The organism is Kitasatospora sp. NPDC056076 (genome assembly GCF_042266305.1).
Taxonomy (GTDB): domain Bacteria; phylum Actinomycetota; class Actinomycetes; order Streptomycetales; family Streptomycetaceae; genus Kitasatospora.
Window position 1 is genome coordinate 1 of record NZ_JBHJWG010000011.1, and the last position, 55546, is coordinate 55546.

The 55546-nt window shown below is 75.1% G+C and carries 50 protein-coding genes and 1 pseudogene (1 of these 51 cut by a window edge); 33 read left to right on the forward strand and 18 right to left on the reverse strand.

The features are described from left to right. The first annotated feature begins 262 nt into the window (after positions 1 to 262). On the forward strand, positions 263 to 634 hold the full coding sequence (locus ACFC1T_RS11470) for a hypothetical protein (protein WP_375886647.1): 372 nt from the start codon (positions 263 to 265) through the stop codon (positions 632 to 634). A gap of 184 nt (positions 635 to 818) precedes the next feature. Beyond that, the gene (locus ACFC1T_RS11475) at positions 819 to 1442 is read left to right on the forward strand and encodes a sigma-70 family RNA polymerase sigma factor (RefSeq protein ID WP_375886650.1); all 624 of its coding nucleotides are present in this window, start codon (positions 819 to 821) and stop codon (positions 1440 to 1442) included. Between the two features lie 89 nt (positions 1443 to 1531). Here ACFC1T_RS11475 and ACFC1T_RS11480 read toward each other — a convergent pair whose 3' ends face one another. Further along, a complete protein-coding gene (locus ACFC1T_RS11480) occupies positions 1532 to 4447 on the reverse strand; it encodes a BTAD domain-containing putative transcriptional regulator (protein WP_375886653.1) in 2916 nt (971 codons plus the stop codon). A 242-nt stretch (positions 4448 to 4689) separates the two neighbouring features. Between ACFC1T_RS11480 and ACFC1T_RS11485 the strand changes: the two genes are divergently transcribed. The 3 genes from ACFC1T_RS11485 (at position 4690) to ACFC1T_RS11495 (ending at position 10784) form a co-directional block, all read left to right on the forward strand. After that, complete coding sequence (locus ACFC1T_RS11485; protein WP_375886654.1) at positions 4690 to 5163, forward strand: hypothetical protein; 474 nt, start codon at positions 4690 to 4692, stop codon at positions 5161 to 5163. Positions 5164 to 5294: 131 nt separating this feature from the next. After that, positions 5295 to 8054: a BTAD domain-containing putative transcriptional regulator gene (locus tag ACFC1T_RS11490; protein ID WP_375886657.1), complete on the forward strand. Its 2760-nt coding sequence runs from the start codon at positions 5295 to 5297 to the stop codon at positions 8052 to 8054. Positions 8055 to 8357: 303 nt separating this feature from the next. Continuing rightward, positions 8358 to 10784, forward strand: coding sequence for a tetratricopeptide repeat protein (locus tag ACFC1T_RS11495; protein WP_375886658.1), 2427 nt, complete (start codon positions 8358 to 8360; stop codon positions 10782 to 10784). A gap of 48 nt (positions 10785 to 10832) precedes the next feature. Here ACFC1T_RS11495 and ACFC1T_RS11500 read toward each other — a convergent pair whose 3' ends face one another. Then, on the reverse strand, positions 10833 to 12116 hold the full coding sequence (locus tag ACFC1T_RS11500; RefSeq protein ID WP_375886659.1) for a serine hydrolase domain-containing protein: 1284 nt from the start codon (positions 12114 to 12116) through the stop codon (positions 10833 to 10835). Between the two features lie 364 nt (positions 12117 to 12480). Here ACFC1T_RS11500 and ACFC1T_RS11505 point away from each other — a divergent pair, with 364 nt between their 5' ends. The 3 genes from ACFC1T_RS11505 to ACFC1T_RS11515 all read left to right on the forward strand — a co-directional run bounded on the left by ACFC1T_RS11505 (position 12481) and on the right by ACFC1T_RS11515 (position 15238). Then, positions 12481 to 13473, forward strand: a complete 993-nt coding sequence (locus ACFC1T_RS11505; RefSeq protein WP_375886661.1) for a phosphatidylserine/phosphatidylglycerophosphate/cardiolipin synthase family protein — start codon at positions 12481 to 12483, stop codon at positions 13471 to 13473. A gap of 122 nt (positions 13474 to 13595) precedes the next feature. Then, on the forward strand, positions 13596 to 14510 hold the full coding sequence (locus ACFC1T_RS11510) for an alkaline phosphatase family protein (RefSeq protein ID WP_375886664.1): 915 nt from the start codon (positions 13596 to 13598) through the stop codon (positions 14508 to 14510). A 110-nt stretch (positions 14511 to 14620) separates the two neighbouring features. Further along, on the forward strand, positions 14621 to 15238 hold the full coding sequence (locus tag ACFC1T_RS11515) for a hypothetical protein (RefSeq protein WP_375886667.1): 618 nt from the start codon (positions 14621 to 14623) through the stop codon (positions 15236 to 15238). Here the strand turns inward: ACFC1T_RS11515 and ACFC1T_RS11520 are convergent. Both ACFC1T_RS11520 and ACFC1T_RS11525 read right to left on the reverse strand, forming a co-directional pair. Then, positions 15226 to 16254 (reverse strand): TolB family protein, encoded by a 1029-nt coding sequence (locus ACFC1T_RS11520; RefSeq protein WP_375886669.1) that lies wholly within the window; start codon positions 16252 to 16254, stop codon positions 15226 to 15228. The two genes, ACFC1T_RS11515 and ACFC1T_RS11520, sit on opposite strands and share 13 nt — an antisense overlap. A gap of 155 nt (positions 16255 to 16409) precedes the next feature. Beyond that, on the reverse strand, positions 16410 to 16880 hold the full coding sequence (locus ACFC1T_RS11525) for a DUF1348 family protein (RefSeq protein ID WP_375886673.1): 471 nt from the start codon (positions 16878 to 16880) through the stop codon (positions 16410 to 16412). 102 nt (positions 16881 to 16982) lie between these two features. Between ACFC1T_RS11525 and ACFC1T_RS11530 the strand changes: the two genes are divergently transcribed. Further along, a complete protein-coding gene (locus ACFC1T_RS11530) occupies positions 16983 to 17552 on the forward strand; it encodes a TetR/AcrR family transcriptional regulator (RefSeq protein ID WP_375886675.1) in 570 nt (189 codons plus the stop codon). An 85-nt stretch (positions 17553 to 17637) separates the two neighbouring features. On the opposite strand, the gene ACFC1T_RS11535 is transcribed toward ACFC1T_RS11530, so the two are convergent. Beyond that, the gene (locus ACFC1T_RS11535) at positions 17638 to 18561 is read right to left on the reverse strand and encodes a chitosanase (RefSeq protein WP_375886678.1); all 924 of its coding nucleotides are present in this window, start codon (positions 18559 to 18561) and stop codon (positions 17638 to 17640) included. Between the two features lie 218 nt (positions 18562 to 18779). Between ACFC1T_RS11535 and ACFC1T_RS11540 the strand changes: the two genes are divergently transcribed. Both ACFC1T_RS11540 and ACFC1T_RS11545 read left to right on the forward strand, forming a co-directional pair. Beyond that, a complete protein-coding gene (locus ACFC1T_RS11540) occupies positions 18780 to 18923 on the forward strand; it encodes a hypothetical protein (RefSeq protein ID WP_375886680.1) in 144 nt (47 codons plus the stop codon). Beyond that, positions 18913 to 19125 (forward strand): hypothetical protein, encoded by a 213-nt coding sequence (locus ACFC1T_RS11545; RefSeq protein ID WP_375886682.1) that lies wholly within the window; start codon positions 18913 to 18915, stop codon positions 19123 to 19125. Before ACFC1T_RS11540 ends, ACFC1T_RS11545 begins: the two co-directional genes overlap by 11 nt. Before the next feature lie 7 nt (positions 19126 to 19132). On the opposite strand, the gene ACFC1T_RS11550 is transcribed toward ACFC1T_RS11545, so the two are convergent. Further along, a complete protein-coding gene (locus tag ACFC1T_RS11550; protein WP_375886684.1) occupies positions 19133 to 20443 on the reverse strand; it encodes a DUF5685 family protein in 1311 nt (436 codons plus the stop codon). A 212-nt stretch (positions 20444 to 20655) separates the two neighbouring features. Between ACFC1T_RS11550 and ACFC1T_RS11555 the strand changes: the two genes are divergently transcribed. The 3 genes from ACFC1T_RS11555 to ACFC1T_RS11565 are packed head-to-tail and all read left to right on the forward strand — an operon-like array spanning position 20656 to position 23415. Beyond that, positions 20656 to 21219, forward strand: a complete 564-nt coding sequence (locus ACFC1T_RS11555) for a helix-turn-helix domain-containing protein (RefSeq protein ID WP_375886686.1) — start codon at positions 20656 to 20658, stop codon at positions 21217 to 21219. Beyond that, entirely contained in the window at positions 21216 to 22700 is a 1485-nt protein-coding gene (locus ACFC1T_RS11560) for an MFS transporter (RefSeq protein ID WP_375886689.1), read from the forward strand. The genes ACFC1T_RS11555 and ACFC1T_RS11560 overlap by 4 nt, the downstream gene beginning before the upstream one ends. Before the next feature lie 28 nt (positions 22701 to 22728). Then, positions 22729 to 23415, forward strand: coding sequence for an alpha/beta fold hydrolase (locus tag ACFC1T_RS11565; protein WP_375886691.1), 687 nt, complete (start codon positions 22729 to 22731; stop codon positions 23413 to 23415). A gap of 30 nt (positions 23416 to 23445) precedes the next feature. Here the strand turns inward: ACFC1T_RS11565 and ACFC1T_RS11570 are convergent, their stop codons facing one another. Together ACFC1T_RS11570 and ACFC1T_RS11575 are read right to left on the reverse strand one after the other, a co-directional pair. Further along, positions 23446 to 24066, reverse strand: coding sequence for a hypothetical protein (locus ACFC1T_RS11570; protein ID WP_375886694.1), 621 nt, complete (start codon positions 24064 to 24066; stop codon positions 23446 to 23448). Positions 24067 to 24102: 36 nt separating this feature from the next. Beyond that, positions 24103 to 25515, reverse strand: a complete 1413-nt coding sequence (locus tag ACFC1T_RS11575; RefSeq protein ID WP_375886697.1) for a DUF2252 domain-containing protein — start codon at positions 25513 to 25515, stop codon at positions 24103 to 24105. A gap of 161 nt (positions 25516 to 25676) precedes the next feature. On the opposite strand from ACFC1T_RS11575, the gene ACFC1T_RS11580 reads away from it, so the two are divergent. Further along, complete coding sequence (locus tag ACFC1T_RS11580) at positions 25677 to 26099, forward strand: DUF2809 domain-containing protein (protein ID WP_375886700.1); 423 nt, start codon at positions 25677 to 25679, stop codon at positions 26097 to 26099. A gap of 58 nt (positions 26100 to 26157) precedes the next feature. On the opposite strand, the gene ACFC1T_RS11585 is transcribed toward ACFC1T_RS11580, so the two are convergent. Beyond that, positions 26158 to 26940: an SGNH/GDSL hydrolase family protein gene (locus ACFC1T_RS11585; RefSeq protein ID WP_375886702.1), complete on the reverse strand. Its 783-nt coding sequence runs from the start codon at positions 26938 to 26940 to the stop codon at positions 26158 to 26160. Between the two features lie 224 nt (positions 26941 to 27164). Between ACFC1T_RS11585 and ACFC1T_RS11590 the strand changes: the two genes are divergently transcribed. Further along, entirely contained in the window at positions 27165 to 28046 is an 882-nt protein-coding gene (locus ACFC1T_RS11590) for an MBL fold metallo-hydrolase (RefSeq protein ID WP_375886704.1), read from the forward strand. 237 nt (positions 28047 to 28283) lie between these two features. Next, positions 28284 to 29108: a dimethylargininase gene (ddaH, locus tag ACFC1T_RS11595; protein ID WP_375886707.1), complete on the forward strand. Its 825-nt coding sequence runs from the start codon at positions 28284 to 28286 to the stop codon at positions 29106 to 29108. A gap of 72 nt (positions 29109 to 29180) precedes the next feature. Here ddaH and ACFC1T_RS11600 read toward each other — a convergent pair whose 3' ends face one another. Together ACFC1T_RS11600 and ACFC1T_RS11605 are read right to left on the reverse strand one after the other, a co-directional pair. After that, entirely contained in the window at positions 29181 to 30362 is a 1182-nt protein-coding gene (locus tag ACFC1T_RS11600; RefSeq protein WP_375886710.1) for a globin domain-containing protein, read from the reverse strand. An 88-nt stretch (positions 30363 to 30450) separates the two neighbouring features. Continuing rightward, positions 30451 to 30894, reverse strand: a complete 444-nt coding sequence (locus ACFC1T_RS11605; protein WP_375886713.1) for an RrF2 family transcriptional regulator — start codon at positions 30892 to 30894, stop codon at positions 30451 to 30453. 287 nt (positions 30895 to 31181) lie between these two features. Here ACFC1T_RS11605 and ACFC1T_RS11610 point away from each other — a divergent pair, with 287 nt between their 5' ends. The 3 genes from ACFC1T_RS11610 to ACFC1T_RS11620 all read left to right on the forward strand — a co-directional run bounded on the left by ACFC1T_RS11610 (position 31182) and on the right by ACFC1T_RS11620 (position 34750). Beyond that, positions 31182 to 32831 carry a beta-propeller fold lactonase family protein gene (locus tag ACFC1T_RS11610; protein WP_375886714.1) on the forward strand — a complete coding sequence of 550 codons (1650 nt, stop codon included), beginning with the start codon at positions 31182 to 31184 and terminating at the stop codon, positions 32829 to 32831. A gap of 133 nt (positions 32832 to 32964) precedes the next feature. Next, positions 32965 to 33609 (forward strand): transcriptional regulator, encoded by a 645-nt coding sequence (locus ACFC1T_RS11615; protein WP_375886716.1) that lies wholly within the window; start codon positions 32965 to 32967, stop codon positions 33607 to 33609. Between the two features lie 10 nt (positions 33610 to 33619). Beyond that, positions 33620 to 34750, forward strand: a complete 1131-nt coding sequence (locus tag ACFC1T_RS11620; RefSeq protein WP_375886718.1) for an aminotransferase class I/II-fold pyridoxal phosphate-dependent enzyme — start codon at positions 33620 to 33622, stop codon at positions 34748 to 34750. Between the two features lie 76 nt (positions 34751 to 34826). Here the strand turns inward: ACFC1T_RS11620 and nagB are convergent, their stop codons facing one another. Both nagB and ACFC1T_RS11630 read right to left on the reverse strand, forming a co-directional pair. Then, complete coding sequence (nagB, locus tag ACFC1T_RS11625; RefSeq protein WP_375886721.1) at positions 34827 to 35609, reverse strand: glucosamine-6-phosphate deaminase; 783 nt, start codon at positions 35607 to 35609, stop codon at positions 34827 to 34829. A gap of 339 nt (positions 35610 to 35948) precedes the next feature. After that, positions 35949 to 36356, reverse strand: a complete 408-nt coding sequence (locus ACFC1T_RS11630) for a hypothetical protein (protein WP_375886724.1) — start codon at positions 36354 to 36356, stop codon at positions 35949 to 35951. Between the two features lie 511 nt (positions 36357 to 36867). Between ACFC1T_RS11630 and ACFC1T_RS11635 the strand changes: the two genes are divergently transcribed. The 3 genes from ACFC1T_RS11635 (at position 36868) to ACFC1T_RS11645 (ending at position 40332) form a co-directional block, all read left to right on the forward strand. Beyond that, positions 36868 to 37629, forward strand: coding sequence for a serine/threonine protein kinase (locus ACFC1T_RS11635; RefSeq protein ID WP_375886727.1), 762 nt, complete (start codon positions 36868 to 36870; stop codon positions 37627 to 37629). Continuing rightward, positions 37626 to 39131, forward strand: coding sequence for a serine/threonine-protein kinase (locus ACFC1T_RS11640; RefSeq protein ID WP_375886730.1), 1506 nt, complete (start codon positions 37626 to 37628; stop codon positions 39129 to 39131). Before ACFC1T_RS11635 ends, ACFC1T_RS11640 begins: the two co-directional genes overlap by 4 nt. Positions 39132 to 39222: 91 nt before the next feature. Beyond that, entirely contained in the window at positions 39223 to 40332 is a 1110-nt protein-coding gene (locus ACFC1T_RS11645) for a calcium:proton antiporter (RefSeq protein ID WP_375886733.1), read from the forward strand. 224 nt (positions 40333 to 40556) lie between these two features. Here the strand turns inward: ACFC1T_RS11645 and ACFC1T_RS11650 are convergent, their stop codons facing one another. Continuing rightward, positions 40557 to 41570 carry an LPXTG cell wall anchor domain-containing protein gene (locus ACFC1T_RS11650; RefSeq protein WP_375886734.1) on the reverse strand — a complete coding sequence of 338 codons (1014 nt, stop codon included), beginning with the start codon at positions 41568 to 41570 and terminating at the stop codon, positions 40557 to 40559. A 496-nt stretch (positions 41571 to 42066) separates the two neighbouring features. Here ACFC1T_RS11650 and ACFC1T_RS11655 point away from each other — a divergent pair, with 496 nt between their 5' ends. From ACFC1T_RS11655 to ACFC1T_RS11680, 6 genes are all read left to right on the forward strand, one after another. After that, entirely contained in the window at positions 42067 to 43380 is a 1314-nt protein-coding gene (locus ACFC1T_RS11655; RefSeq protein ID WP_375886737.1) for a geranylgeranyl reductase family protein, read from the forward strand. Between the two features lie 207 nt (positions 43381 to 43587). Then, the gene (locus ACFC1T_RS11660; RefSeq protein ID WP_375886738.1) at positions 43588 to 44241 is read left to right on the forward strand and encodes a TNT domain-containing protein; all 654 of its coding nucleotides are present in this window, start codon (positions 43588 to 43590) and stop codon (positions 44239 to 44241) included. Positions 44242 to 44316: 75 nt separating this feature from the next. Further along, a complete protein-coding gene (locus ACFC1T_RS11665; protein WP_375886741.1) occupies positions 44317 to 44925 on the forward strand; it encodes a GNAT family N-acetyltransferase in 609 nt (202 codons plus the stop codon). A 155-nt stretch (positions 44926 to 45080) separates the two neighbouring features. Next, positions 45081 to 45338, forward strand: coding sequence for a hypothetical protein (locus ACFC1T_RS11670; RefSeq protein ID WP_375886743.1), 258 nt, complete (start codon positions 45081 to 45083; stop codon positions 45336 to 45338). After that, positions 45335 to 47263: an RICIN domain-containing protein gene (locus tag ACFC1T_RS11675; protein WP_375886745.1), complete on the forward strand. Its 1929-nt coding sequence runs from the start codon at positions 45335 to 45337 to the stop codon at positions 47261 to 47263. Before ACFC1T_RS11670 ends, ACFC1T_RS11675 begins: the two co-directional genes overlap by 4 nt. Before the next feature lie 97 nt (positions 47264 to 47360). Then, positions 47361 to 50024: a glycosyl hydrolase family 18 protein gene (locus ACFC1T_RS11680; RefSeq protein WP_375887042.1), complete on the forward strand. Its 2664-nt coding sequence runs from the start codon at positions 47361 to 47363 to the stop codon at positions 50022 to 50024. A gap of 104 nt (positions 50025 to 50128) precedes the next feature. On the opposite strand, the gene ACFC1T_RS11685 is transcribed toward ACFC1T_RS11680, so the two are convergent. Next, positions 50129 to 50527 carry a VOC family protein gene (locus tag ACFC1T_RS11685; protein ID WP_375886747.1) on the reverse strand — a complete coding sequence of 133 codons (399 nt, stop codon included), beginning with the start codon at positions 50525 to 50527 and terminating at the stop codon, positions 50129 to 50131. A gap of 11 nt (positions 50528 to 50538) precedes the next feature. Then, entirely contained in the window at positions 50539 to 51561 is a 1023-nt protein-coding gene (locus tag ACFC1T_RS11690) for a hypothetical protein (RefSeq protein ID WP_375886750.1), read from the reverse strand. Positions 51562 to 51761: 200 nt separating this feature from the next. Between ACFC1T_RS11690 and ACFC1T_RS11695 the strand changes: the two genes are divergently transcribed. The 4 genes from ACFC1T_RS11695 (at position 51762) to ACFC1T_RS11710 (ending at position 53695) form a co-directional block, all read left to right on the forward strand. Continuing rightward, positions 51762 to 52205: an HAD family hydrolase gene (locus tag ACFC1T_RS11695; protein ID WP_375886751.1), complete on the forward strand. Its 444-nt coding sequence runs from the start codon at positions 51762 to 51764 to the stop codon at positions 52203 to 52205. 66 nt (positions 52206 to 52271) lie between these two features. Further along, on the forward strand, positions 52272 to 52763 hold the full coding sequence (locus tag ACFC1T_RS11700) for a hypothetical protein (protein ID WP_375886754.1): 492 nt from the start codon (positions 52272 to 52274) through the stop codon (positions 52761 to 52763). 33 nt (positions 52764 to 52796) lie between these two features. Then, positions 52797 to 53093 carry a PRC-barrel domain containing protein gene (locus tag ACFC1T_RS11705; RefSeq protein ID WP_375886756.1) on the forward strand — a complete coding sequence of 99 codons (297 nt, stop codon included), beginning with the start codon at positions 52797 to 52799 and terminating at the stop codon, positions 53091 to 53093. 17 nt (positions 53094 to 53110) lie between these two features. Further along, on the forward strand, positions 53111 to 53695 hold the full coding sequence (locus tag ACFC1T_RS11710; RefSeq protein ID WP_375886759.1) for a type 1 glutamine amidotransferase domain-containing protein: 585 nt from the start codon (positions 53111 to 53113) through the stop codon (positions 53693 to 53695). A 64-nt stretch (positions 53696 to 53759) separates the two neighbouring features. Here the strand turns inward: ACFC1T_RS11710 and ACFC1T_RS11715 are convergent, their stop codons facing one another. Both ACFC1T_RS11715 and ligD read right to left on the reverse strand, forming a co-directional pair. Then, the gene (locus tag ACFC1T_RS11715; RefSeq protein WP_375887044.1) at positions 53760 to 54614 is read right to left on the reverse strand and encodes a DNA ligase; all 855 of its coding nucleotides are present in this window, start codon (positions 54612 to 54614) and stop codon (positions 53760 to 53762) included. Positions 54615 to 54734: 120 nt separating this feature from the next. Continuing rightward, a pseudogene (gene ligD / locus ACFC1T_RS11720) lies at positions 54735 to 55546 on the reverse strand (non-homologous end-joining DNA ligase) (its annotated part continues 67 nt past the right edge of the window); the annotation flags it as partial.

Sequence of the window (55546 nt, forward strand, 5' to 3'; positions counted from 1 at the left end):
GGCCGGGGCAGCCGCCCCGGCCGGCCGCGCCGTTTCCCGGTGGCGGCGGTGGTGTCGGTGGTGTCGGGCCCGCGGTTTCTCATCACCGACCGGCACAATGCGGTCCGGCCCGACCGGGCCGGACGGCGGACGGAACGGCGGACGGAACGGCGGGTTTCAGGCCGTAACCGTACCGACCGGTACGGTCGGTGGGCTGCGCCTGAACCCCGACCGGGGTGGGCGCCGTAGAGCGGGACGGAACGGGACGGGGGAGGAACGCCGGATGGAAGCGGACGGGCCGGAGGTGCGGGAGTACATCGCGGCCCTGGTGCAGATGGGCGCACCGGTGGTGCCGGGGCCGTCCGGGCTGGCGGTGCCGGCCTGCGGCGCGGCCGAGGTGACGGCCGTCGCCCGGCGGCTGGCGCTGGGGGTGCTGCCGGAGCGCCAGCGGCGCGCGGAACCCACCCCCGGGCTGCTGGGCCTGGCCCGGGCGCTGGTGGTGGACGAGCACCCCTCCGCACCGGGGTGGACGGTGGCCGAGCGCGAACGGCTGGCCGGCTGGGTCGCGGTGCTGATCGAGCACCGGGGCGAGGACGGGGTGCAGGACCTGGTGGAGGCGCTCAACGGCGGCCCGGCGGCACCCGGCACGGACTGAGCCCGGCGCGGCCTCCCCGGCACGACGGGGCGGCACCCGGCGCCGCGCCGGGTGCCGCCCGGTCCGGGCGTTGGCGGATCGTTGGCAGGTCCTTGGCGGCGCCCGGCAGGCTGATGTCTACCGCCACGGGGGATGTCCGGCGGAAGCCCTGCCATGTGCCCTTGCCCGACCTGAGAGGTAGCGCGTGTCGAAGCAGTCCGTCGCTCCGCCCACGTCCGTCGCCCAGCCGCCCGCGGGCCCCCCTGCCGACCCCGTCGCGGTGCCGGAGCCGGCCCCGGTCCGACGGACCCTCGACCCCGACACCCTGGCCGAGATCCACCGGCTGCACGGCGGCTACCTGTTGCGCGCCCTGCTGCGCAACACCGGTGGCGACCGCGGCAAGGCCGAGGACATCCTCCAGGAGACCCTGCTGCGCGCCTGGCAGCACCCGGAGGCCCTGGCCGCCGGCCCGGAGCACAGCCGCCCCTGGCTGTTCACCGTCGCCCGCCGGATCGCGATCGACCACTACCGGATGGCCGCCGCCCGAGCCCAGGAGGCCATTGGCGAGCCGGTGGAGGACCGCCCGCTCGCCGACGACCCGTACGAGCAGGTGGTGGTCGCCCGGGACATCGCGCTGGCGCTGCGGCGGGTGCAGAAGCACCACCGCGAGGTGCTGGTCGAGCTGCACCTCAAGGACCGCTCGGTGCTGGAGGCCTCGGCGCAGCTGGGGGTGCCGCCGGGGACGGTCAAGTCCCGCAACTTCTACGCCGTCCGGGCCCTGCGGCCGGTGCTGGCGGCCGAGCACGGGTACGCGCCGGCCACCGGCTGAACCCCCGGCCGAACCTCGGGCTGAGCCCCCGGCTGATCCCTCCGGCCGAACCCTCGGTAGGACTCCGGGGGACGGCCGTCGGGTGAGCGCTACGCGACCGGACCGTCCACGGCGGTCCGGTCGCTGCCGGGTGCGCACCCGGCCTCCGGCCCGTCCCCGGCGCGCAGGCTGAGCGAGGCCTCCAGACCGGCCGTGAACTCGCTGCGGTGCCCGGCCAGCCGGTCGTGCCGGCGGAAGCGCTCCAGCGCCGAGGCCAGCCGCTCGCGCACCTGCGGCGCGCGGCCCCGGGCCACCAGGTGGGCCGCGTAGGACTGTTCGGTGACCGCGTGGAGGTAGAGCAGGCCCGCCTCCTCGCAGGCGGCCAGCAGCCGGTGCCAGGCCAGGTCCGCGGCGTGGTCCCGGACGGTCGGCGGCAGGGCCTGCGCCTCGGTCAGCAGCGACCACAGGTGCACCTGGGTGACCGGGCGGGGCGGCAGCAGCTCCCGGGCCTCCTGGGACAGCCGCTGGGCGGCCGTCGGATCGCCGGTCGCCAGACTCACCCAGCCCTGGTGGACCAGGGCGTCGACCAGCCGCTTCCGGTCGCCCGACCGGACGGCGAGCGCGGTCGCCTCCGCCGCCAGCCGCTGCGCCCCGGCGGAGTCCCCGAGCATCGCGGTGACCAGGGCCAGCGAGGCCTGTGCCCGCACCCGCGCCGAGGCGGCGGCCGGCCCCTCGGCGGACTCGGCGGCCGCCACCGCGCGCCGGGACGCCTCGGCCGACTCGTGCCGGCGCTCCAGGGCGACCAGCGCCTGGGCCCGGCAGTTGTGCAGGAACGCCACCGCGACCGGGTCCGCGCAGCGCTCCGCCGCCGCCAGGCCGACCTCGGCGCGGGCCAGCCAGTCGGTGAAGCGGCTGGCGCCGTAGTAGAGCGAACCGGTGGTCAGGGCGAGCCGCCAGGCCCGGCCCGGGTCGCTGACGGCGGCCTCGTCGATCAGCGCCCGCAGGGCGGGCTCCTCGGCGCGGAACCAGTCGAGCGCGGTGCGGATGTCCACCACGGGCGGGACGGCCTGCGGGCTCCGGGCGGGCACCCCGGCGTCCTCCTGGCCGGGGTCGAGGTAGCCGCCGCAGTGCTGCAGCGCGGCCTGGTAGTGGTCCAGCAGCCGGGCGCGGGCCTGCTCCCGGAGCTGCTCGGGCTGTTCGGCGAGCAGCTGGACGCCGAACAGCCGGACCAGCTCGGTGCGGTGGTAGCGGCCCGGGGCGGTGCCGGTGAGCAGGTGCCGGGAGGCCAGCTCGCCGAGCGCCCGGTGGGCGGTGGCCGGGTCGGTGTCGAGCAGGGCGGCGGCCGCCTGGCCGTCCACCTCCGGGCCCGGGTGGACGGCCAGCAGGGCGAGCAACCGGGCTGCCGACGGCGGAAGTTGGCGGTGGCTGAGGAGCAGCTGCTGGCGCAGGCCGGTGCGCTCGTCGAGCTCCAGGGCGGCCAGCCGGCCCTCCTCGTCGGCCAGGTCGGCGACCAGCGCGGCGACCGTCCACTCCGGGTGGGCGGCCAGCCGCGCGGCGGCGATCCGCAGGGCGAGCGGCAGGCCCTCGCAGAGCCGGACGAGTGCGGTGGCGGCGGACGGTTCGGGGCGCAGCCGGTTCGGCGTCAGCAGGTGCTCCAGCAGGGCCAGGGCGTCGTCCTCGGGCAGCGCGGTCAGCCGCAGCAGGGCGGCGTCGTCGGTGGCGACCAGCTTCTCCAGGGAGCAGCGCGCGGTGACCACGGCGGCGCAGCCCGGACCCTCGGGCAGCAGGTCGGCGAGCTGGTCGGCGTCGGCGGCGTCGTCCAGGACGACCAGCAGCCGGCGGCCCCGGGTGCGCTCGCGGTAGAGCGCCGCACGGCCGGCCCGAGTGGGCGGGAGGGCGCACTCCGGGACGCCGAGGGCGCGCAGGAAGCGGCCCAGGACGGCGCCGGGCTCGGCCGGACCGGCCGGGTCGAGGCCGCGCAGGTCCGCGTACAGCCGGCCGTCCGGGTAGCGGTCGGCGGCCCGGTGGGCCCAGGCGGTGACCAGGGCGCTCTTGCCGGTCCCGGCGGGGCCGACCACCAGGGCCGGTCCGTCGGTGGCCCGGTCGGGGGCGCAGGCGCGGTCCAGCCAGCGGAACTCGGCGGTGCGGCCGATCAGTTCCACGCGCAGCCCGGGCAGCTGCCGGGGGACCGTCGGGAGCGGTCCGGCGGGCGGGGGAGCGGACCCGCCGGCCGCGGCCGGCACCGGGACGGCCGCCGGGGCCGCGGCCGGTACCGCGGCCGGCGCCGGCCGGTCGTCCGCCAGCACCTCGGCGAACGCCGCCCGCAGCGCCGGCCCGGGCCGGATGCCCAGCTCGCGGTCCAGCCGCAGCCTGGTCCGGTGGTAGGCGCTCAGCGCCTCCGCGGGCCGTCCGGCCTGGTGCAGACAGCGCATCAGCAGCGCCACCAGCTCCTCGCGCAGCCCGTCCCGCCGGACGCTCTGCTCCAGCAGCGGCACCGCCGCCGCCCCCGCGCCCTGCCCCAGCCGCAGCGCGGACCACCGGAGCAGGGCCGCCGTCGCGGACTGCTTCAACTGCTCCGCGGTCGCGGCCCGCAGGGGGGTGTCCGGCAGGTCCGCCAGCGCCTCCCCGCGCCACAGCCACAGCGCCTCCTCCAGCAGCGCGACCGCCTCCCCGTCCGCACCCCGGTCGGCGCGATCGGCGGCCCGCCCGGCCAGCCCCGCGAACCGCAGCGCGTCCACCTCCTCGGCCGGCCCGCTCAACAGGTAGCCGTGGGCCCGGGTGTGCAGCTCGAACGGGGTGTCGGCGAGCACCTTGCGCAGCGCCGCGACGTGCCCCTGCACCGCCGCCCGGGCGCTGGCCGGCGCCCGCTCGCCCCACAGCAGCTCGCAGAACTGGTCCATGCCGACCACCTGCCCCAGCCGCAGCGCCGACAGCGCCAGCACCGCGCGCCGCTGCGACCCCGCCAGCGTGGCGAGGCCGCCCGCCGCGAGCCGAAGCTCCACCGGCCCGAGCAGCCGAATCCGCACCCGTACCCCCACCTCGTCCCGCCCGATGATCCGACGGCGGCCCCCCGGGACGGAGCAGTCGTCCTGCGCGCACCGGCCCGGTTCGTGCCCGGACGCTCGTCGCCGCGCGGGCCGCCAGGGGTACAGAGTCCCAGGAGGGGCCGGATGGTTGCCTGGGGGCGTGTCCGGGAGTCCCGCCCGCCCCGTAGCGCCCCGCGGCCGCCGGTTGCCGCGGCGGTGCCCGGGCCGGATAGCGTGCGGGCATGGACGAGCACTCCGAGAGACACGTGAACGCCCGGTACGAGCGGCTGGCCCAGCGGGTCCGCGACGAACTCGCCGCCGCCGGGCTGCCGGTGACGGCCCCCGGCCTGCACCGCGGCCTCGCCACCGGCGCCGAGGTCCGGGTCAGCACCTGGAACCAGCACTTCGGCGCGGCGGACCCGGAAGTGCTGGTCAGCTGGCACGTCAGCCCCCGGCTGCGCGGCCGGGCCGGGGAGGAGGCGCAGCAGGCCGACGGGGAGACCCCGGCGGTCCGGCAGTCGGGCGAGGCCCAGACCGCGATGGCCACCGCGATGATCGCGATCCTCACGGCGGCCGGCTACACCGCACGCGACCACGGCAACGAGTACGCGCCGTTCGACGTCCAGGTCCTCGCCGGGCCCGAGCGCCGGACCGCACCGGCCTGGGCCGACCGCGAACCGGTCCCGGGCGGGCCGGCCGACGGGCCCGGGAACTGAACCGGGCAGGGCCCGGGAACTGAACCGCTCAGGGCCCGGGAACTGAACCGCTCAGGCCCGCCCCGTCGTCCCTCCCTACGGGGGCGACGGCGCGGCACCGGAGGCCGACGACCCCCGACGGGAAGGGGAGCATGGAGATCGAGCTGCTCGGGCCGATGACGGTCCGGCGGGCGGACGGCACGGTGGTCACCCCCTCGGCCCCGAAGCGGCGCGCGCTGCTGGCGGCGCTGGCCGTCCGGCTGAACCAGCCGGTGGGCGCCGAGGAACTGATCGAACTGGTCTGGGACGGCGCCGCACCGCCCACCGCCCGGGCCGCCCTCCAAGGGCACGTGGCCGCGCTGCGCCGCCGACTGGACGACCCCCGGCTGGTGCTGGGCACCCGCGGCGGCGGGTACGTCCTGGAGGGCGACGCGGACCGGGTGGACCTGGTCCGCTTCGGCGCGCTGCACGACCGGGCCGGGGTGCTGCTGCCCGGCTCCGCCGCCCGGCTCGGCGCCGACGACCCGGCCGTCCCGCTGCTGCGCGCCGCCCTCGACCTGTGGCGCGGCCCGGCGCTCGCCGACTGCGGCTCCGAGCTGCTGCGCACCCGCACCCTCCCGGACCTCACCGACCTGCGGCTGCGCACCCTGGACCGGCTGGCCCAACGGCTGCTGCTGGCCGGCCGCGGCGGTGAACTGGTGGCCGAACTCGGCGCGGCCGCCGACGCCCACCCGGGCCGCCAGCCGCTGGCGGCCCGGCTGGTCCAGTGCCTGGAGCAGGCCGGCCGCGGCCTGGAGGCCCGGGCCCGGTACGACCACGCGCTGACCCGGCTGTCCGGCCCGCCCGGTCCGGAACTACGCATGGCCGGCGAGCAGTTGGCCCGCCACGCCCCGCCCGACCGGCGCTTTGTCGGCCGCAGCGCCGAACTCGCCGGCCTGCACGAGGCCCTGGCCGTCGCCGCCCGGACCGGCCGTCCGATCCTGGTGACCGGCCCGGCCGGAGCGGGCAAGACCGCCCTCGTCCAGCACTGGGCGGCGCAGCGCTTCCCGGACGGCGTGCTCCGCGCCGACCTGCGCGGCACCCACCCGGACGGGCCGCGCGAACCCGCGGACGTCCTGGCCGGGTTCCTCACCGACCTCGGCGTCGCCCCCGAGGCCGTCCCCGCCGGGCTGGAGGAACGCGCCGCCCGCTACCGCGCCCTGCTCGCCGACCGCCGGATCCTGATCCTGCTGGACGACGCCGCCGACCACCCGCGGCTCGCCCCGCTGCTGCCCGGCCGGCCCGCGACGGCCGGCTCCGTCCTGGGCCCGGTCGCCGTCGTCACCAGCCGCGACCGGCTGCGCGCACTGCTGCTCCACGAGGACGCCCTGGCGCTGCCGCTCGGCCCGCTCAACGCCCAGGACGCCCGCGCGCTGCTCGCCCGCGCCCTCGGCCCGGACCGCCCCGCCACCGCCCCGCAGACCGCCGCCGAACTCGACGAACTCGCCGACCGCTGCGACCGCCTGCCGCTGGCCCTGCGCCTGGCCGCCGCCCGCCTGGCGGCCCGCCCGGACTGGACCCCGGGGGACCTCGCCGCCGAACTCGCCGACGAGCAGACCGGCCTGACCGCCCTGGCCGGCGTCGGCGGCGGGCCCGACCCGAGCGGCATCACCGCCGCCCTGGACCGCACCTACCGGACCCTGCCGTCCGCCGCCGCCCGGCTGTTCACCCTGCTGGGACTGCACCCCGGCGCGGTGATCGACACCGCCACCGCCGCCGCGCTCGCCGACCTGCGGCCCGCCGCCGCCCGCACCCTGCTGACCGCGCTCGACGCCGTCCACCTGCTCGCCGAGACCGCACCCGGCCACTACGCCCGCCGCGAGCTGGTCCGCCGCTACGCCGCCGGGCAGGCCGCCGAACTGGACTGCGAGGAACGGTTCGGCGCCCTCGACCGGCTGATCGCCCACTACCTGGAGCTGACCGCCCCGTGGGGCCCGGACGGCAGCGGCGACGGCAGCGGTGGCGACGGCGGTGGTGCCGCCGGTGGCGACGGAGCCCGGCCGGCGGCCTGGTTCCGCCGGGAGGAGAGCGCGCTGCACGCCGTCGTCCTGTGCGCCGAGCAGTACGGGCGCACCGGCGCCGCCTGGCTGCTCGCCCACCGGATCGGCCGGCTGTACGAACTGTCCGGGGACACCGGCGGCGAGGACCGGGCGCACCGGCGGGCCGTCGCCGAGACCGGGCTGCGCGCCGCGAAGGCCGCCCGGGACGACGCGGCGCTCGCCCGGCTGGGCACCGACCTGGCCGTCCTGCACGTCCACCGGGCGGCCCACCGCACCGCCCTGGAACAGCTCGGCGCCGCCGTCGCGGCCGCCGACCGGGCCGGGGACGCGCTGCTGCGCCACCACTGCCGCAGCCGGGTGGCGGCCGCCCTGGCCCGGGCCGGGCAGTACGACCGGGCGGTGCCGCTGCTCACCGAGCTGGTGACCGCCGCCCGGGCCCCGGCCACCGGGCACCTGCTGGTCGGGGCGCTCACCGAACTCGCCGAGGCCCTGGTGCGGGTCGGCGCCCCGGAGCGGGCGCTGGCGCACGCCGACGAGGCGGTCCGGATCGCCACCGACCGTACGGCCCGGGGGCGTTCGGGCCCAGCCCGGCCGGGCGCGGAGCGTTCCGGCACCGGCGAGGGGGTCCGGACCGACCGCGCGGCGGTGCTCGCCACCCACGGCCGGGCCCGCGCCCTGCACGCCCTCGGCCGCCGGGACGCGGCGCTGTCCTCGGCCCGGCTCGCCGTCGCCCTCGGCCGCACCGTCGGCGACCCGGCCGTGGAGGCGCGCTCGCACGGGCTGCTCGCCGACCTGCTGTTCGCGCTCGGCCGCAGCGTCGAGGGGACGGAGGCCCGACGGCAGGAACGGGCGCTGGCCACGGAGGAGCGCTGAGCGGCGCCCAGGGGGCCGCTGGGGCCCTGGCGGGGTCGAGGAAGTGGTCGGGGGAGTGGTCGGGGGAGTGCACAACTGCCTCCCCTGGCAACAGGGTAGGCGGAACTACAGGCGGTTCCGCTGGGCGGTTCCGCCCGCCGGGCGCCCGTCCCTCCGGCATCCCCGCAGGCCGCGGCCGGGTACGCGCGGCCCGTCCCACGGGGCATACTTCTGCCTGAGACGATCTGCCCGGCGTGCGGCCCGGCAGAACTGCGGCGGAACTGCGCGAGCGCGGACCAGCGGACCAGGGGGCGGGGCGGGCAGATGGTGGTTGCGAGCGGAACCGGGGAGTTCGGCCATCTGCTGGCCGGCCACCGGGTGACGGCCGGGCTGACCCAGGAGGACCTGGCGGCCACCGCCGGGGTCAGCCTGCGGGCCCTCGGGGACATGGAGCGCGGCCGCACCCGAGGACCGCAGCGGCGCACCGTGCAGGCGCTGGCCGCCGCCCTGGGCCTGGACGGCCCGCAGACCGCCGCGCTGGAGCGGGCCGCCCAGTCCGGCCGCCCCCGGGGCGTGCGGCAGGTGCCCCCGCAGGGCCCGGCGACCGGCGCCGCGAGCCCGTCGGCCACCGGCCCCGGCGGACCGGCCGCCGACCCTGCCGGACCGTCCGCAGGGCCGCACCGGGCCGCCGGGGCGCCCGGGCCGGGTACGGCCCCGGACCAGGCACCGCCCGGCGGCCCCGGGCCCCGGACCGACCCGCCGGTGCCCGGAGCCCTCGCCCTGCCGCGCGACCTGGCCGACTTCACCGCCCGCGAGCAGGCCCTCGCCGACCTCGCCGCCCTCACCGCGGACCGGCGACCCGCCCACCCCCGGGTCGTGCTGATCAGCGGCCAGCCCGGCCTGGGCAAGACCGCCTTCGCCCTGCACGCCGCCCACGCCCTCGCCCCGGCCTTCCCGGACGGCCAGCTCTCGCTGGACCTCGGCGGCATGGCCGCCACCCCGCTGCCCGCCCGGGAGGCGCTCGGCCAGGTGCTGCGCGCCCTCGGGGTCAAGGACGGCGCGGTGCCCGCCGGGACGGAGGAACGGGCCGGACTGTTCCGCGCCCTGGTGCGCGACCGCCGGCTCGTCCTGGTGCTGGACGACGCCGTCGACGAGAGCCAGGTGCGCCCGCTGCTGCCCGGCGCCGGCCCCGCCGTCACCATCGTGACCAGCCGGCACGCCCTGCCCGGCCTGGAGGCCGTGCACCGGCTGCGGCTCGACGTGCTCTCCCCGGTCGAGGCCACCGCCCTGCTGGCCCGGATCGCCGGGCCGGAACGGGTCGAGGCCGCGCCGTCCGCCGCCGCGGACCTGGCCCGGCTGTGCGGCTACCTGCCGCTCGCGCTGCGGATCGCCGGGCAGCGGCTGGTGGCCCGGCCGCAGCAGCCGGTGGCCCAACTGACGCGCCAGCTCGCCGCCGAGGAGAACCGCCTGGACCTCCTGGAGACCGGGGACCTGGCGGTCCGTCCGGCCTTCGAGCTGTCCTACCGCAGGCTGCCCGCCGAAGCCCGGCTGGTGCTCCGGCGCTGCGCGCTGACCGCCGGGCAGGACTTCACCGCGGCCGTCCTGGCGCACTACGCGGGGCTGTCGGCCGGGCGCACCGAGCTGGTCCTGGAGCAGCTCGTCGACGCCGGCCTGGTGCAGCCCGCCACCCCGGAGCGCTACCGGCTGCACGACCTGGTGCGGCTGTACGCGGGCGAGCGGCTGGCCGCCGACGAGCCGGCCGGGGCCGTCGCCGAGGCCCGTACCGAGGCCGGGGGCCGACTGCTGCGCGAGGCGGCCGGGCACGGCCTGCGCTTCGACCCGGACGCCTCGGCCGACGCCTCCGCCGGTGGTTCCGACGATCCGGCGCTGCTCCTCACCGAGTCGGCCCGCTGGCTGGAGGAGGAGCACCCGGAGTGGCTGGCCGCGCTCTACCGGGCCCAGCGGGAGGGCCGCCACCGGGAGGTGATCGACACCGCCGAGGCCATGCACTGGTTCTCCGACCGGCTGCTGAGCTGGGACCTCTGGGGCGAGGTGTTCCAGCTGTCGGTGGACGCCGCCCGGGCCTGCGGCGACCGGCGGGCCGAGGCGGTGCACGTGAACTACCTGGCCTGGACGTACATCACCTGTCTGCACCGCTACCAGCGCGGCATCGAACTCGCCGGTGAGGGGCTGGAGTTGGCCCAGGAGCTGGGTGACCACGAGCAGCAGGGCTGGGCGCTCACCTACCTCGGCTCCGGGCTTCGGCAGCTGCAGCGCCACCGGGAGGCGAGCGAGAGCTACCAGCGGGCGGCGGACGCCTTCGCCGAGGTCGACAACCGGGCCGCGATGATCGGACGGCTGGTCACCCTGCGCGGGGCGGCGACCTGTCTGCGCGAGCTGGGCCGGGCCGAGGAGGCCGTGGACGTCCGCCGCCGCGCGCTGGCCGGCGCGCTGGAGCTGGTGGAGCGCTGGTCCTCGCCGCTGATGCACCTGCTGGCGGCCATGACGGCGCACGAACTCGGCCAGGACCGGGCGGCGTTGAAGCGCTGGCCGGCCGCCGAGAAGGCCTACCGGCAGGCCCTGGTGCACTACGGGGCGGTCGGGCGCCCGGACAGCATGACCAAGGCGCTGACCGAGCTGGGCACCGCGCTGATCGAACAGGGGCGGGCGGACGAGGCCCGCGAGATCCTCACCGATGCGCTCACCGACCTGAGCGCGGACGGCCGCCCGGGCCGGGCCGTCGCGCCGTAGCGACGGTCCGGCCGGGGCGGCCGGTGCGGGAGCGGGTCCTGGGTCAGGTCAGATCCGGGTGTCCTCGACCACCGGCAGGCCCTGGTCGTGCTGGACGGTCCGCTGGTTCTGCTGGGCCGGGGCGTTGCCGGTGCGCGGCGCCGCCTTCACCGGCTTCTTCCCGCAGAAGGCCGGCTCCAGCGCGTTCATCAGGCCCTGGGTGACCGAGCCGTTGTTGGAGGCGTTGGCGAAGACCACCACCGAGCGCCGCCCGTCCGGGGTGGCGAAGGACTGGGTCTGGAAGCCCTGGACGATGCCGCCGTGCCCGTACACGTCGCCGCAGGTCAGCGAGATGCGGCGGAGCCCCAGCCCGTAGGAGATCTTGGCGGTCGGGGTCGGGATGGCGGCCTCCATCTGGCGCAGCGAGTCGTCGGAGACGAGCCCGCCGTCGCCGCCGGCCATCAGCGCGCCGAGGAAGCGGTCGAGGTCCGAGGCGGTGGAGATGACGGCGCCGGCGGCCCACACCCAGGAGCCGTTCTGCTCGGTGGAGTCCAGCAGCGGCTTGGTGCGGTCGTCGTTGGTGAGGTAGCCGGTGACGTGGTCGCCTGCGATCTTCTGGTCGGGGACCACGAAGGAGGTCTGGGTCAGGCCGAGCGGCTCGATGATCCGCTCGCGCAGCACGTCGGCGTAGGGGCGGCCGGTGAGGTTCTCGACGGCCATGCCCATCAGCACGAAGTCGGTGTTGGAGTAGGAGTAGCGGCTGCCCGGGGTGTACTGCTGCCCGTGCTTGACGGACATGGCGACCATCTGGGCGGGGGTGTAGACCGTGCTGCGGATCCGGGCCTCGAAGGCGGCGGTGGTCTCCTCGCCGGCCTGCTCCAGCAGGTCGTTGGTGTGGTCGTAGATGCCGGCCCGGTGCTCCATCACCTGGCGGCCGGTCATCGCCCAGCCGTCCGGGAGGGTGCCGGCCGGCAGGTAGTCGCGCAGCGGCTTGTCGAGGTCGATCCGGCCCTCCTGCGCCAGCTGCATCACGAGAACGGCCGTGAACATCTTGCTGTTGCTGCCGACCCGGAACCTCCACGCGGAGTTCATCGGGGTCCCGTCCAGATCGGCCTTGCCGACGGTCAGGGAGCGGGTCCGGTCGTCGTCGCCGTGGTCGCTGATCACGGCGAAGGCGCCGGGGGCGCCGGCGGCGGTGGTGGCTTGAAGCGCGCTCTGCACCCCCGCGGTGTCGGGGGCGGGCAGGGCCGGGCCGTCCTGGCCGGCGGCCAGGGCGGGTACGGCTCCGGTGGCCGCCAGGACGGCAGCGGCGGCGGCCACCGCGAGCGGACGCAGCAGACGGGTCTTCGCCATGTTCCTCGGCTCTCTCGTGCGCTGACGCGGTGTCGGATCGCGTCGGGTCGATGATCACTATCACCGGTCCGGACGGTCCGTGGCAATGTGAACCTTCGTGCCCGCTTCGTCCGTTGGCGGGCCGTTTTGCCGGGGCACGGTCCGTTCTCCGGCCCGGGGGCAAGGTTTTACCTCCCGTCATCTACCCGCGTTGACCACCGTGACCGCATGCTGTTCGGGCTGCTCCGTTCGGCGTGTCCACGTCGGCCGCGCCGGCCTGGTCGTCCACGCGGGCCGCGTCGGCCAGGTGGACCACGCCACCTGACGCGTCCGCTCCCCGGCGCCTCCGCGCGCCGACCTCCCCCTCACCGACCATGGAGTCCCCATGCCCCTGGCCACCTTCGCGCGCCGTGCCGGCGCCCTGCTGCTCGTCGGTGCCGGCCTGATATCCGCCTCCGGCGCCGCCCACGCCGACGCCGTCGCCGGCGGCTACTCGACGATCGTCTTCCCGGACCAGGACCACAGCGCGGTCTACGGCCTCATCAACGCGGCCACCAAGTCCGTCGACGTGACGATGTACGAGCTGCGCGACACCACGGCCGTGAACGCCCTGATCGCCCGGCAGCGCGCCGGCGTGCGGGTCCGGGTGATCCTGGACGGGAAGCACAGCTCGGTCAACGGCGCCGCCTACTCCGCGCTCAAGGCGGCCGGCGTCGGCGTGACGTACTCCTCCTCGGCGTTCGTCTACACCCACCAGAAGACCGTCACCGTGGACGGCGCCAAGTCGCTGATCCTGACCGGGAACCTGGACGCCACCTACTACTCCAGCAGCCGCGACTACGGGGTCGTCGACACCGACGCCAACGACGTCGCCGCGATCGAGCAGGTCTTCGCCGCCGACTACGCCAAGACCTCGATCACCCCCTCGGACGGCGACAACCTGGTCTGGTCGCCCACCGACTCGCAGGACCGCCTGCTGGCGCTGATCAACGGCGCCCAGACCTCGCTGGACGTCCAGGAGCTGGAGTTCGGCGACCCGGCCCTGGTCGACGCCGTCACCGCCGCCGCCAACCGCGGCGTCACCGTCCGCGTCGTCGGGATGAGCCCGGACACCTACGGCTCCTCCTTCGACGAGGTCACCGCGGCCGGCGCCAAGGTGGTCACCTACTCCTCCACCACCGGCCTGTACATCCACGCCAAGGCCATCGTCGCCGACTACGGCACGCCCACCGCCAAGGTGTTCGCCGGCTCGGAGAACTTCTCCGACAACTCGCTGAACAACAACCGCGAGCTGGGCCTGATCGTCTCCGACTCCGGGGTGCTCAGCACGATCGAGTCGACCTTCGCCACCGACTTCGCCAACGGCACGCCCTACTAGGCCGTGTCCGGCCCGGGGCGTGTCGGACACGCCCCGGGCCGGCTCGGTCGGCACTCCGGGTAGCTCAGTCACCTCCCGTCCGGGCGGCCCCGACGGGGCCGCCCTCCACCCGAGGAAACGTCATGACCTCGTCCGCGAAGCCCCTGAACGACGCCCCCCGTCCGCGCTCCCGCTCCCGCCGCACTGCGACCGCGATCGGCTCGGCCGTCGCGCTGGTCGCCGCCTCGGCCGGGCTGTGGGCCGCCACCGCCAGCACCGCGCAGGCCGCCGGGCTGCCCACGCCCGACCACATCGTGGTCGTGGTGATGGAGAACCACGCCTACAGCCAGGTCATCGGCAGCAGCAGCGCCCCCTACCTCAACAACACCCTCAAGGCGGGCGGCGCCAACCTCACCCAGTCCTTCGCCATCACCCACCCCAGCGAGCCGAACTACTACGCGCTGTTCTCCGGCTCCACCCAGGGCCGGGTCGACGACAGCTGCGTGACGGTCGGCGGCTTCCAGGCCCCGAACCTGGCCTCCGAGGTGCTCGCCGCCGGGAAGACCTGGGCGAGCTACAACGAGACCCTGCCCAGCCAGGGCAGCACGGTGTGCAGCAGCGGCAAGTACGCGCAGAAGCACAACCCCTGGTTCGGCTTCGGCAACGTCCCGCTCAGCAGCGCCAAGACCTTCGCCCAGTTCCCGACCGACTACACCACGCTGCCCAACGTGTCGTTCGTGATCCCGAACCTGTGCAGCGACATGCACGACTGCTCGGTCGGCACCGGCGACACCTGGATCAAGAACAACCTCGGCGCGTACGCCGCCTGGGCGCAGAGCCACAACAGCCTGCTCGTCGTCACCTTCGACGAGGACAACAGCCTGTCCGGCAACCGGATCCCGACCCTGGTCTACGGCGCCCACGTGACGCCGGGCAGCAGCAGCTCCACCACCTACAACCACTACAACGTGCTGCGCACCCTGGAGGACCTCTCCGGGGCGAGCGGCCACGCGGGCAACGCGGCCGGGGTGACGGACGTCACCGGCATCTGGAACTGACCCCGCCCGCCCGACGCGCACCCCGGACCGGCGACCGCCCCGCGGTCGCCGGTTCCGCCGCTCCCGCCGCCGGTGGCGGGTCAGGGCGTCCGGCTGGTATCGATAGGGGCGTGCGATTCGAACAGGTGCCGATGCCGGACCAGGTGGGGGAGCGACCCCGGGACGCCCGCGGGTACCCGGTGCCGGCGATCACGCCGTGGCAGGACGGGCAGCCGCAGTTCGCGCTGACCGACCACGGGCGCAGCGCCGACTGCGCGCTGGAGCGCCGCTGTTCGGTGTGCGGCGCCGTCATGCCGCGCGGTCCGGTCTGGCGGGTGGTCGGTCCGGCGGAGAGCGCCGCGATGGCGGAGGCGCTCGGGGCCGGGCGCCCGTACCGCAACCTGGCGCCGACCATGGAGGGCCCGGGGCACCGCGCCTGCATGCTGTACGCGTCGATGGTGTGCCCGTACCTGGCCCGGCCCAACGCCCGTCGGCGGGTGAGTGCCGAGGGCGCGGGGGAGGGGCTGACCGCCGCCGCCGTGCGCGGTGCGGCGCGCGGCGGGACGGGGGCGGTGGTCGGGTTCGGCGACTACGAGTACGCGGTCACCGAGGAGCGGGTGCTGTTCCGCTTCCTCGACCTGGTCGAGTTCCTGCCGCACGAGTCGGCCGACGAGCACCTCGCGGAGCTGCGCGCCGAGTTGGCGCGCCCGGCCGGGGAGACCGGGACGACCGGGGCTCAGGGCCGGTAGACCGGCAGGCCCTTGAGGGTGGAGACCTGGGCCGGGGCCGCCGAGCCGTCGGCCGGTACGGTGCTGATGCCGTCCGGGGTGCGGGCCGCGACGGTCCTGCCGTCGGGGGACCAGGCGGGCTCGGTGTAGTCCGTGGTGGCCGAGGGGGTGAGGTCCTTCTCGGCCGTCCGGTCGTGTTCGGTGGAGCGGGTGAACAGGTGGTCGTGGCCGTTCACCGAGCGGACGAAGACGATGCTGCCGGCGTCCGGGGACAGCGCGGGCTGGGAGCCCTTGCCGATGTCCCGGGTGGCCGGGCGGATGTAGTCGTCGTAGATGTACACCTCGCCGGCCGGGGTGTTGGCGTACGCGATGTCGGCCTGCTGCCCGCCCGCGTTGGCCCAGGTGTTGCCGGTCTGCGGCGGCTGCGGGGCGCCGGCCGCGTCGCCGCCCTCGGAGTTGTGCGGGGCGAGCTCCTCGACGGCGCCGCCCTTGGCGGGCACCTTCTCCAGCCGCAGCACGCCGCCCTTGTCGGCGGTGAACACGATGTTGTTGTAGCGGTCGGTCTCGTCGGGCACCGCGCCGCCGCTCGGCCCCTTGTCGGCGTGCTGCCAGGTCGGGTGGGACCAGGTCTCGCCGCCGGGGGCCTTGGCGAGGGTCGCTCTTCCGCTGCCGTCCGGGGCGGCGGTCAGCAGGTTGCCGTCGCCGTCGACGAAGACGACCTTCTTGCCGTCGGGGGACCACGCGAGGTCGCGCACCACGGTGCCGAAGTCGACGGTGGTGCCGTTCATCGCGACCGTCCGGGTGCCCGTGCTGATGGTCAGGTGGTTGGCCGCGGAGGTGCCGTTGACCTCCTTGCCGCCCGGCGCCGGGCGGCCGGAGTGCGATCCGCCGCCCGGCGCCGCCGTGACCGGGGCGCCGGTGGCGGCGGTCGAGCCGGAGTCGCCGTTCTCGGGGCCGCAGGCGGAGAGCAGGACCGCGCCCGCGGTCGTCATCAGGGCGATGGCGGCGGCGGTGCCGAATCTGTTGCGCACGGACATCTCTTGGTCCCCCTCGGTGGTGCCTGTCGCTTCCGACAAGGAGGTTCCCAGTCCGAGGTCCGCGGCCGGTGCGGGCTCCGTCACAGCCTTGGAACAGTGCGGACGAAGCCGCCCGACGCCACGTCAACCGCCCCTGCCCACCGGGTCGGGAGCGCTCAGAGGCCCAGCTCGGTGAGGCCCGGGTGGTCGTCCGGCCGGGGGCCGGCCGGCCAGTGCAGGAGCCGCTCCCCGGGGGCGATCGGCAGGTCGTTGATGCAGGCGAGCCGGCGGGCCATCAGGCCGTTCGCGTCGAACTCCCAGTTCTCGTTCCCGTACGAGCGGTACCACTGCCCGGCGTCGTCGTGCCACTCGTAGGCGAAGCGGACGGCGATCCGGTCGCCGTCGTGCGCCCACAGCTCCTTGACCAGGCGGTAGTCGAGTTCGCGCTGCCACTTGCGGGTGAGGAAGGCGGCGATCTGCTCGCGGCCGGTGAGGAACTCGGCCCGGTTGCGCCAGCGGCTGTCGGGTGTGTAGGCGAGGGCCACGCGCTGCGGGTCGCGGGTGTTCCAGGCGTCCTCGGCGGCGCGGACCTTGCGGTGGGCGGACTCCTCGGTGAAGGGGGGAACGGGAGGGCGCTGTTCGGTCACGGGATTCTCCTCGGGAACGGGCATTCCGCCGGTGAGAACGATCGTTCTCACGTCAGTCGCTACCCTAGGAGAATCATCGTTCTCACGCAAAGGTCACGGCAGATGGAACAGGTGGACCCGCGGACCCGGATCCTCGACGCGGCCGAGGAGCTGTTCTACGGGCGGGGCGTCCAAGCGGTCGGGATGGACGCCGTCCGGGCCGCCTCCGGGCTGACCATGCGCCGCGTCTACCAGCTCTACCCGTCCAAGGACGAGCTGGTCGAGGCCTACCTGCGGCGGCGCGACGCGCGGTGGCGGGCGGGCCTGGCCGTCCACGTCTCCCGGGCCGGCGGCACGCCCCGGGACCAGGTGCTCGCGGTCTTCGACTGGCTCGGGCGGTGGTTCGCCGAGCCGGGGTTCCGCGGCTGCGCCTTCGTGAACTCCTTCGGCGAGCTGGGCGCCACCAGCCCCGCGGTCGCGGCCGCCGCCCGGCACCACAAGGCGGAGTTCGCCGGCTACCTGGCCGGCCTGGTCGACGCCGTCGGCGCCCCGCCCGCCACCGCGGCCCAGCTCGCCCTGCTGGCCGAGGGCGCGATCACCGTGGCCGCCGTGCACGGGGACCCGGAGGCCGCCGCCGAGGCCCGGGCGGCCGCCGCCCTCCTGCTGGACGCCGCGGTACGCGCACGGAACTGAACGCGGTGGCCGCCCCGGGGCCGGGGTCCGGGCCCACACTCCCGGACCCCGGAGCCCGGACCCCGGGTCGGTGGGTGGGGGCGGCTCAGCCGATGGTGTAGCCGGAGCCGTAGGCGGTGATGGTGAACGGGCCGTCCAGGTCGTAGTTGCCGGTGGCGGCGATCCGCCGCAGGCACTCGACCCGGTCGACGGACTTGCGCCATTCCTCGGCGGTGGAGGAGTTGGCCGGGTTGTTCAGGTCGTCGATCCGGACGTCGAAGAAGGCGTCCAGCCAGGCGCGCTCGCCGGCGGCCGAGGGCGCACCGGCCTTGGCCGTGGTCCGGCCGATCAGCGCGGGCAGGGCGTCGTACTCACCGCCGTTGCCGTGCTGGATCGAGGCGTCGTAGAGCTCGGCGCGGGCCAGCGCGGTGGTGAGGCCGAGCCGGTCGGCCTGGTCCATGGCCGGGGTGAAGTAGCGCTGGTCGACCTGGTCGTCCTGGACCTGCCGGAAGGCCGGGTCCTGGGCGGCCTGCTGCCAGGCGGCGATGTAGTCGGCCTCGGGCAGGCCGCCGGTGTCGCCGCTGCCGGCGGCGGCCAGGCGCTCCAGTTCGGGGATGAAGCGGGCGAGCGGGTTGTCGGGGGCGACGGCGGTGTAGGCGCGGACCACCTTGAGGGCGTCGCCGTCGTTGGTGGTGAAACCGGCCCGGCCCGCGGTGACGCCGCGGCCGTCGTTGATGTTCTCCGCGTAGCCGTACTGGATGGTGGTGGTGCTGTTCTCGAAGACGCTGACCAGCTGGTCGGCGCGGCGGCGCTGGTCGGGGGTGAGCCCGCCGGCGGTCACCCGGGGGGTGGTGCCCGCCTGCCGGGCGGCGGCCGCCGGGGTGGCGGGCTGCTCCGGTGCGGCCTGGGCCGGGTCCACGGCCCAGGCGCCGCAGGCGGCGGTGGACAGGAGGAAGGCGGCGAGCGCCGTCCCGGTGGTCACGGTCCGGGTGGTGTTCCTGGTGCTCCTGCGGGAGGTGCTGCGGTCCATGGGGGAAGTCGTCCTCTCGGTGGGGGGAAGAGGTCGTGCTCGTTGCTCGGATCCGGCGATTCGCTGTTAGGAAACCTTCCTAACGATGGGCATTGAACCACCAGCCGATGCCCACGCCAAGCCGTCGGGCGGGGTGGAATGCGGTGCGGGTACGCCCCTTGCGCCCCACACGTCCCTCGTTTATCGCCCGTTGATCGCCGCCGCCTAGCGTCGGGGGCATGGATGACAGGACGGCCGAGCGGCCGAGGGTGGCGCCCGAGGGGCGGATGACCGAGCAGGACGCCGAGCGGTTCCGGCAGTTGCTGGCCGGGTTGGAGAACTCGCTGGCGGCGGACCGGGAGGTGGCGGGGCGTGAGGCCTGAGGCCGCCGAGCCGCGCGGCCCGGTGGCGGTGCTGCCGCTCTGGCGGCGCGCGGAGGAGTACCGGGACGCGAACCGGCCCGGGGTGCTGCGGGGGCACCCCGGGCCGGTGGCGTCGGATCAGCCGGAACCGGAACCGGAACCGGAACCGGCACCGGCACTGGAGGCGAAGGCGGAGGAGGTGCCGGTGCCGGAGGCGAACTGAGCGACCGTCAGCAGTCGCACCCGCAGTCGCAGCCGTCGCAGCCGCAGGAATCGCAGCAGTCGCACCCGCACTTGCCGCACTCGCAGCAGCTGGGGTCGCAGCAGTCGCAGGCGTCGCAGCAGTCGTGCCGCTCGCAGAAGCCCTTGCGGCGCTCCCGGCTGAACGGGTCGTCGTGCTCGCAGCAGAGCAGCTGGCAGGAGCAGGCCATCAGGGCCCACACCGCGCACCCAGCGAGCAGGTTGCGCGGGTGCGGCGGCTTCCCGCCGATCGGCGGGCCGAAGCCCGGGCCCTGGGGCACCCACGGGGGAACGGGCGCCTGCCCGGGCGGCGTCTGACGCGGCGGCGCGTCCTGCGGGTGTTCGGCGCCGGTGCGCTCGGCGGTGGCGTGCTCAGCGGTGGCGTGCTCGGTGCCGGCGTGTCCGGCGCCGGCCGGCCCGCGTCGGCAGTTCGCCGCGTGCCCGGCCCGGCCGAAGACCCGGTCCACCGCGGTCTCCGTCTCGTGGGCGAGCAGGACGTGCACCAGGGCCCGGTCGGTGAGCTCGACCTCCCGCAGTGCGAGCCGGATGCCGTGCACGGCGTCCCGGCAGAGCCGTTCGGCCTCGGCGCGGTCGGTGCCGGTGGCGGTCAGCGGGTTCCAGGCGCCCGAGGCGGCGTCGGCCGCCTGGTCCTCGGCGGCGTCCAGCAGGTGGGCGAGCCGCCCGAACAGCCGCCCGGCCTCGGCGAGCGGGGCGGCGTTGCCGGGCCGCCCGGCGATCACGGCGGTGTGCGCGAAGGCGGCCGAGGTCGCGGTCTCGGTGGGTTCGGTGACCAGCAGCACGGAGCCGCCGGGCCGCAGCGAGCGCTCCAACTCGCCCTGCCGGGAGGCGGCGTCGAGCAGCACGGCGGTGTCGAAGCCGATCGTGGAGGCGCTGCCCGCGCTCTGCCGGTCCCAGCGCCTGGTCACCGCGCGGGCCCCGGCGGCGACCGGGCGGCGGGCGAACACGCCGTCCCGGTCCTCGACGTGGTCGCGGATCTTCACCGAGGCGAGCGTGAGCGAGACGGCGGCCGCCAGCCGGGCGCCCTCGCCCTTGGCGACGGAGGCCGTGCGCATGCCGCGCAGCGGGCAGGGCCCGGCGGTGCGGCGCCAGTTGGTGTCGGTCGGGGCGGCCTGGGCCTCGACCAGGACGGAGATGATCAGGCCGTCGTAGTTGGTGGCGGTCCGGGCGAGCTGCCCGTGGTCGTCCCGCAGGGCGAGGCAGAGCCCGCACAGGTGCGCCATCCAGGAGGTGCGGAGGCCTTCGGACAGTCGGTGGCTGCACGGTCTGATGATGCCGAACACGATCGTTGCTCCCCCTCGCCGGTGGGCCGCGGAAGGGCCCCTCGGGCCGCTGACCGGCCCCTTTGTCGGCGGACATCATATGATCACCGGCTCGACATCGGCCGACGGGCGACCGAACCGAGGCCGCCCCGAGACCGAGCCACCGTCAGATCTCCACAGTTCCCGGAGAACTCCCGGGAAGCTGATCCCGTATCCGGGATAGCATCACGGATATGGGAATCGACACCGCCGCCGACGAGCGGCTGGCACAACGGCTCGCCGAGTTGCGGGTCGAACGCGGCTGGACGCTGGAGGAGTTGGCGCAACTGGCCGACGTCAGCCGGTCCACCCTCTCCCGGGTGGAGCGGGCCGAGGTCAGCCCGACCGCCGCCCTGCTCGGGCGACTGTGCACCGTGTACGGGCGGACCATGTCCCGGCTGCTCGCCGAGGTGGAGTCCGGCCCCGCCCGGCTGGTCCGGGCCGGGGAACAGCAGCTCTGGCGCGACGAGGCCACCGGCTTCGTCCGCCGCTCGGTCTCCCCGCCGCACGGCTCGCTGCACGCCGAGATCATCGAGGGCCGGCTCCCGGCCGGCGCCGACATCGCCTACGACCGCCCCTGCCTGCCCGGACTGGAACACCACCTCTGGCTGTTCGAGGGGCGGTTGGAGCTCACCCTGGACGGCGAGGCCGAACTGCTCGGCCCCGGCGACTGCCTGCGCTACGGCTCCGGCAGCATGCGCTTCCGCAGCCTCGGCCCCGGCGAGGCCCGCTACGCCCTGGTGGTGGTCGAGTCATGAGCACCACCACCGGCCCGATACCGGAGCGGGCGGGCAAGCTGCGCTTCGACGCCGCGGGGCGCCGCGTCCTGCTGGTCTGCGTCGCGGGCGGCTTCACCACCCTGATCGACCAGTCCGTCCTGAACACCTCCATCCCCGCCCTGCGCGAGGCCCTGCACGCCCAGCCCGCCCACCTGCAGTGGATCGTCGCCGGGTTCTCGCTCGCCTTCGGCCTCGCGCTGATCCCCGGCGGACGCCTCGGGGACGTCAAGGGCCGCAAGTGGTTCTTCGTCACCGGCCTGGCCCTGTTCACCGCGGTCAGCCTGGTCTCCGCGACCGCCACCGCCCCGGAGGTGCTGATCGCCGCCCGACTGCTCCAGGGCGTCGGCGCCGGACTGGTCAACTCCCAGATGATCGGCACCCTCCAGGACGTCTTCGACGGCCAGCTGCGCGCCCGCGCCCTCGGGATGTACGCCGTCACCGGCAGCCTCGCCTTCGCCCTCGGGCCGCCGGTCGGCGGCCTGGTCCTGGCGGCGGCCGGCCCCGAACTCGGCTGGCGGCTGACCTTCCTGCTCAACGTCCCGTTCGGCCTGGCGACCCTGCTGCTGGCCGTCCGGCACCTGCCCGCGCCCCGCCCGGCGACCCGGCACGCCGACCTCGACCTGCTCGGCCTGCTGCTGGTCGGCGCGCTCACCCTCGTCCTGATGCTGCCCTTCGTCCAACCGCCCGGCTGGGCCGGCTGGCTGGCCTTCGGGGCCGGCGCCCTGGCCCTGCTCGGCGCACTGGTCGGCTGGCAGCGCCGCTACGCCCGGACCGGCGGGAACCCGCTGATCCACCCCGCCCTCAGCCGCTCCGCCCCGTACGCGCTCGGCACGGCCACCGCGATGGCCCAGTTCGGCTCCTCGCTGGCCGCCTCGCTGGTGCTCACGATGTTCCTCCAGGACGGCCTGGGGCTGTCCCCGATGGGCGCCGCCCTGGTCTCGCTGCCCTCCGCGCTGGCCATGGCGACCGCCTCCGCGCTCGCCTGGCGGGTGGTGCAGCGGCTCGGCCGGCGCACCGTCACCCTCGGGATGACCGGCTCCGCGCTCGCCATGCTGCTCAGCGGCGCCGTTGCGCACTGGGCCCCGGCCGCCGTGCTGCCCTGGCTGCTGGCCCTGCTCCAACTGCTCAGCGGCGCCTCGGTCGGCCTGATGGGCTCCACCAACCAGGCCTACGTGCTGCGCCACGCGCCCGCCGAGGCGGCCGGGGTCAGCGGGGCGATCCTGCAGATGGCGCAGCGGATCGCGGCGGCCGTCGCGGTCTCCGCACTGTCCGGGGTCTACCTGCGCGAGACGGCCGGGGGCGGCGGCCACCGCTCCGCCTACCTGGCGGCGAGCCTGGTCTGCGCGGCGGTGGCCGGACTCGCCGTGCTGGCCTCCGTGTTCGCCGGCCGGGCGACCGGGCCGGAACGCACCCCCGAGGACGCCACTGCGGTGCGCCGAGGGCGAACGGCCGTCCGGTAGCAGCCGGCCGGCGCATACGGTGGGGTCCATGACGACAGTACGAACGGTGGAACTGCCCGGCGTCACGCTCGCCTACCGGGAGAGCGGACGCCCCGACGGCCCGCCGCTGGTGCTGCTGCACGCCCTCGGCGAGCGCGCCGCCGACTGGGACACGGTGCTCCCCGACCTCGCCCCCGACCACCACGTGTACGCGCTCGACCTGCGCGGCCACGGCGACAGCGGCCGCACCGACCGCTACGGCCTGGCCGAGCTGCGCGAGGACGTGCTCGCCTTCCTCGACGCGCTCGGCCTGGACCGGGTCGACCTGGTCGGCCACTCGATGGGCGGCGTGGTCGCCTACCTGCTCGCCCAGGCCGCGCCCGAGCGGATCGGCCGGCTCGTCCTGGAGGACATCGCCGCCCTGTACCCGCGCCCGTCGAGCGTGCCGCCCGAGGGCGCGGACGAACCGGCGCACTTCGACTGGGCGATGGTCCGGGCGATCAAGGCACAGATCGACACCCCCGACCCGGCCTGGCGGGAGGGACTGGCCCGGATCACCGCCCGCACCCTGGTCGTCGCCGGCGGCCCCACCAGCCACATCCCGCAGGAGCGGGTCGCCGAACTCGCCCGGCTCGTCCCGGACTGCCGCCTGGTCACCATTGAGGCCGGGCACCTGGTGCACCGCACCCGGCCCGCCGAGTACGTCGCCGCCGTGGCGCCGTTCCTGGCGCGCTGAGCGACCCGTCCCGTCGGGTCAGCCTCAGCCTCAGCCGAAGACGATCGCGGCCCCGCTGTCCAGGCTGGCGCGGCAGGCCCGGTACAGCTGGTGCCAGGTGAAGACCTCCGGCTCGAAGGGGTCGTCCGCGGGCAGATCGGTCAACCGGGCGGACTCCGCCGGGTCGAGCGAGCCGTCGGCCGCCAGCCGGACGCCGATGGCGGCGGCGAACCCCTGGAGTTCGGCGAGCAGGGCGGCGCTGGAGCCCACCATGGCGCCCCCGGGCACACCGGACTCCTCGGGCAGGAACAGCGGGTCCTCGTCCTCGAACTCCGCCGGTACGTAGTAGCCCTCGCAGTCGGAGTGGCAGAGCAGGTGCGAGTCCAACACGACCGTCTCGTCGTCGACCTGCTCCAGCTCCTCCTCGTACTGCTCCCGGCTCACCCCGCGCGCCCCGGTGACCGGCTCGCCCAGCCGGTGGAGCACGTACACCCGGCGCAGCCCGGACAGGTAGCTGTACGGGAAGCCCGCCGAGAAGACCGCGCCGCCACCCCCCGGCGCGGCCGGCTCCCGCCAGGCCACCCCCGCGGCCTCCAGCGCCCGGTGCAGCACCTCGGCGTCGTCCCGCATCTCCGGGGAACCGAGCGTCCCCACACTGATCGACAGTCCCATGGCCGGCAATCTAGTACCGCCCTACGACAACGGAGGTCAGACCCCCTGCTCGGCCGGCAGCCGCCCGCTGCGCACCGCCGCCAGCAGCTCGGCGTGGTCGGCCTCGGTGCGGTCCGCGTAGGCGACGGCGAAGGCGGCGACCGCCTCGTCCAGTGCCTCGTTCTTGCCGCAGTACCCGGCGAGCAGGCCCGGGTCGGCGGTGTGGGCGTGCGCCCGGGCGAGCAGCGCGCCGGTGATCCGGGCGTAGTCGTCCAGCTGGCCCGGCAGCAGCGCGGCCGGGTCGACGCTGCCCTTGCGGTTGCGGAACTGCCGTACCTGGTAGGGGAGTCCGTCCACAGTCGTCCACCCGAGCAGGGTGTCGCTGACCACCTGCATGTGCTTCTGGCCGCGCACCACGCGCCGCCCCTCGTGCTCCTGCGGCCGCGGCTCCCGGCCGCCGTCCAGGTACGGCAGCAGGACGGACGGCCGGGCCTCCTTCACCTGGAGCACCAGTGGCTGGTCCCGGTGGTCGGTGAGCAGCACGACGTACGAGCGGGTGCCGACGCTGCCGGTGCCGACCACCCGGAAGGCCACGTCCTGCACCCGGTACCGGGACAGCAGGGTGCGCACCTCGGCGGGCACCGTCGCCACGTACGGGCCCAGCGCCCCGGCCACCGCCCGGGCGGTCGCGTCGGTGACCTCGGTGAGCACCGGCGGGGCGGCCGTGAAGCGCCAACCGCCGTCCGCGGTCCGGGTGGTGCTGCGGGCGGCGAACCGGGCGCTGGTGTTGCCGAGGGCCTTCGTGCCGACCTTGCGCAGCACCTCGGCGAGGTCGTGCGCCTCGGTGAAGGACACCAACTGCTCGTCCGCCACGGCGTTCCAGGCGTCCAGGGCGGGCAGCTTGGCGAGGGTGCGCATGGTGCGCCGGTAGGAGCCGGCCGCGTGCGCGGCGGCGGCCCGGGCGGTGCTCCCGCTCGCCCCGGTCTCCCGCCCGGCCAGCACCAGGCTGGTGGCCAGCCGCTTGAGGTCCCACTCCCAGGGGCCGGGCACGGTCTCGTCGAAGTCGTTGATGTCCATGACGAGTTGGCCGCGGGCGTCGCCGTACAGGCCGAAGTTCGCCGCGTGGGCGTCCCCGCACAGCTGCGCGGTGACGCCGGTCACCGGCGTGCCCGCCAGGTCGGCGGCCATCAGCCCGGCCGACCCGCGCAGGAAGGCGAACGGGGTGGCGGCCATCCGGCCCACCCGGATCGGCACCAGCCCGGGGATCCGGCCCGCGTTGGAGGCCTCGATCGCCGCCACGGCGGTGGGCCGGTCGGGCGCAGCCGCGAACTCCGCGTGCCGCTCCCGGGGGACGCGTTCCCGCAGGGCCTTGCCCTGCTCGCGGGCCCGCTGCGCCCGGCCGTCCGGGCCGGTCGCGAATCCGGGGACGCCGAACTGCCGCCGTGCCGTGCTGCTTCCGTTGTCCGCCACTGTCCCCGCCCCGCCCGCCTTGCTCGAACTCCCGCCCGTGACCTGCACGGATGGCTTGCCAGGGGGAGTGACGTCCGGGGCGGCGCGGTGGTTCCCGGGGCCGGTGGGCCCGGTGGGGCCCGCCGCGCCCCACGGTAGGGCCAGGCCCTACCGTGGGGCGGATGACAGAGCTTCGGAACGGCCTGACGGTACGACTGCCCGCCGTCGCGGCCGCGCTGGTGACGGTGGCGGCGGGCCTGGGCGTGCGCGCCGTGCTGACCGGTGAGGTGGCCAAGTACGCGGGCGACGCGCTCTACACCGTGCTGGTGTACGCCCTGGTGGTGCTGGTCGTGCCCCGGGCGCGCCCGGTGCGGGCCGCCCTGGTGGCGGCCGCGGTGAGCTGGGCGGTGGAGCTGTTCCAGGCCACCGGCCTGCCGGACGCCTGGGGGCGGCACAGCGGGCTGGTGCACCTGGTGCTCGGGTCGACCTTCAACCCGCCGGACCTGTGCTGGTACCTGGTCGGCGCGGCGGCCGCCGCGCTGCTGCACCGGGCGCTGCGGGCCGGTCGGACCGGCCGGTTCGCAGCGCCCGGCGCGAACGTCTGACGAGTCGTCAGTACCGATGGATCACCAGTACTGACGGTGCGTCAATTCTGATGGAGCGTCAGAGCGGCAGCAGGTCGGGCCGCTTGGCCTCCACGTGGTCGCCCGAGGACTCCCCGCGCAGGCGCCGGCCGACCCAGGGGATCAGGAACTCCCGCGCCCACTGGAGGTTCTCCCGCCGCTGGTCGGCGGGGGTGAGCGCGCGGGCGGTCGGCCACGGGGCCTCCGGGTCGTCCTGGGTGCGCAGGCCGAGCGAGCGGGCGGCCAGCAGGGCGACCCGCTGGTGGCCCTCGGGGGAGAGGTGCAGCCGGTCCTCGCTCCAGGCCCGGCGGTCCTGCACCGCGCGCAGCGACCACAGGTCGGCGACCTTGCAGTCGTAGCGGTCGGCGACGGCCCGCATGTGGCCGTTGTAGGTGGCGATCTTGCCGCGCAGGTGCTTGATCAGCGGCACCTCGCGGGTGTCGAAGCCGGTGCAGATCAGCACCGTCCCGGCGTTCTCGGCGAGTTGGGCGACGGCGGCCTCGAAGCGGACGGCCACCTCGTCCGGGTCGCTGCCGGGCCGGAGGATGTCGTTGCCGCCGGCGCAGAAGGTGACCAGGTCGGGCTGGAGCCGGCGGACCTGCGGCACCTGCTCGGCCACGATCTGGTCCAACAGCCGCCCCCGCACCGCCAGGTTGGCGTAGCGGAACCCGCCCGGCGGCCGCCCGTCGGAGAGCAGCCCGGCCAGGCGGTCGGCCCAGCCGGCGAACGCGCCGTCGGCACCGGGGTCGTTCAGGCCCTCGGTGAAGCTGTCCCCGAGGGCGGCGTACGAACTGAGGTCAAGGGTCTCCTGGAGGTTCGGCATGAAAGAGATAGTTCACCCATTCAAGTGACCTACGCCACCGTAGGTGAGCCTGGCGGAACGTGAGATGGGCCACGTACGCTCTACGGCCCCGCCCGGGCGGCAGAGCGGCCGCTCCGGCAAAGCACAAGGTCCGCTCCCCCTTCCGCTTTCCGGCGCGCCCGGACGATGCTCGAAGGACGGCGCGCCGCTCCGGCCGCCGTACCTTCCCTGGGGGAGCACCGGCCATGAACAGCTCCGAGCACTGGACCGTCGACGACCGCTGCACCAACTGCGACGTCGCCCGGCAGCTCGCGCCCGACCTGATCCGGGAGCGCGACCGCAAGTCCGAACTGGTCCGCCAGCCGCGCGACGAGGCCGAGCGCCGCCAACTGCTCGCCGCCGCCCACGCCTGCCCGACCCGTTCCATCCGCCCCGGCAACGGCCCGCTCGACCGGGCCACCGACCCCTTCCCGCTGGCCCTCGACGAGGCCGGCGAGGTGCTGCTGCTGGGCCACAACTCCCGGCGGACCGCGGGGGCCACCGCCTACCTCTGCCGCCGCCCCCACGGCTGGGCGATGATCGACACGCCCCGCTGGAGCGAGGCCCTCGCGGCCCGCTACGAGGCGCTCGGCCCGGTCACCGACGTCCTGCTCACCCACCGCGACCACGCGGCGCACGGCCGCGCCTACGCCGACCGGTTGGGCGCCCGGCTCTGGATCCACGAGGGCGACCTCGCCGCCGCCCCGGACGCCGACCGGGTGCTGCGCGGCACCGCCCCGGTGGAGGTCTCGCCCGGCCTGGTCGCCCACCCCTTCCCCGGCCACACCCGCGGCAGCGTGCTGTACGTCGCCGACGAGCGGTACTGCTTCACCGGCGACAGCCTGTACTGGTCCCGCACCAACCGGGACATCGAGGTGCAGGAGGCGGTGACCTGGTACTCGATCGAGGAGCAGGCGGCCTCGCTGGAGCGCAGCCTGGACGCGCTGCGCTTCGAGTGGCTGCTGCCCGGCCACGGCGACAAGCACCGGATGCCCGCCGAGGAAGCGGACCGCCGGCTGCGCGCCCTCGCCGTCCGGGCCCGCGCACTGCGGACCGAGCCGGTGGACTTCGCCGCGGTGCGCTGGTGACCGGTGCGGCCCGCCGGTGAACCGATCCGGCCCGGCCCGCCACTGAGCCGACTCCGGGCCGTCGCCGACCGGTGCGGCCCGCCGGTCCGTGCGCCGGGGCTCGCGCCGGGTGCGCGGGGGGTTGCGCCCGCCGGGGGCGCCCGCGCTGGTGTGCGAGCGGGGATCGCGGGGCAGCCGCCTGAGCAGCGACCCGCAGCTCCGCACCCGAACTCCCCGCGATCCTAGGACGGTTGAGCAATGCCCACGCACACCCCGGCACGTACGGCGCGGCCCCGGCGCTACCTGATGTGCCGGCCGACGTACTTCACGGTGGACTACGCGATCAACCCGTGGATGGACCCGGCGCAGCCCACCGACACCGCGCTCGCCGTCCGCCAGTGGGAGCGCCTGCACCGCACCTTCCGCCGCCTCGGCCACACCGTCGAGCTGATCGACCCGGTGCCCGGCCTGCCCGACATGGTCTACGCCGCCAACGGGGCGACCGTCCTGGACGGCCGGGCCCTGGTGGCGACCTTCCGCCACCAGGAGCGGGCCGCCGAGTCCGAGGCCTACCAGTCCTGGTTCCGGCTGCACGGCTACCGCGCGGTGCGCCGCGCCGGGTACGTCAACGAGGGCGAGGGAGACCACCTGGTGGTCGGACGCCGGGTGCTCGCCGGTACCGGCTTCCGCACCTCGCGGGCCGCCCACGCCGAGGCGGAGGAACTGTTCGGCGTCCCCGTGGTCAGCCTGACCCTGGTCGACCCGCGCTTCTACCACCTGGACACCGCGCTGGCCGTGCTCTCCGACGACCACGTCATGTACTACCCGGAGGCCTTCGACGCCCACAGCCGCTCCGTGCTGCGCACCCTCTACCCGGACGCGATCCTCGCCGACCGGGCCGACGCCGAGGTGTTCGGACTGAACGCGGTCTCGGACGGCCGCCGGGTGCTGCTCCCGGACACGGCCAAGAACCTGGCCGGCCGGCTCGCCGAGGAGGGCTACGAGCCGATCCCGGTGGACGTCTCCGAGCTGCTCAAGGGCGGCGGCGGGGCGAAGTGCTGCACCCTGGAGCTCAGGCTCTGACCGCACCCGGACGCCGGAAGCGGCGGAGGCCCGCCCGTGGCCGTACCGAGCGGGCCGCCGAACCGTGGGACGTCAGGCGCCCAGCCAGAGGTCCGGCCCGAACACCTCGTAGTGGATGTCCGCCGCCGGGACGCCCGCCGCGAGCAGTTGGCCGCGTACGGCGCGCAGGAAGGGCAGCGGTCCGCACAGGTAGGCGGTGGTGCCGGCCGGGACCTCGACGGTCGACAGGTCGACCAGGCCGGTGCGCTCGGCCGGCCAGTCGCCGAGCGGCTGCTCGTAGAAGACGTGGGCGGTGGCGTCGGCGAGCCGGGCGGTCAGCTGCTCCAGGTCGGCGCGGAAGGCGTGGCTGAGCTGGTCGCGGTCGCCGTGCACCGAGACGATCCGCCGGGTGGAGCCGGTGGCGGCGAGGTGGTCGAGCATCGCCGTCATCGGGGTGTTGCCGATGCCGGCGGAGGCGAGCAGCACCGGGCCGTCGCCGTCGGCGAGGCTGATGTCGCCGAGCGGGGGCGCCAGTTCGACGGTGTCGCCGGCGTGCAGGTGGTCGTGCAGGTGTCCGGAGACCTCGCCGCCGGGCTCGCGCTTGACGCTGAACCGCAGGGCGCCGTCGGCTCCGCCGGACAGGCTGTACTGGCGGATCTGGTGGGCGCCGTCGGCGAGTCGGGTGCGCACCGAGACGTACTGGCCGGGGCGGGAGGCGGGGGCGGGGCGGCCGTCGGCCGGGCGGACCAGGTAGCTGGTGACGGTCGAGGTCTCCTGGTGGCGGGCGATCACCGTGTACGGGCGCCACAGGTCGGCCGGGTCGCCGCCGGCCGCGGCCTCGGCGCGCAGCCGGTCCTCGATCGCGGTCAGCGCGTTGGCCATCAGCCAGTACACCTCGTCCCAGGCGGCGGCGACCTCCGGGGTGACGGCCTCGCCGAGCACCTCGACGATCGCCGCGAACAGGTGCTCGCGGACGATCTTGTACTGGGCGCTCTCGATGCCGACCGAGACGTGCTTGTGGGCGATCCGGGCGAGCATCGCGTCCGGCCGCTGGTCGGGGTGGGCGATCAGCGCGGAGGCGAAGGCGGCTATCGAGCCGGCCAGCGCCTCGCGCTGGGTGCCGTTGGCCTGGTTGCCCCGGTTGAACAGGTCGCGCAGCAACTCGGGGTGGGCGGCGAACAGCCGGTCGTAGAAGCGCGGGGTGATGTCACCGATCGCGCCGCCCACGACGGGCAGGGTGGCCTCGACGACCTCGGCGGACTTCGCGGACAGCATCGGAGGAGCTCCTGACGGGTAGCTGAGAACTGGTATCTGAGACTCTTATTTAATGCCGTGGGCGCCGACCGACCCCTCGGGGGCGGGGTCAGTCGGCGGGTCGGGCGGTGAGGCCGAGCAGGACCGGTCCGGTGGGGGAGGCCACCAGCTGGTCGATGCTGAGCGGGTCGAGCGCGGCGAAGAACGCCTCCTGGGCGGTGCGCAGCGCCCCGCGCAGCCGGCAGGCGGCCCGCAGTGGGCACGGCGGGTCGTCCTCGCAGCCGACCACGTCGCCGACGCCCTCCAGTTCGCGCAGCAGCAGGCCGAGCGAGCCGGTCCGCCCGGCGAAGGTGATCATCAGCCCGCCGCCGCGTCCGCGCCGGGCCTCCACCACCCCGAGGTGCTGCAGCCTGCTGACCACCTTGGCCGCGTGGGTGTACGGCACGCCGACCGACTCGGCCACCTCGCGGGTGGTCGGGTTCTCGCCCTCGCCGATCACGGCGAGCCGCATGGCGATGCGGAGGGCGATGTCGGTGCTCTTGGTCAGCCTCACGTTCGAAACGCTATCGAATACGACTCCAGAACTCCAATTTCCCGCACGAGGCGATCCGGCGGTGGCCCCGACCGCGACCCCGACTGCGATCCCGGCGGTGACCTCGACCGCGATCCTGGCCGCGATCCGAGCGCATCCCGGTCGAATCTGAACAGTTGGCGACATTACCGATCAACTCCTGACGTGCCGTCACCACCCGATCTACGCTTCGCAGCGGCTCCGGAGCCAGATCCCTTCGGCACCACCCTTCACCACCTCCCCCTGGTTCGACCTCCCCTGGAGAATCCGTGAGATCACCGCGCGCACCCCGGCGCACCTGGACGGCCGTGGCGGCGATATCCGCAGCCACGGCCGCGCTGCTCTCCCAGCCCGCCACCGCCGAGGCCGCCGCGCCCCCGCCGACCGTGGCGGCCCACGTGCCGGTGGCGCCCTACCCGGCCGGTGTGGCGCTCACTCCGGACGGCGCCCGGGCCTACGTGACCAGCCAGAGCACCGGCACGGTCAGCGTGCTCGACACCGCGAGCCGGACGGTGACCGGCAGCTTCACCGCCGGCACCGGCTCGTACGCGGTCGCCGTCTCGCCCGACGGCAAGCACGCCTACCTGACCCACCACCTGGACAACGCGGTCAGCGTGGTGGACACCGCGAGCGGCACCGTCACCGCGACCGTCCCGGTCGGCGTCCAGCCCTGGGGCCTGGCGCTCTCGCCGGACGGCACCCGCGCCTACGTCAGCAACGCCGGGGCCGGCACCGTCAGCGTGCTGGACACCGCGAGCGGCACCGTCACCGCCACCGTCCCGGTCGGGGCCGAGCCGCACGGGCTCGCCGTCTCGCCCGACGGCAAGCGGCTGTACGTCGCCGCCTCCGGCGCCAAGGCGGTGAACGTGGTCGACACCGCGAGCAACGCGGTGAGCGCCACCGTCGCGGTCGGCCACAGCGCCTTCGGCCTGGCGCTCAGCCCCGACGGCAGCCGGCTGTGGGCCGCCGACGGGGACGACACCACGGCCGCCGTGCTCGACACCGGCGCCAACACCCTGGTCGGCACCGTCACCGTCGGCAACGGCCCCTACGCGGTGGCCCTCGCTCCGGACGGCTCCACCGCCTACGTCTCCAACTACGCCGACAACACGCTGAGCGTCATCGACGCGGCCAGCCGGACCGTCACCGCGACCGTCCCGGTGGGCGCCAGTCCGTACACCCTGGCGCTGAGCGCCGACGGGCGGCGCGGCTACCTCGCCGACTTCACCGGCGACGCCGTCGACGTGCTGAACTTCCCGCTGCCGGTGCCGGCGGTGACCGGGATCAGCCCGAACGGCGGCTCCGGGGTCGGCGGCACCACGGTGACCATCGCCGGCACCGACCTGAACGGCGCCACCGCCGTCACCTTCGGCGCGGCCGGCCCGGCCACCTCGTTCAGCTGCACGAAGGCCAGCTGCACCGCGACCGCCCCCGCCACCACCGTGACCGGCCCGGTCGACGTCCAGGTCACCACGCCCGGCGGCACCAGCGCGGCCGTCGCCGCCGACCGCTTCGGCTACACCGCGCCCAGCGCCCACCTGGCCGTCGCGCTCACCGCGACCCCGGTCACCGACCTGCTCTCCGGCCGGGTCGACTACACCGTCACCCTCACCAACCAGGGCCCGGACCCGATCACGGCGGCCACCGTCGCCGCGGCCCTGCCCACCGGGCTGACCAGCACCTCGACCGACTGCACGGTCGCGGCGGGCAAGCTCACCTGCACGCTGGCCGCCCCGCTCGCCAAGGGCGCCAGTACCACCCGGCACTTCTCCGTCCGGGTCGGCGCGCTGAGCCTGGTCACCTCCTGGGACGTCACCGTGGCCCGCACCGCCGGCGCCCCCGCCGACCCCTCGCCCGCCACCAGCAAGGCGACCCGCAGCTGCACCTCCGTCCTCGGCCTGCTGATCACCTGCCGTTGATCACCCGCAGCTGATCACCTGTTGCTGGGCGCCCCCTCGGAGGCCCCGTCCGGACCACCGGGCGGGGCCTCTCCGTGCCCGCTCCCGCCCTTCCTCCTGGACTATGTGTCCGGATCGGACGTACAGTCCAGCCATGCCTGCCGAAACCCCCGACCCACGCGTGCGGACCTGGTCGCCGGTCTGCCGCGCGGTCGCCCAGCTGCTGGGGCCGTACGCCGAGGTGGTCCTGCACGACACCGCCACCGACCGGGTGCTGGCCATCTGGAACCCGCTGACCCCGCGCGCGCCCGGCGACCCGTCCCTGCTCGGCGAGCTGGACGAACTGGACCCCTCGGCCCCGGACGTCTACGGGCCGTACGAGAAGCTGCTGCCGGACGGCCGGCGGCTCTCCTCGGTCAGCGCGGTGCTGCGGGACGACGCCGGCCGGCCCTCGGCGGTGCTCTGCGTCAACCTGGACCGCGGCCCGCTGGACCAGGCCGCCGCCCTGCTGGCCAACTTCGCGGCCCCCACCGCCCCCCGCCCCGAGCCGCTGTTCGAACGCGACTGGACGGAGCGGATCAACGACGTGGTCGGCGGCCACGTCCGCGCCCAGGGCCGGCCGCTGGAGCGCTTCACCCGCGAGGACCGGCTCGCCGTGCTGCGCGAACTGGACGCGGCCGGGGTGTTCGCCGTCCGCCGCGCCGTCCCCGCCGTGGCCGTGGCACTGCGGATCTCCCGTTCCACCGCCTACGCCCTGCTCGCCGAGCTCAAGCACCCCGCCGTGCCCAGGAAGAACTGAGGAACACCCGATGGCCCAGCTGCCCGACTTCCGGCTCGAAACCTACTTCACCCGTTGGGAGTTCACCGCCCGACACCACCTCACCGCCTCCGACGCCCAGACCATGACGATGGCCGAACTCCTCGCCCTGGCCGGCCCGGAGGACCGCGAGGCCTGGGACACCCTGGCGCTCGGCTACACCGAGACCTTCGGCGACCCGGGCCTGCGGCGGGCGATCGCCGGGATGTACGAGCGGGTCGACGCGGACGACGTGATCTGCTTCGGCGGCGCCCAGGAGGGGATCAACCTCGCCATGCAGGTGCTGCTGGAGCCGGGCGACCACGCGGTGGTGGTGACCCCCAACTACCAGTCGGCGGAGACCGTTCCGCTCTCGCTCTGCGAGGTCACCGGCGTCGCCCTGGACGAGCGGCAGGACTGGGCGCTCGACCTGGACGCGGTCGAGGCCGCGCTGCGGCCGAACACCAAGGTGCTCTCGGTCAACTTCCCCAACAATCCGACCGGCACCCTGATCGACGCCGCCGACCTCGCCCGGCTCGCCGGACTCTGCGAGGAGCGCGGCATCCGGCTGTTCTCCGACGAGGTCTACCGCGGCCTGGAACGCGACCCGGCCCGCATCCTGCCGCAGGCCGCCGACCTCTCGGCCACCGCGCTCTCGCTCAACGTGACCTCCAAGTCGCTCGGCCTGCCCGGCCTGCGGATCGGTTGGATCGCCTGCCGGGACCGCGAGCTGCGCACCCGGCTGGAGCGGGCCAAGCACTACACCACCATCTGCAACTCCGCCCCGAGCGAGGTGCTGGCCCGGATCGCGATCACCGCCCGGGAGGGGATCCTCGCCCGCAACCGGGCGGTCATCGCGGCGAACCTGCCGCACTTCGACGCCTTCTTCGCCGAGTTCCCCGAACTCTTCGACTGGCGCGCCCCGGACGGCGGCTGCGTGGCCTACCCGCGCTACCTCGGACCGGACGGCGTGGAGGACTTCTGCACCGCGCTGGTCGAGCAGGCCGGCGTGCTGCTGATGCCCGCGAGCATGTTCCGCTCCGAGCTCACCCCCACCCCGGCCGACCGCTTCCGGATCGGCGTCGGCCGCCGCGACCCGGGCCCGGCGCTGGAGGCCTTCGCCGACTGGCTGCGCAAGCGCTGAGCCGCCCCGCCCCGCCGGCGACGGCCCGGGCGGGAGGCACGCGGGCGGGGGCGGCCGGGCGGATACGGCGCAGGGGTCAGAGCTTCTGCCAGGCCGGCTTGGCCGCGTAGGTGTCGCGGAAGTAGTCGGCGAGCTTGAGGCGGGAGGCGGCGGCCTCGTCCACCACCACGGTGGCGTGCGGGTGCAGCTGCAGCGCCGAGGCGGGGACGACGGCGGCCAGCGGGCCCTCGACGGCCAGCGCGACGGCCTCGGCCTTGGCCTCGCCGGTGGCCAGCAGCACCAGGTGGCGGGCCTCCAGGATGGTGCCGATGCCCTGGGTGATGACGTGGTGCGGGACCTCGTCGATGCTGTCGAAGAACCGGGCGTTGTCGACCCGGGTCTGCCGGGTCAGGGTCTTGATCCTGGTCCGGGAGGAGAGCGAGGAGCAGGGCTCGTTGAAGCCGATGTGGCCGTCCGTGCCGATGCCGAGGATCTGCAGGTCCACGCCGCCGGCCTCGGCCAGCGCGCGGTCGTAGGCGGTGGCGGCCGCGGCGATGTCGGCGGCGTTGCCGTCCGGGCCCAGGAAGGACTCCTCGGTCAGGCCGAGCGGCTCCACGACCTCCTTCAACACCACCGAGCGGTAGGACTCCGGGTGGCCGGCCGGGAGGCCGACGTACTCGTCCAGCTGGCAGATGCGCGCCCGGGAGGCGTCCAGGCGGCCGTCGCGGACCCGCTCGGCGAGGGCCTGGTAGATCGGCAGCGGGGTCGAGCCGGTCGCGACGCCGAGCAGGGCCTCGGGCTTGCCGGTCAGCAGATCGGTGATCGCCGCGGCGATGAGTTCGCCGGCCGCTGGGGCGTCAGGGACGATCACGATTTCCATACTGGGTCCACCGTTCTGAGGCGAGGCTGAGGTCTAGACCTCCGAGGTCTAGACCAGTTTGCCGTGAACGGGGCCCCCAGGTCCACCCGGGGCCGGTCTCCGGGCCGGATGTTCTGCCTGGTGGGGGCTTTCCGGTGCCCGGGCCATCCGGGCCACCCGGGCCGCCCGAGGGGGCGGGAAAGGCCGGGAAGTCCGGGAAGCCCGAGGAGCCGGGGCCCGAAGGCCCCGGCTCCCGGTGCCCGGAGGTCCGGGCTGCCCTGTCTTACGGAGGTGTCCTTCCTTGCGGCGCCCCTCCGGCGGCCGATCGGGGTCCGGCCGGCCGGAGCGGAGCGCGCCGGATCAGAACGGGTTGGTACAGGTGGTCACCTGCTTGGCGGCGTCCAGCGCCGGGCCGGCGGTGGCGCAGATGATGCGGGGGGCGGTGGCGGTGACCTTGGGGGTGACGGCCTGGGCGGAGCCGAGTCGGACGGTCGTCGCACTGGCGACCGTCTCCCACGGGCTGCCCCAGGCCTGCTGGGTGCGCACCTCTACCTGAACCATCGTCAACTGGGTGGGGTCCGCGTTGACCTGGGCGATGCCGACGATGCCTTCACTGTCGGCCTGGTGCGTGATGCAGGGGCGGTTGAGCACCGTGGCGCAGGCCGCGGTGCCGGCCTCGGACGTCGCCGTGGCGGCCACGGCGGGGGCGGCCGACAGCCCGGCGATCCCTGCCACCGTCATCATCACGGCTGCAATCCGAGTGCGCATGATACGAACCTCCTTGGAAATAAAGGGAATCTCACTTCTTGAGATGAGTCTTGCACACATCATGAGATCGGCAAGTGTGCGTTGCGTCACACCCATGGTGACGGTTCAACTACTGGCTGCAATCGTTCGCCGGATGTTCAGCACACGGACAAGTCGCGACCTGACGGATGATCAGTCGGTCCGCAGCGCCCAAGGCTTTCGCCAAGTTCCCGACCTGCAAGGGTTCGTGGCCGATCGCGCCCGCGGCCGGGGTCCCGCTCGGGGTGGCGGGAGGCCGGGAGGAGTCCCGTCCGTGCGGCGGGGGAGGGTCGGAGCGGCCCGGGGCCCGGTTCCCCGTACTCCGGGTCCGCCGCTTTGACCAGGCCTTGAACCACCCTTTTGTCGAAAGCGATCGTCCGGGCCCCGGTCGGCCCCGCCAGGCGTCCGGGCCCCTTCACCCGTCCGGGTAAGCGCCTTGCCTCCGGGGCGAATCGGACGGATACCATCGAACCGATCCCACGGAGGTGGCGGCGTGGCCACGGTCATCGTGCAACTACCCGGCCAGAGGCCGGAGTCGGCGCCCGGCACGGCGCCCGCACTGCTGCGGATGGGCCCCGGTGAGACCGCGGTGTTCGGCCGCGGCGAGCCCGCCCGGCCCGTCCCCATCCCGCTGCCCGACCAGGGCGTCTCCCGCCGGGCCGGCGAAGTGGTCGCCGCCGAGGACTACTGGCTGCTGTCCAACTTCTCCACCACCGCCACCTACGTGGTGGAGAACCTCGAAGGGGCGGGGGAGCACGTCAAGGTCGCCCCCGGCCGGCTCGGCGCACCCGTCCCCTTCGAACTCTCCCGGGTCCTGCTGCCCGCCCTCGGCGAGCCCGCCGCCTTCAAGGTCTTCGCCCCGCAGCACTCCTACCTGGACGGCCACTCCGCCGGCGCGGACGGCGAACGCACCGTCAGCCCCTTCGCCCTGGACCCGACCGCCAAGTACTTCCTGGTGCTGCTCGCGCTCTGCGAACCCCGGCTGCGCTCGCCCTCCGCCGCCGCCGTCCCCGGGGCGACCGAGGTGCTGGCCCGGCTGCGTGCCCTGCCCGCCTGCCACGGGCTGACCCGCTCGGCGGTGAACTACCACATCGACTACCTGGTCGGCGCCAAACTGCGGCTGCGCGAGCCGTACGAGGAGGGCCCGGCCGGGGGCAAGCGCGAGGAACTGGTCGCCCTGGCCCTGCGCTTCGACCTCGTCCGGGAGGAGCACCTCTCGCTGCTGCCGCCCCGGCGCCCGGCCACCCGGCCGTGACCCCGGCCGACCCGCCGGAGCCGCCACCCGGTTCACGGCCGCCCTTCGAGGTGCCCCCGGGCTACCTCCTGGCCGGCTACCGCACCGGCGCCTTCCTCGGCGCGGGCGCCTGGGGCAGCGTCTACGCCGCCGAGGGCCCGGACGGCACCCCGGCCGCCGTCAAGCTGCTCGGACCGGCCCGCTCCAGCCCCGGCCAGCGCCGCACGGCGGCCCAGATGGCCGCCGGGGAACTGCGGTTCAGCCGCCGCGCCGACCACCCCCACCTGATCCGCACCCTCGCCGTGGTCACCGTCGACGACCCCGGCCGCCCCGAACTGGACGGCGCCGTCGCGCTGGTGATGGAACGCGCCGCCCGCAGCCTCCAGGACCTGCTCGCCACCGCGCGCCCCGGCCGGGCCGTCCCCGGCGCCGAGCGGATCCTCGCCGAGGTGTGCGCCGGACTGACCCACATGCACCGGGCCGGCTGGGTGCACGGGGACCTCAAACCGGCCAACATCCTGCTGATGCCCGACGGCACCGCCAAGATCGCCGACTTCGGCCTGACCGCCGAGCTGGAGGGCACCCACGCCTACGCCCCGCCGCTCGGCTCCCCCGACCACGTCCCGCCCGAGTGGTGGTCCGAGCGCACCGGCGCGCGCGGGGTCGCGGTGCGCCCCAGCGCCGACGTCTGGGCCTTCGGGGTGATCGCCCACCAGCTGCTCACCGGAGGGCTGCACCCCTTCCTCGGTGCCACCGCCCGGGCCCGCTCGCTCGCCGCCCAGGCGTACGCGCGCGGCGCGGCCCCGCTGCGGCCGGACCAGGCACTGCCCGCCCGCTGGCGGCCGGTGGTGGCGGCCTGCCTGGCCCCGGACCGGGAGGAGCGCGCCCGCACCGACCTGGCCGCCCTGGTGGCCCGGGCCGGCGCCCGCCCGGCCGCCCGCCGCCGGGTGCTGCGGGCCGGCCTCGGGATGCTGGCCTGCACGGCCGTGCTGCTCGCGCTCACCGGCGGCCCCGAGCCGGTCGGCCGGGCCGGGCCGGGCGGCCACCGCGCCGCACCGCTGCCCGGGCAGATCCCGGCCGGCTCCGACGTCCCGCCCGCCTACCGGGGCATGGTCGAGGACGCCGCCCGGCGCTGCCCGGAGCCGGAGGTCACCCCCGTCCTGCTGGCCGCCATGCTCAAGGCGGAGAGCGGCTTCGACCCGAACGCGGTCCGCCCGGAGACCGGCGAGTACGGCATCGCGATGTGGACGCCCGCGGTCTTCGAGGCCTGGGCCAAGGCCGCCAGCCACCCCGGGCCGAAGTCCTACCTGGACCCGGGCGACGCGATCGCCGCGATGGGCAACTACGTCTGCTGGCTCGACCAGCAGCTCAAGCGGCAGGGCTTCACCCGCGACCTGCCCGCGCTGGTCGCCGCCGCGTACCGGACCAGCGACAAGACCGTGACGGCCGCCGGGGGCGTCCCGGAGCGGGTCCGGCCGCACGTCGACAAGGTGCTCCGGTACCTCGCCGACTACGGCGGGTGAGCGGACGTATCGGGATGAGTTGTGCCACATCCACCCGTATCCCGGCGCGGGCACCCGGGCGACCGGCCCCCGGTCTGGGATCCTCGGGCGCATGATCACGAAGCTCCGCGCGGCCTCCGCGCAATGGACCGTCGTCGTCCCGGTGGCGGCGTTCGTCGTCCTCGCCCTCACCTGGCACGAGGACCTGCCCGGCTGGGTGGTCGGCGTCGTCGCCGTGTTCCTCGTGGGGGCGGTGCTGGCCGCCGTGCACCACGCCGAGGTGATCGCGCACTGGACCGGGGAGCCGTTCGGATCGCTGGTGCTCGCGGTCGCCGTCACGGTGATCGAGGTCGCGCTGATCGTGACGCTGATGGCCGACGGCGGGGACAAGTCCTCGACCCTCGCCCGGGACACCGTGTTCGCCGCCGTGATGATCACCTGCAACGGGATCATGGGCCTGTCCATCATCGTGGCCGCGGTCAAGTACCGCACCGCCGTCTTCAACGCCGAGGGCACCGGCACCGCGCTCGCCTGCATCGCCACCCTGGCCACGCTCAGCATGGTGCTGCCGACCTTCACCACCAGCACCCCGGGCCCGCAGTTCTCCACCACCCAGCTGACCTACGCGGCCATCGCCTCGCTGGTGGTGTACGGGCTGTTCGTGACCACCCAGACCCTGCGGCACCGGGACTACTTCCTGCCCGTCACCCCGGAGGGCAAGGTCCGCCGGGAGGAGGACGAGGAGGACCACGCGACCCCGCCCACCGTCCGCGCCGCCGGGACGAGCATGCTGCTGCTCGCCGTCGCACTGGTCTCGGTGGTCGGCCTGGCCAAGGGCGTCTCGCCGACCATCGAGTCCGCGGTGGAGAGCGCCGGACTGCCGCACGCCGTGGTCGGCGTGGTGATCGCCCTGATGGTGCTGCTGCCGGAGACCATCGCGGCGCTGCGCTCGGCCGTGCGCAACCGGGTGCAGACCAGCCTCAACCTGGCCCTCGGCTCGGCGCTCGCCAGCATCGGCCTGACCATCCCGGCGGTCGCGATCGCCTCGGTCTGGCTCTCCGGCCCGCTCGTCCTCGGCCTCGAACCCTCGCACCTGGTGCTGCTGACCCTGACGGTCGTGCTCGGCACCCTGACCGTCATCCCGCGCCGGGCGACCCTGCTCCAGGGCGCGCTGCACCTGGGGGTGCTGGCGGAGTTCGTGGTGCTGGCGGTGAATCCGTGACGGGAGTGAACCACTGAGGCCCCTGTGGCCGTGGAGATGAACGGAAGCCCCTGGCACGTCCCCCCGTGCGGTCAGGGGCTTCCGTCGTCTCCGCCCCTGATCAGGGACGAACCCCGGCCCGCCGACGGACGTCGACGGGCCGGGCGCTTCGGTGCCGCGGCTCAGACGCGGCACCGCGGCCCCCGGAGGGCTCAGACCCCCGGGGACCGGCGTACCGGGGTGCCTCAGGCGGAGGTGCGGCGACGGCGGGTGTAGACCACCGCGCCCGCACCGGCGACCAGCAGGGCGGTGCCGGCGCCCGCGTACAGCAGGGTGCCGTCGCTACCGGTGGTGGCCAGCTTCTTGCCGTCGGCGGCCGCGCCCGGGATCGGGGTCGGGACGCTGACCTTGGCCGGCACGACCAGCGGCCGGCTCGGGCTGACCTTGGTGCCGTCCCCGGGGTGCACCGGGACGGTGGCGGTCGGCGGGGTGGACGGGCCGGCGCTCGGCACGGTGCTCGGGGCGCCGCTCGGGACCTCGGCGGCCGGGGTGGTCGGCGCGGGGGTCTTCGCGGGCTCGGTGGCCGGAGCGGTGGCCGGCGTCGTGGCCGGGGTGGTCGGCGCGGGGGTGGTCGGCACCGGCGGCAGCGGGGTGGTGGACGGCGTGGCCGAGTGCGAGGGCGCGGGGGTGTGGCTGGGCTCCGGGGTGTGCGACGGCGTGGCCGAGTGCGAGGGCGCCGGGGTGTGCGACGGGCTGGTGCTCGGCACGGCGGTCGGCTTGCCGGTCGGGGCCGGGGTCTGCCCGCCGCAGTCGACCTTGAAGACCTTCTGCTTGGGGTTGCTGACGTCCGGGTTCTCCGGCAGCTCGCCGTCGACCAGCGGCACGGCCGCCCAGAACAGCTTGTAGTGGCCGTCCGGGAGCTTGATGTCCTCGGTGCGGATGTGGCCCTCGGAGTCGACCGGGAGGTCGCCGTACACGACCGGCTCGGTCATGTCGCCGTTCATGTCGAAGATCGCCCAGAGCACGTCCTGGTTCGCGTCGAAGCCGAAGGAGTCCAGGTAGAAGGTGCAGACCTTGGGCTCGTTGCGCACGTCCTCCTGACCGGTGCCGGCGTTGTGGATCTTCACGGTGCCGTTGTTGCCGGGGGCGCCCTTCCCGTTGCCGCCGGCGGCGGCGTGCGCGGCGGGGGCGAGCAGGAGCAGGGCGGCGGCGGTGGGGACGGCCACCAGGGAGCGGGCGGCGGTGGAGCGGAGCTGCATGGGTGTTCCATCGGGTACGGCGGGCCGGACGAGTCCGCGCGGTGGGTGGGGGCCTTCGGTCGCCCGCCGGGCGGGGGCCGGCTGCGTACGACGTGAGGGGCACAAAAGTTCCCGCAGGACGAAAGGTGACGCAAGGGGGATTTGGCAGAAATGCAGCGCTGAGGGCGATTTATCCGACTAGTTCCCCACAACGATCCGATCACCCGGTTGTGGTGAATTCATGTGCAGCGCAGGCCTCTGACGTGGTGATGTGCCGATCGGGACCCGGCTCGCCGGCCCGCGAGGACGGCCCGCGGGGCGACGACGGGACGGGTGGCGGGTGGCCGGTAATGGCCGGTTCGCGGGCCGGGTCCGCGTGTCATGGCGGCGGGCGGTGGGCCTGGTTCTCTATCGTCCGTCTGGAACCGCCCAGCCCGCCGATTCCGTTGCGCGTGCGGCCGATCGCGTCAGCCACCGGTCGAGCCAGCAGCCGATCCGACCCCAGGGGGAGTGCTCGATGCCCGGCCCAGAGCAGCAGCTGCGAGCGGAGCGGCAGCAGCCCGCTCCGACCGAGGACAGTGCCGACGTCATCGTGGTCGGCGCCGGACCGGCCGGCTCCACCGCCGCCTACCACCTCGCCCGCACCGGCCTGGACGTCCTGCTGCTGGAGAAGTCCGCCTTCCCGCGCGAGAAGGTCTGCGGCGACGGCCTCACCCCGCGCGCCGTCAAACAGCTGGTCGACATGGGCGTCGACGTCTCCGAGGAGGCCGGCTGGCTGCACAACAAGGGCCTGCGGCTGATCTCCGGGCACCGCTCGCTGGAGTTCGACTGGCCCGAGCTCTCCGCCTTCCCCGGCCACGGACTCGTGCGCCGCCGGGCCGACTTCGACGAGCTGCTCGCCCGCCGGGCCGCCGCAGCCGGTGCCCGGCTGATCGAACGGGCCAACGTGGCCGGGCCGTTGACGGACCAGCGGTCCGGCCGGATCACCGGCGTCAGCGCCAAGGTGGGCGAGGAGCGCAGGCCCGTCGAGTACCGCGCCCCGCTCGTGGTCGCCGCCGACGGCAACTCCACCCGGCTGTCCGTCGCGATGAAGCGCTACCGGCGCACCGACCGCGCGATGGGCGTGGCCTACCGCACCTACTTCACCACCCCGCGCCACCAGGACCGTTACCTGGAGGCCTGGCTCGACCTGCGCCACCCCGACGACCCGGCCCACCGGCTGCTGCCCGGCTACGCCTGGGTGTTCGGCATGGGCGACGGCACCGCCAACGTCGGCCTCGGCGTCCTCGACACCGCGAAGACCGACCTGGACTGGCGCGAGCTGCTGCGGCGCTGGTGCGCCGACCTGCCGCCCGACTACGGCTACCACCCCGAGGCCGTCACCGAGCCGATCCGCGGCTCCGCCCTGCCGATGGGCCTCAACCGCCAACCCCACTACGCCGACGGCCTGTTGCTGATCGGCGACGCCGGCGGCACGGTCAGCCCCGGCACCGGGGAGGGCATCGCCTACGCGATGGAGTCCGGCCGCTACGCCGCCGAGACCGTCGTCCAGGCGCACGCCCGCCGCACCGACCGCGGCCGTGAACTCGCCCTGCGCGCCTACCCGCAGAAGCTCCGCTCCGCCTACGCGGGCTACTTCGCGCTGGGCCGGCTGGCCGCCGACCTGCTCGGCCGGCCCCGGCTGCTCGGCGCGGCCGGAGCCGCCGGGCTGGGCCACCCGGCACTGTTGAAGGTGGCGTTCCGGCTGATGGTCAACCTGACCGAGCCCGACTCCAAGGACGCCCTGGACCGGCTGCTCCACCTGCTCGGGCGGGTCGCCCCGGGGCGGTGAGGCCGGCGGCCGGGCCGCCCCTCCGTCCGAGTGAGCGGCCCGGCGTCCCGGGCGTGGCCGAAACCGGGGAATCCGGTCGGTCTTCGGCCAAGTCGTGTTGACGAATGATCAGTGAATCCGCTTGCCTGGTGGCGAACCGGCCACGGAGGGTGAGCGCAATGCCCTCCGCGGCTGCTCTCCCACCGATCCTCGTTCGACGGAGACACCGTGCGCCTTCGCCTGCTCGTCGCGCCCCTCGCCGCGGCCGCCGCCCTGACCGCCGTGAGCATTCCCGCCGCCGCCGCCGACACCAGGGCGGCCACCCCGTCCGACCAGTGCTCCGCGGCGTTCTTCGACGGCGACTCCCGCCTCGGCCCCGAGGACCTCCCGACCACCGGCCCGGTCGGCCGCCAACTCGCCGGCTACCAGCGCACCGGCGGCGCCGGCGAGCAGGACTTCCTGACCAAGTACTACGACCCGACCGCCAACGGCGGCAAGGGCGGCTGGATCTACCCGCCGTCCGACGGCTACGTCACCCTCCCCGACGGCAGCCCGGTCGAGTTCGACCTCACCCTGTACCCGAACCAGAACATCGACCGCTACGGCAGCGAGTACGGCTCCTTCCTCGCCCCCGAGGGCCTGCCCTACGCCAACCGCGCGATCCCCCCGCAGAGCCTCGACAGCGTCCCGGCGGCCGGCTGCAACTACCACGACTACAAGGTCGTCAAGCCGTTCAAGGTGCACGCCGGCCCGATCGCCCCCTGGTTCAACCAGCCCGGCTGGGGCCTCCAGTACCAGCTCGACGCCGCCCTCGTCCCCAGCGGCCCGGCGAAGCTGAACGTGCTCTGGCTCGTGGAGAACGGCTACCTCGCCCGGATCTGACCGGACTCCGGCCGGACCGGTCGCCGCCGGATTAATCACTGGCGGGCGCGGCGCGACGGGAGGTAGGAAGGCGGGGTGACCACCAGTGACCTGGCGACCGACCGGCGCCCCTTCCAGCCCGAGGTCCTCGACCTGGGCGCCTTCCAGCTGCGCCCCTGGGGCCGCGCCCTCGACCTGCCCGGCGGCACCGTCGCCGCCGTGACGGCGGCCGCCGCCGACGCGGAGATCGCCCGCTGGAACCCCCTGCACGACGCCACCCACCCGGCCGGCGCCGAGGCCTACCTCGACCGCGCCGACCAGCGCTGGGCCGACGGCAGCACCGCCTGCTTCGCCGTCACCGACCGCGCCGACGGCCGGCTGTGCGGCAACGTCGTGCTGCTCTGGACGGACCAGGGCGAGGGCGTCGCCATGGTCGGCTACTGGCTGCTCGCCGCCGCCCGCGGCCGCGGCCTGGCCACCCTCGCCACCACCGCCATCACCGACTGGGGCGTGCGCACCGCCGGGGTGCGCCGCATCGAGCTCTACCACGCCGTCGGCAACGACTCCTCCTGCCGGGTCGCCGCCCGCGCCGGCTTCCCGTACGAGGGCACCCTGCGCGGCTCCTACCGCTACGGCGACGGCCCGTACAACGACGAGCACCTCCACGCCCGCCTGGCCACCGACCCGCCGGTCACCCTCGGCTGAACCCGGGGCCGGACAACCGGGTCACGGCCCGCCCCGGCCTGCCCCGGTCTCCGCCGACCCGCGCCCACCCCCCGCCTCCGCCGGGCCGTCCATCGCCTGTCTACCGGTGCTCCGTAGGTTCCGCCGCAGTAATGTCACCGATCCTCTGGAGAGACATGTTGCGGTTGCGAACGACCGTCCCCGGCCCGGCGGCGGGGGGATCGCCGCCCCGACGCCGGGCCGAGGGGCTGCGCCGGGTCCTGCTGGTCCTGCTGGCGATCCTCCTCCTGCCGATCGGGGCGAACGGGCCGGCGCACGCGGCCCAGGACGACCCGTCCCAGCGCTACCTGAACTTCATCGGGGACCTCCAGCGCAACTTCACCCGCCCGTACCGCGGCGACTACAACATCACGCTCGACAATGCCACCCCGTGACGGTCAACCTCTTCGATCTGGTCCACCCGAACCGGGATCAGCCGGCGAACATGGAGACCGGGCTGATCATCGCGCCGAACGACCTCTACATCTGCGGCTTCTACACCATCCGGGACGGAGTGCGGACGGTCTACCGCATGCGCGACGACGGCATCGGCTCGTCCAGGGTCGCCCGCAACACGTGGTTCAACCAGCAGCAGCTAACTCTGGGGGACGGCAGGTACGTCTACCTCAACGACATCGGTGTGGACTACGGCGACCTCAGGAACGAGAGCGCCAACCGGGACAACCCCTTCACCTTCGAGAACCGTTGGGTGAACATCGACGCCGATGCGCTGACGCGCGCCGTCGGAATCCTGGAGGGCGTCACCTTCAATCGGCGGAATGCGGCGAACGTCGCTCAGCAGACACCGTGGTTGCGCAGCGCTCTGATGGTCCTCGTCGAAGCCCTGGCCGAGGGCACCCGGTTCCGCAACATCAGGGACGCCATCGGGGCGGCGCTGCGCAGCGGGATCCCGGCCCGCATCGCGCAGTTCGAAACGCAGATCCAGACCTGGAACGCGCGGAGCAGCGACCTGTGGGAGGCCAACCAGGACCCGGGCAACTCCTGGTTCGCCGCCCGAGCGGCCGCCGTCGGGCTGGCCGTCCTCCAGGTCCGGACGGGGGGTCCTATCTGCCGGATCCCGCGCTCGAGCGACGGCGCGCCCGGGTGCGGCCGCCCGCTGGTGAACGCGAGTTTCAGCACCGGCCGCGACGTGTACCTCCTCCAGGGGCCGTTCGTCGCCCGCATCAAGGACGCTTCGCAGAACGCCGTCCTGGCCGGAGGCACGGAGGACACCGTCTCCCACCTGTGGCCGGTCCTGGCGGGCACGCCCTTCGCGAACGGCTTCGACGCGGCCTTCACGCTGCCGGAGGACCCGGACGAGGTGATGCTGTTCCGCGGGGACCAGTACATGCGGATGCGGTTGGACTCCGACGGGAACGCCAAGGTCACCAAGGCGCCGACGACGATCGCGGACGGGTGGCACAGCCTGGCCGGCAGTGACGGCACCAGGCCCTTCACCCAGGGGGTCGACTCGGCCCTGTCGGTGATGGAGAACCAGGTCTTCCTCTTCAAGGGCGACACCTACGTGTCGCTGGAAGTCAACATCGGCAGCTCCACCGACCGCGTGCTCAACGGGCCCAAGCCCATCGGAGACAACTTCAAGGCCCTGGCCAAGGCCGGCTGGACCGACGGGTTCAACGCGGCCGTCCGCTGGCCGGGGGTGCAGACCTTCGACCGGGCCTTCGCCGCCTTCTTCCGCGGGAACCAGTGGACCAGGGGAGTTGTCGTGGCCGGCGGCCCGGACAGCGACCTCGTCTTCACCGCCGATGCGCTGCGCTGGGGCGTCCTGGCGGGCACGATCTTCGCCGCGGGCGACACCACCGGCATGACGAAGATCCCGCGGGCGGACGACAAGGGCGGCCCGACGAGCACGCCCCCGCCCTCGGCGGCCGGCGTCTCGCTGGTCAACGACAGCACCGGCCGGGTCGCCGACGTCGACCAGGCGAACCCCGCCAGCGGCACCAAGGTCAAGGCCCTGGGCGGGAAGGGGAACCAGGCGCAGAAGTGGAACCTGGACCGCCAGGACGACGGCCGGTTCGCGATCCGCACGGCCCCTCGACCCCGGCCAGGTCCTGGACGCCAACGGCAACCGGTCGCAGAGCGTGGACGGCACCAGCTACTACACCGCGCTCCAGCGGGACGGCGGTGGTGCGAACCAGCGCTGGCGGCTCGACGCGCTGGGCGGGCAGACGTACCAGCTCGTCACCTCGGACGGCGGCTGCCTGACCGACCAGGGCGAGGACAAGGCCCTGGCCTTCTGGAGGTGCACCGGGGCCTTCGAGCAGCGGTGGCACCTGGAGGGCGGCACCAGCACCGGTGATCCCGGGGGGCGGGGCTCCGCGGGAGCCCCCTTCGACGACTCCGCGGACGACCGGGGGACGAAACCCGCGTCCGCCGGTGACTGCCGGCCGGAGGGGATGACGCCCACGGACGGTGTGTCGGCCCGCTACTGCGACGTCTACGACGGCAGCGGCCGGGAGTGGGTCGGCAACGGCCGTTCCCGGCGCGCGGTGGGCTACTTCACCGGGTGGCGCTCCGGGGCGAAGGGCGATCCGGCCTACCTGGTGTCGAACATCCCGTGGTCGAAGGTGACGCACGTCAACTACGCCTTCGCCAAGGTGGACGGGAACCGCATCAGCGTCGGCGACGTGAACGACCCGGAGAACCCGGCCACGGGCATGACCTGGGACGGGGACCGGAACGCGATGGACCCCGCCCTGCCGTACAAGGGGCATTTCAACCTGCTGAACACGTACAAGAAGAAGCACCCGGCGGTGAAGACGCTGATCTCGGTCGGCGGCTGGGCGGACACGCGCGGCTTCTACGCGATGGCGACCAACGCGGACGGCTCGGTCAACCAGGCGGGGATCGACACGTTCGCCGACTCCGTGACGGAGTTCCTGGACCGCTACGGGTTCAACGGTGTCGACATCGACTACGAGTACCCCGGCGCCCTGCCCAGTACGGGCAACCCGCTGGACTGGGACGTGTCCGATCCGCGGCGCAAGGGGCTGCAACAGGGCTACACCGCGCTGATGAAGACCTTGCGGGCGAAGCTGGACCGGGCCGGTGCGGACAAGGGCCGCTACTACCTGCTGACCTCGGCCGGGTCCGCCTCCGGCTACCTCGTGCGCGGGCTGGACGCCGGCCAGGCGCTCCAGTACCAGGACTTCGTCAACGTCATGAGCTACGACCTGCACGGCTCGTGGAACAAGTACGTCGGCCCGCAGGCCCCGCTGTACGACGACGGCCGCGACAACGAGCTGGCGGACGCCGGGATCTACGACGACCAGCGCGCCGACACCAAGGACTACGGGAAGAACGGGTACTTCAACGTCGACTGGGCCTACCACTACTACCGCGGTGCCCTGCCGCCCGGGCGGATCAACCTCGGCATCCCCTTCTACTCACGCGGCTGGCAGAACGTGCAGGGCGGTACGGACGGCCTGTGGGGCACCTCCGCCATGCCCGACCAGTCCAAGTGCCCGCGGGGCGTGGGCGGCCGGGGGCCGGCCAAGGGCCAGGACTGCGGACTGGGCGCGACCGGCATCGACAACGTGTGGCACGACACGGAGGACGGCCGCGAGGTCGGGGCCGGGTCGAACCCGCTGTGGCACACCAGGAACCTCCAGGACGGCCGTACCCCCGGCTACCTGAAGGCCTACGGCGTCGACCCCGGCACCGACGCCGGGAAGCCGACCGGCACGTACGCGGAGAAGTACTCCGACCCGCTCCAGTCGTCGTGGCTGTGGAACGACGCCAAGAAGGTGTTCCTGTCGACGGAGAACGAGAAGTCCGTCGACGCGAAGGCGAAGTACATCGCGGACAAGGGCATCGGCGGGGCCATGATCTGGGAGCTCGCCGGTGACTACACCAAGCGCGCGAACGGCGAGTGGGGGATGGGCTACGACCTGACCACCCGGCTCGACAACGCCCTCAAGGGCGCGGGGGCCTCCGGCAACGCCACCGGCGGCGGCAAGTCCCTCCCCGCCCAGGTGATCGACGTCAAGGCCGAGCTGGTGGACTTCCCCACGGCAGTGGCGGACATGTGGCCGATCCAGCCGAAACTGCGGATCACCAACAGCTCCAAGGTCGCCCTCGCCCAGGGCACGGAGATCTCCTTCGACCTCCCCACCTCCACCACGCCGGTGGTGAAGGACGGTGCCTGGAAGGTGATGGGCGGCATCACCCCCGGCCACAGCGGTCCGAACGCGGGGGGCTTGAAGGGCGACTTCCACCGGGTGACGATCAAGCTCGGTTACTGCGAGGACGTTCCGGCCGGCAGGTCGAAGGACATCGACGTCAAGTACTACCTGCCCGTCACCGGGCCGGCGAACGTGACGTTCAGGATCGGCGGGACGGAGTTCGGTTCGACGGGTGACCGGCGCCGCGCCGTGACGACGGTCGACCCGCCCGCCCCGGCGTCCGGCTCCCAGTGCCAGGCCGCGCCGTGGCAGGCGCACGCCTACAACCCGAACCCGTCGTTCGCGTTCTGGCAGACCGGCGACAAGTGGATCATCGAGGACCGCAACAGCGGCAACGTCCTCGACCACCCCGGGAGTTGGGCCGACGCCCACCTGTCGATGAAGCAGGCCGGCAACGCCAACCAGCTGTGGACGGTGAGCGAGGACTCCCCGGGGTGGTACCACATCAAGTCCGCTACCAGCGGCCACGACCAGTGCCTCGGCGCCACCACGGCCAGGGGCACCCTCACCGTGCGGGACTGTGACGGCAAGGTCGACCAGTGGTGGCGCCTGGTGCGGCTCAGCACGGACCAGGCCACCGCGGGCAAGCCGCTGCTGGACTCGGCGGCCCCCGGCGGCCCCGTGCACGGCGCCGCCTACGCCCTGGGCGGCTTCGTCGGCGGGAACGACGACTGGTGGAAGGTGCCGGCCTACCTCGCCGCACCCGCCAACAGCGCCACCGCCTCCAGCACGAAGATCATCGCGGGGGACACCGAGGGGGCCTGGGCCTCGACGGTGTCGTGGAACGGCTCCTACTGGCGGGCCAAGTGGTGGAACAAGGCCACGGACGAGCCCGGCAGGAGCGACGCCTGGCAGAAGCTCGGCCCCACCCCCTGATCGCCCCACCCCCTGACCGCCTCGGACCCCGGCCGGGGGTGCCGGAACTCGGGTAATGACGACCGAGGACCTGGACACCCCCGGCCGGGGCCCCGGTCAGCCGGTCAGCCGGGGAGCTGGGTGAACTGGGCGAGCTGGATGAGGTTGCCGCAGGTGTCGTCCAGCACCGCGACGGTGACCGGGCCCATCGCCGTGGGCTGCTGGGTGAACCGCACCCCGAGCCGGTGCATGCGGTCGTACTCGGCGTGCACGTCGTCCACCGCGAACTGGGCGGCCGGGATGCCGTCCTCGACCAGCGCGGTCTTGTACGGCCCGACGGCGCGGTGGGCGTCGGGCTCCAGCAGCAGCTGGGTGCCGTCCGGTTGCTCGGGGGAGACCACGGTGAGCCAGCGGTACGCGCCGAGCGGGACCTCCGCCTTCTTCACGAAGCCCAGCACCTCGGTGTAGAAGCGCAACGCCTTGTCCTGGTCGTCGACGAACACGGTGGTCAGGTTGATCCTCATGGGGTGCCCTCCTACGCGCCCGGGTGGTGGCGGCCGTCGCCGAGCCGATCGTAGATCGCCCGCAGCCAGGGTTGCCGGACGGCGGGCAGCCGGGCGAGGTGGTGGCGCAGCAGGTACCGGTCGGGTTCGAACAGGAAGGCGGGGCGCAGCGGCAGCGGGTCGTCCCGCTCCTCCCCGGCGGGCAGCCTGGTGGCGAGACGGGGCGGGGGGAAGGCCAGGTACGTCCACACCCCGGCGTCCAGCGGGACGGCCACGGTACCGGAGGGCGCCGGCCAGGCGGCGCCGGTCCACGGGTGGCGGGGGACGAGGGCGATGTCCGGTGCCGGGACGGCGGCCAGGCCGGGCCCGGTCAGGCGCAGGGCGCGGGCCGGGGGGCCGCCGGGGAGCAGCCGCCGCAGGGCGCGGCCGAAGGTCTCGGTCAGCAGGCCGGGGGCCGTGGCCACCGGCTCGCCGCCGGAGGCCGCCAGCAGCCCGGCCAGGGCCGACCCCACGGCGGCGTTCCAGCGCTCGTTCCACCAGCCGCCCGGCTCGACCGGGGGCGCCGGCGGCACCGTCCAGCCGTCCCCGGCCGGCCGGGCCGGGCCCTCCACCGGGAGGCGCCGCACGGCCCACGGATGGAGCCACACCGCCTGCCAGCGGTAGCAGTCGTCGATCCGGGCGCCCACCTCGCGCCCGCAGCCCGCGCAGGCCAGGTTCGGGCCGCCGGCCGCCGCGCAGCAGCCCTCGCAGCGCTCGGGGAGCAGCACGGTGGCCCGGGTGTCGCCCGGGGCCAGCAGCACCGCGCCGCCGGGGCCGCTCCACAGGCCGTCGACCGGCGCGTACAGGCCGTGTTCGGCGGCCTCCGCCGCCGTGATCGCGGACCACGGGCGCCAGGGCCGTTCGGTCGGCTCCGGGTCGAGGGCGAAGGTGCCGGGCTCCAGCAGCGGCGGCAGGTACCGGTCCCCGCCCTCCCGGTGGGCGTGCGGCGGCAGCGCCACCTCCGCCACCGGCACCGTCAGCTCCGTACCGCACCCGGCGCACGCGAACACCGCCACCCGCTCCCCTCCCCGTCGACGGACCTCCGGAGTATTCCGGCCCGTGCGGCGCCCGCCAAGCGGTTTTCCGGTGCCCGGGGCGGCCGTTCCGGGCAGGCTGCGCGCCGGGCCGGGGAGCGTCCTAACCTGGAAGGGCGCGCGGTGCGTGACCTGCGCGGGGGAAGCCCCGACGCAGGGCCCGGAGCACGGGAGAGGTGGCCATGACGGTGATCTCGGCGGCCCTGATCGGCACCGACTGGCGGCCCCGGCTGCCCGGCGGCGCCGAGCTGTTGCGCGAGTGCGCCGTGCGGGGCTGGACGGTGGTGCTGACCGGCCCCGGCCCGGCCGGGGTACGGGCACTGACCGTGACCGCCCCCGGTGGCGATGCCGTGCGGGCCGCACTGGCGCTGGTGGGCGGCGGGCCCTCGCACGCGGTGGCCGTCGCCGGGAGCGTGCGCGAGGTGCTGGTGGCGCGCCGGGCCGGGGTGCCCTGCGTCGCCCTGGAGGCCGGCGGGGACGCCGGTCCCGAGCTGCGGGCGGCCGGCGCGGTCGAGGTCCACCGCGACGCCGCCGCCCTGCTGCGCGTCCTGGACGACAGCCTGCTCGCCCGTCCCCGGGCCTTCGGGCGCGTGGCCGCCGCAACCGGCGGCCCCCGGAACGGTTAACGCCGGCCCGTACCGGGCAACCGCCCGGGTGCGAGCACGTCACCGGAAGTGTCGGAGGTGACCGAGATGGACGGACCCGCGTTGAGCGGATGGGAGCGGCGGCTCCTCGAGGAGATCGAGTCCGATCTGCGCCAGGACACGCGCCTCGACCGGAAGTTGAGCACGATGGGGGCCAAGCGGCCGAACCGGTTCCTGGACGCCCTGCGCGGCGTCGGGCGCCGGATCTCGGTCGGGGTCCTGTTGACCGTACTGGTGATGACGTCGATCTGCGTGGGCATCGGCGTGCGCACTCCGACCACCGCGGTGCTGACCGCCCTCGGGGTGGTCTGGGCCGCCTCGGTGGCGGCCTCGGTGGCCGCCACGGCGTTGCTGCGGCGGCGACGGGCGCCGGGCCGGGGCGACGGCGTCGTCGGCGGCGCTGGCCCGGACCGCGAGGACGGGCGGGATCGCCGGGAACGCCGGGACCGCGGGGAGGGACGGGACCGCGGGGAGGGACGGGAGCGCGGGGACGGCCGGGACGGACGTGAACGAAGGCCCTGGGACCGCCCGGAGGCGTGACGCGACGGGGGGTCGAACCATCGAGAGGTGCGCATGAGTACCGACCTGTGGGAGTACCGCCCGGGCTCCCACCCCGCCGCCGACCTCAGCCTGGTCGGGTACGAGGTCCAGGCGACCGACGGACCCCTCGGCCGGGTCGACCAGGACGCCGGCGACCACCTGGCCGTCGACGCCGGCGCCTGGGTGCCGGGTGCGAGGGTGCTCGTCCCGGTCGGTCTGGTCGCCCGGATCGACCACCTGGACCGCGCCGTCCACCTGGACTGCCCGCGCGCCCGGCTGGGCACCGTCCCGCCGCCCGCCGAGCACCTCACCACCGCCCGCCGGCGCTGAGCCGTGGACCGCTGACCATGGGCTGGCCCGCCACCACCCTGACCGGCCGGACGATCGCCTTCCTGGTCGCCCCGTACGGCACCGAACAGGAGGAACTGGCCTCGCCCTGGCAGGCGGTGCTCGAAGCCGGCGGGCGCCCGCGCCTGCTCTCCACCGCGCCCGGCCGGGTCCAGGCCGTCCGGCACCGCGCGCCCGGGGACACCTTCGCGGTGGACGTCCCGGTGGCGGAGGCGGACCCGGCGGACTACGCCGGGCTGGTGCTGCCCGGCGGCGTCGCCGGTCCGGACGCGCTGCGGCTCGACCCGGCGGCGGTCGCCTTCGTCCGGGCCTGCTGCGCCGCCGGCCGCCCGGTCGCGGCGATCTGCCACGCCGCCTGGACCCTGATCGAGGCCGACGCCGTCCGCGGCCGCACCCTCACCTCCTGGCCCAGCCTGCGGACCGACCTGGTCAACGCTGGCGCCCAGTGGGTCGACCGGGAGGTGCACGTCTGCCGGGACGGCCCGGGCCCGCTGGTGACCAGCCGCGCGCCGGGCGACCTGCCGGTGTTCGAGGACACCTTCGTCACCGAGTTCGCCCACGCGGCGGCCGGGCGACGGAAGTGACGCGGGGTCAGAGGGTTCGTCCGAGGGTGCACGTCCGGGGCGGAGGAGCGTGACCGCGCCGGGGTCAGTCCCCGCGCAGGCGGACGAAGGTGGCGGTGGGCGGGCGGCCGGTGAGGGTGACCTCGGCGCGCAGCGGGGCGGTGAGCGGGTGCACCCGGCCGTGGTCGGGGTCGGCGGCGGGCGGGCCGAGCAGTGGGCCGGCCGCCCGGGCGACCTCCCGGGCCTGCACCGGGGTGAGCCGTGGGGTGGTCAACAGCACGCGGCCGTCGCCGAGTTCGAGCACCAGGGCGTGCGGCCGGTCGGCCGGACCGGTCAGGGCGCGGACGGTGGCGTCCTCGGTGTCGCTGCGCCGGTACTTGACCCAGGCCCGGCCCGCGCCGCGCGCCCGGTACGGGGAGGCGGCGGCCTTGCACACCAGGCCCTCCACGCCGGTGTCGGCCAGCTGGGTGATCCACGCCACGGCCTCCGCCCGGTCGGTGGTGGCCAGCACCGGCTGGATCGGCGGCGGGACGTCGGCCAGCGCGGCCAGCAGCAGCCGGCGCCGGTCGGTGAGCGGCAGGCGCCGGACGTCCCGGCCGGGCAGGGCCAGCAGGTCGAAGGCGATCAGCCCGAGCGCGACGTCCGGGGCGGCGGCCCGGGCCTGCCGGGTGTGCAGCAGTTCCTCGAAGGCGAACCGCCCGGCCCGCCAGGCGACCAGTTCGGCGTCCAGCACCAGCCCCTCGGGCAGCCGGGCGACGGCGGCGGCGATCGGCGGGAACTCGGGGGCGAGGTCGCGGCCGCTGCGGGACTGCAGGAAGGCCGGCCGGTCGCCGCGGGCGAAGGCGACACAGCGGAAGCCGTCCAGTTTCAGCTCGTACTGCACGCCGCCCCCGCCCAGCCCGTCGGCGGGCGGCACGGCGGTGACGGCGGCGGGGCGCATCACCTCGACCGGCGGGTGGAGCACCTGCCGCGGCTGGGAGGGCTGCGCTGGGGCCGTGGAGGCCGTGGAGGCCGAGGTGGCCGTGGGGGCCGAGGGTGCGGCACCGGCGGCGGGTGCCGCGGGCAGCGGCCGGGCCTGCTCCGGATCCAGCAGCGGCGCGAACAGGTCGCCGTGCGCCGCCAGCCGGCCCGGCAGCTCGGCGAGGGTGAACACCAGCTCCGCCTCCCCGCGGGCCCGCTCCAACTCGGCCCAGGCCAGCGGGGCGGAGACCGTCGGCAGCGGCCGGGCCCGCAGGGTGTACGGGGCGGCGGTGGTCTTCTTGGCGTTGTTCTGCGACCAGTCGACCAGCACCCGGCCGCGCCGCCGGGCCTTGGCCATGGTGTGCACCACCAGCTCCGGGTGCTCCGCCTCCAGGGCGGCGGCCAGCGCCTTGGCGTACCCGGAGACCTCGGCGCTGGGCGTGGGCTCGATCGGCACCAGCAGGTGCAGGCCCTTGGAACCGGAGGTCTTCACCCAGGCCGACAGGCCGTCCGCGGCCAGCCGCTCGCGCAGCAGCAGCGCGACCGCCCGGCAGGTGAGCACGTCGGCGCCCTCGCCCGGGTCGAGGTCCAGGACCAGCCGGTCGGCCAGCCCGGGCGCGGCGGCGTGCCACTGCGGGACGTGCAGTTCCAGGCAGCCCAGGTTGGCGACCGCCAGCAGCGCCGCGCCGTTCTCCAGCACCACCTGGCGCAGCTCCCCGCCGGTGCTCGGCACGTCCACCGTGCGCACCCAGTCCGGGGTGCCCGGCGGCGGGTTCTTGGCGACGAACACCTCCGCCTCGACGCCGTCCGGGCAGCGCAGGAAGGAGACCGGGCGGTCCCGCAGGTGGGGCAGCAGGGCGGTGTGCACCGCGGCGTAGTAGCGCAGTACCTCGCCCTTGGGGGTGCCGATGC

Excerpts from the sequence above, each read along its gene's own strand:
- ACFC1T_RS11495 (WP_375886658.1), top strand. The coding sequence starts at position 8,358 with ATGGTGGTTGCGAGCGGAACCGGGGAGTTCGGCCATCTGCTGGCCGGC.
- ACFC1T_RS11560 (WP_375886689.1), top strand. The coding sequence starts at position 21,216 with ATGAGCACCACCACCGGCCCGATACCGGAGCGGGCGGGCAAGCTGCGC.
- ACFC1T_RS11710 (WP_375886759.1), top strand. The coding sequence starts at position 53,111 with ATGGGCTGGCCCGCCACCACCCTGACCGGCCGGACGATCGCCTTCCTG.
- ACFC1T_RS11505 (WP_375886661.1), top strand. The coding sequence starts at position 12,481 with ATGCCCCTGGCCACCTTCGCGCGCCGTGCCGGCGCCCTGCTGCTCGTC.
- ddaH (WP_375886707.1), top strand. The coding sequence starts at position 28,284 with ATGCCCACGCACACCCCGGCACGTACGGCGCGGCCCCGGCGCTACCTG.
- ACFC1T_RS11585 (WP_375886702.1), bottom strand. The coding sequence starts at position 26,940 with ATGCCGAACCTCCAGGAGACCCTTGACCTCAGTTCGTACGCCGCCCTC.
- ACFC1T_RS11600 (WP_375886710.1), bottom strand. The coding sequence starts at position 30,362 with ATGCTGTCCGCGAAGTCCGCCGAGGTCGTCGAGGCCACCCTGCCCGTC.
- ACFC1T_RS11645 (WP_375886733.1), top strand. The coding sequence starts at position 39,223 with ATGATCACGAAGCTCCGCGCGGCCTCCGCGCAATGGACCGTCGTCGTC.
- ACFC1T_RS11555 (WP_375886686.1), top strand. The coding sequence starts at position 20,656 with ATGGGAATCGACACCGCCGCCGACGAGCGGCTGGCACAACGGCTCGCC.
- ACFC1T_RS11700 (WP_375886754.1), top strand. The coding sequence starts at position 52,272 with ATGGACGGACCCGCGTTGAGCGGATGGGAGCGGCGGCTCCTCGAGGAG.
- ACFC1T_RS11520 (WP_375886669.1), bottom strand. The coding sequence starts at position 16,254 with ATGTCCGTGCGCAACAGATTCGGCACCGCCGCCGCCATCGCCCTGATG.
- ACFC1T_RS11485 (WP_375886654.1), top strand. The coding sequence starts at position 4,690 with ATGGACGAGCACTCCGAGAGACACGTGAACGCCCGGTACGAGCGGCTG.
- ACFC1T_RS11500 (WP_375886659.1), bottom strand. The coding sequence starts at position 12,116 with ATGGCGAAGACCCGTCTGCTGCGTCCGCTCGCGGTGGCCGCCGCCGCT.
- ACFC1T_RS11680 (WP_375887042.1), top strand. The coding sequence starts at position 47,361 with ATGACGCCCACGGACGGTGTGTCGGCCCGCTACTGCGACGTCTACGAC.
- ACFC1T_RS11530 (WP_375886675.1), top strand. The coding sequence starts at position 16,983 with ATGGAACAGGTGGACCCGCGGACCCGGATCCTCGACGCGGCCGAGGAG.
- ACFC1T_RS11650 (WP_375886734.1), bottom strand. The coding sequence starts at position 41,570 with ATGCAGCTCCGCTCCACCGCCGCCCGCTCCCTGGTGGCCGTCCCCACC.
- ACFC1T_RS11620 (WP_375886718.1), top strand. The coding sequence starts at position 33,620 with ATGGCCCAGCTGCCCGACTTCCGGCTCGAAACCTACTTCACCCGTTGG.
- ACFC1T_RS11695 (WP_375886751.1), top strand. The coding sequence starts at position 51,762 with ATGACGGTGATCTCGGCGGCCCTGATCGGCACCGACTGGCGGCCCCGG.
- ACFC1T_RS11570 (WP_375886694.1), bottom strand. The coding sequence starts at position 24,066 with ATGGGACTGTCGATCAGTGTGGGGACGCTCGGTTCCCCGGAGATGCGG.
- ACFC1T_RS11580 (WP_375886700.1), top strand. The coding sequence starts at position 25,677 with ATGACAGAGCTTCGGAACGGCCTGACGGTACGACTGCCCGCCGTCGCG.
- ACFC1T_RS11705 (WP_375886756.1), top strand. The coding sequence starts at position 52,797 with ATGAGTACCGACCTGTGGGAGTACCGCCCGGGCTCCCACCCCGCCGCC.
- ACFC1T_RS11615 (WP_375886716.1), top strand. The coding sequence starts at position 32,965 with ATGCCTGCCGAAACCCCCGACCCACGCGTGCGGACCTGGTCGCCGGTC.
- ACFC1T_RS11510 (WP_375886664.1), top strand. The coding sequence starts at position 13,596 with ATGACCTCGTCCGCGAAGCCCCTGAACGACGCCCCCCGTCCGCGCTCC.
- nagB (WP_375886721.1), bottom strand. The coding sequence starts at position 35,609 with ATGGAAATCGTGATCGTCCCTGACGCCCCAGCGGCCGGCGAACTCATC.
- ACFC1T_RS11590 (WP_375886704.1), top strand. The coding sequence starts at position 27,165 with ATGAACAGCTCCGAGCACTGGACCGTCGACGACCGCTGCACCAACTGC.
- ACFC1T_RS11655 (WP_375886737.1), top strand. The coding sequence starts at position 42,067 with ATGCCCGGCCCAGAGCAGCAGCTGCGAGCGGAGCGGCAGCAGCCCGCT.
- ACFC1T_RS11470 (WP_375886647.1), top strand. The coding sequence starts at position 263 with ATGGAAGCGGACGGGCCGGAGGTGCGGGAGTACATCGCGGCCCTGGTG.
- ACFC1T_RS11685 (WP_375886747.1), bottom strand. The coding sequence starts at position 50,527 with ATGAGGATCAACCTGACCACCGTGTTCGTCGACGACCAGGACAAGGCG.
- ACFC1T_RS11490 (WP_375886657.1), top strand. The coding sequence starts at position 5,295 with ATGGAGATCGAGCTGCTCGGGCCGATGACGGTCCGGCGGGCGGACGGC.
- ACFC1T_RS11535 (WP_375886678.1), bottom strand. The coding sequence starts at position 18,561 with ATGGACCGCAGCACCTCCCGCAGGAGCACCAGGAACACCACCCGGACC.
- ACFC1T_RS11540 (WP_375886680.1), top strand. The coding sequence starts at position 18,780 with ATGGATGACAGGACGGCCGAGCGGCCGAGGGTGGCGCCCGAGGGGCGG.
- ACFC1T_RS11670 (WP_375886743.1), top strand. The coding sequence starts at position 45,081 with ATGTTGCGGTTGCGAACGACCGTCCCCGGCCCGGCGGCGGGGGGATCG.
- ACFC1T_RS11715 (WP_375887044.1), bottom strand. The coding sequence starts at position 54,614 with ATGCGCCCCGCCGCCGTCACCGCCGTGCCGCCCGCCGACGGGCTGGGC.
- ACFC1T_RS11630 (WP_375886724.1), bottom strand. The coding sequence starts at position 36,356 with ATGCGCACTCGGATTGCAGCCGTGATGATGACGGTGGCAGGGATCGCC.
- ACFC1T_RS11565 (WP_375886691.1), top strand. The coding sequence starts at position 22,729 with ATGACGACAGTACGAACGGTGGAACTGCCCGGCGTCACGCTCGCCTAC.